The following is a 57,671-nucleotide window of genomic DNA, read 5'->3' as shown; positions in this document are numbered from 1 at the left end:
TAGAATTCATGTCCGCCACAGCGATCACAAGTGCCTTCAACTTTTGGCGGGTTGAATAATTTATGATACGTTGCGCCACATGTGCGACAGATGAATCGTCCAGCTAAACGCTCGATTAATACATCTTCTTCTACATGGATGTCAATGACAGCATCAATTTTTTTGTTTAATTCTTTAAGCATTATATCTAATGCTTTTGCTTGATCCAGTGTACGTGGGAAACCATCTAATAGGAATCCTTTGTCTGTATCTGGTTCAGCAAGGCGTTCTTTAACAATTCCGTTTGTTACTTCGTCAGGAACCAGTTCACCTTTATCGATATAAGATTTCGCTTCTAGGCCCAAGGCAGTTTCATTTTTCATTGCTGCACGGAACATATCTCCAGTAGAAATATGTGGAATGCCATACGTATCAATGATTTTTTCTGCTTGGGTGCCTTTACCTGCTCCAGGTAATCCCATTAAAATGAGGTTCATATATTCTCCTCCTAATTTTAAAGACCGGCTTATGAAGCTAGCCATATGTGAGAATGGTGCTGAGGTAAAACCTCAACACTCGATTCTTACTTATTGATAAAGCCGACATATTGACGTTTCATCATTAATCCTTCTAATTGTTTCGTTGTTTCTAATGCAACCCCGATAACGATTAGTAAACTTGTTCCACCTAAACCGATTGATTGAGGTAAGTTCCAAACCATTTGCGCAATGATTGGAAGTAAAGCAACAAGTCCTAGGAAAATTGAGCCGACAACACTTAATCTCATTAACACGCCAGATACATATTCTTCTGTACCTTTACCTGGTCGCACGCTTGGAATGTAGCTTCCTTGTTTTTGTAAGTTTTCCGCTAATTTCTCAGGGTTTACTTGAACAAATGCATAGAAGAACGTAAACGCAACGATTAGGACAGTATAGATGATTGCCCCTGGAACTGTGTTATAACTAAAGATTTTTGTCATAATGTCATACCAATTTTCACCAGCGAATTTTGATGAGAAAGCTTGTAAAATGGCATTTGGTGTTGCAATTAACGAGCTGGCAAAGATAACTGGAATAACCCCAGCAGCATTTACTTTTAACGGTAAATAACTACTTGTTGGTGCACCAGAAACACGTTTTGTATATTGGATTGGAATCTTACGTTCTGCTTGTTGGAAGAACGTTACGACTGTAACAATCACCAAAATAGCAATAACTAAGATTGCAATGAAAATAACAGATTGCCAAATACGAGAAGACTCGATATTGACGAAGTAATCTTCATAGATTTCTTTGACTGCTCCTGGCAAACGAGAAATAATCCCGGCAAAGATAATCATTGAAACACCATTTCCGATTCCTTTTTCTGTAATTTGTTCACCCATCCAAGTCACAAACATCGTCCCAGCAGTTAAAATAACTGCAATCATCACAAAGGTACCTAAGGTTGGATTGTTGACAATCCCAGTTTGACTTAAGCTATTAAAACCAGCAGTGATCCCCATTGACTGAGCCACACCCAAGACAATCGTTAGATATCTTGTTGCTTGATTTAATTTCTTACGCCCAACTTCCCCTTGTTTTGACCATTCTACAAATCTAGGTACAATATCCATTTGCAATAGTTGAATAATAATAGAGGCTGTAATGTATGGCGAAACCCCCATCGAGAAGATAGAGAAGTTTTGCATGGCACTACCACTCACCATATTCAACATATTCAAAAAGGGTAAGCTACTTAAATCAGACAATCCCTTTGCATTCACCCCGGGCACAGTAATGTGCGCACCTAGGCGAAATACAAACAAGATTAAAACTGTAAATAAGATTTTTGATCTAATGTCTTTGACTTTAAAGGCGTTCTTTAATAGCTTGAACAATTAGATCACCTCGATTGAACCACCAGCAGCTTCGATAGCTTCTTGTGCTGATTTCGAGAATTTAGCTGCTTTCACAGTTAATTTTTTCGTTAACTCACCATCTGCAAGAACTTTGATTCCCGCTTTTTCGTTTTTAACGATTCCTGCTTCTTTTAGGACAACAGGAGTTACTTCTGTTCCATCTTCAAAACGGTTTAAAGTATCTAAGTTCACAACAGCGTAATCTTTACGATTAATGTTTGTAAACCCACGTTTTGGTAAACGACGGAATAATGGAGTTTGACCCCCTTCAAATCCTAAACGAACACCACCGCCTGAACGGGCTTTTTGCCCTTTTTGTCCACGGCCAGCTGTTTTACCATTACCAGATGAAGTACCACGTCCAACACGGTTACGTACTTGGCGTGAGCCCTCAGCAGGTTTTAATTCATGAAGTTTCATAGGTTTGGCACCTCCTTAAGCAATCTTCTATTACAAATCTATAAATCTTAAACTTCTTCTACGTCCACTAAATGTGAAATAGTGTTAACCATACCTTTGATTGCTTCATTGGCAGGTTTTGTAACAGTACTATTCACTTTACCTAAACCTAACGCTTTAACTGTAGCACGTTGGTTTTGAGGACGTCCGATAACACTGCGTTTTAAAGTAATTTTTAATTCAGCCATTATTTTTGTCCTCCTTAACCGATAATTTCTTCTACAGATTTACCGCGAAGTGCTGCCACTTCTTCGGCACGTTTTAATTGTTTTAGACCTTCAACAGTTGCGCGAACAACGTTAATAGGTGTGTTTGAACCTAGTGATTTAGATGTAATATCTGCTACACCAGCTAATTCCAATACGGCACGAACTGGTCCACCAGCAGCTACCCCAGAACCTTCTACTGCAGGTTTCATAAGGATACGGCCGCCACCGAATACGCCAATTACTTCGTGCGGGATAGTAGAACCAACCATAGGCACTTCAACTAAGTTTTTCTTCGCGTCTTCGATTGCTTTACGGATAGCTTCAGGTACTTCTTGTGCTTTACCAGTACCGAAACCAACGTGTCCGTTTTTGTCACCGACAACAACTAAAGCTGCGAAACGTAAACGACGTCCACCTTTAACAACTTTTGTTACACGGTTGATCGCTACAACGCGGTCTTCTAATTCCAAATGTTTTGGATCAATATAAACCATGAATGGTGTTCCTCCTTCTCCTAAAATTCTAGTCCATTTTCACGAGCAGCTTCAGCTAAAGCTTGCACGCGGCCATGGTAAAGGTATCCACCACGGTCGAAGACTACTTTTTTGATGCCTTTTTCAGCGGCACGTTCAGCAACTAGTTTACCAACAGCTGCAGCTGTTTCTGTTTTTGTTCCACCTGAAATTTCTTTATCCAAGGCAGAGGCACTTGCTAGCGTCACACCCGCTACGTCATCAATGACTTGCGCGTAGATGTTTTTGTTAGAACGGAAAATGTTCAAGCGTGGGCACTCAGCAGTACCAGAGATTTTGTTACGTACACGACGATGTCTCTTTTGACGTGTTTTGTTTTTATCTGGTTTTGTAATCACAATTTTCACCTCTTTGATTTAATGTTTACTACTAATATTTCAAGCAGTCAGCAGATTACGGAAAAGAGAAGCTGGCAGACAAGACAAAAGCATTTTATTGGAAAAATCCCATAAAATGACAGTTGCTTGTTGTTGACTTCTGTTTTCTACACAGCTGTTATTATTTACCAGTTTTACCTTCTTTACGGCGTACAAATTCACCAACATAGCGAATCCCTTTGCCTTTATAAGGTTCTGGAGGACGAACGCCACGGATGTTAGCAGCTAATTCACCAACAACTTCTTTGTTGATGCCTTTAACGATAACTTGTGTGTTCGCAGGTACTTCAAATGTTACGCCTTCTGGTGCTGTCATTTCGACAGGATGAGAATAACCAACGTTTAAAGTTAATTTGTTGCCTTGTACTTGGGCACGGTATCCGACCCCGATAAGTTCAAGTGCTTTTTGGAAACCTTCAGAAACACCAACAACCATGTTGTTGAAGTTTGCACGAGTTGTTCCGTGGATTGTTTTCATTTCTTTTGAATCGTTTGGACGAGTGAATGTCACTTCGTTTCCTTCGATGTTCATTTTGATATCAGAAGAAAATTCGCGTGTTAATTCACCTTTAGGTCCTTTAACTGTAATGTTGTTTCCGTCTTGCTTGATTTCAACACCAGCAGGAAGAACAACAACTTTATTACCAATACGGCTCACTTAGAGACACCTCCTTGTGTATTTTTTAGAATTACCATACGTAGGCGATTACTTCGCCGCCGATATTTTTCGCTCTAGCTTCTTTGTCAGTAATTACACCCTCTGATGTAGAGATGATTGCAATTCCTAGACCGTTTAATACTTTTGGTACTTCGTCAGCTTTTACGTATGCACGTAAACCTGGTTTAGAAATACGTTTTAAGTTTGTGATAACACGTTCTTCGTTTTTACCATATTTTAGGAAAACACGGATTACGCCTTGTTTGTCATCTTCGATGTATTCTACGTCGCGGATAAATCCTTCACGTTTCAGGATTTCTGCGATATCACGTTTGATTTTTGAAGCAGGTACTTCTAAAGTTTCATGTTTAACCATGTTCGCATTACGAATGCGAGTTAGAAAATCTGCAATTGGATCTGTCATGACCATTGAACTATTTACCTCCTTTATGCGAGTTTACTTGTTTACCAGCTAGCTTTCTTCACGCCGGGAATTTGACCTTTATAGGCAAGTTCGCGGAAGCAAATACGGCAAAGATGAAATTTACGATAAACTGAATGTGGACGTCCACAACGTTCACAACGAGTATAAGCTTGTGTTGAATGTTTAGCAGGACGTTTGTTTTTAGCAATCATTGATTTTTTAGCCACGTAGTTCGCCTCCTTATATTATTTTTGGAATGGCATACCTAATTGTGCCAACAATTCGCGAGACTCTTCGTCAGTGTTCGCTGTTGTAACAATTACGATGTCCATACCGCGTACTTTATCTACTAAATCATAATCAACTTCTGGGAAGATTAATTGTTCTTTAATACCTAAAGTATAGTTACCACGACCATCGAAAGCTTTTTTGCTGACACCGTGGAAGTCACGTACACGAGGTAAAGAAACTGTTACTAATTTATCTAAAAATTCGTACATTCTTTCGCCGCGTAGCGTTACTTTCGCACCGATTGGCATTCCTTCACGTAAACGGAATCCAGCGATAGATTTTTTAGCTTTTGTGATAAGTGGTTTTTGACCAGTGATTAATGCTAATTCTTCAACAGCTTTGTCTAAGTTTTTAGCATTTGATACTGCATCACCCACACCCATGTTGATAACGATTTTATCAACTTTAGGTGTTTGCATAACTGAGCTGTAATTAAATTTTTCCACCAATGATGGTGTTACTTCTTTAATATATTTTTCTTTCAGGCGGTTCATTCAGTAAGCCCTCCTTCCGCAATTTTTATTTATCTAAAACTTCACCTGTTTTTTTAGAAACGCGGACTTTTTTGCCGTCGACTTCTTTAAACGCAACTTTAGTAGCTTCTCCGTTTGAAGGATCAATCACCATTACATTAGAAACATGAATTGGCGCTTCCACTTCAAGGATTCCACCTTGTGGGGCTGCTTGGTTTGGTTTTTGGTGTTTTTTAACGACGTTGACACCTTCAACGATAACTTTATCTTGTTTAGGAAACGCTGCTAAGACAACGCCTTCTTTGTTTTTATCTTTACCAGTGATAACTTTTACTTTATCGCCTTTTTTAACAAACATTACTGTTTCGCACCTCCTTTAACGTGGGCTCGAGATTATAATACTTCTGGTGCTAGAGAAACGATCTTCATGAAGTTGTTTTCACGTAATTCACGTGCAACTGGTCCGAAGATACGTGTTCCGCGTGGGCTTTTATCGTCACGGATAATTACCGCAGCATTTTCATCAAATTTGATGTAAGAACCGTCAGCACGACGAGCGCCAGATTTTGTACGAACGATAACGGCTTTAACTACTTCACCTTTTTTAACAACCCCACCTGGCGTTGCTTGTTTGACAGTAGCAACAATAACGTCACCGATGTTAGCAGTTTTACGACCAGATCCGCCTAGGACTTTGATCGTTAAAATTTCACGTGCGCCAGAATTGTCAGCGACTCTTAAACGACTTTCTTGTTGGATCACGATGTGTATCCCCCTTTCAGATTTTGTGCTTCAATCTATTAGGAAATTCTCGTTTTATTAGATAATAACTGCTTCTTCGACTACCTCTAGTAAACGGAAACGTTTTGTAGCTGATAATGGACGAGTTTCCATGATTTTTACGATGTCTCCAACTTTCGCTGTGTTGTTTTCATCATGCGCTTTATATTTTTTAGAATATTTCATACGTTTGCCATAGATAGGGTGGTTTTTCTTTGTTTCAACGACAACTGTGATTGTTTTATCCATTTTGTCTGATACCACGCGACCTTGGTAAACTTTACGTTGATTTCTTTCTTCAGTCATACGCGTTTGGCCTCCTTCCACTATTAGTTAGCTTGTTCACGCAATACTGTTTTGATGCGTGCAATCGATTGACGTACTTCTTTAATACGTGCAGTGTTTTCTAATTGACCTGTTGCTAATTGGAATCTTAAGTTGAACAATTCTTCTTTTAATTGTTTTTCTTTATCTAGCATTTCGGCAGTGGTTAATTCTCTGATTTCTTTAACCTTCATTCGATTCACCACCCATTTCCTCACGTTTTACGATCTTAGTTTTTACCGGCAATTTGTGAGATGCAAGACGAAGAGCTTCACGAGCTACTTCTTCAGGAACGCCTGCGATTTCAAACATGATTTTACCACGTTTAACTGGTGATACCCAGCCTTCTGGTGCCCCTTTACCTTTACCCATACGTACGCCGATAGCTTTACTTGTGTAAGACTTGTGAGGGAAAATTTTAATCCATACTTTCCCGCCACGTTTCATGTAACGAGTCATTGCAATACGGGCTGCTTCGATTTGACGGTTAGTAATCCAGTGAGATTCAGTTGCTTGTAAACCCCATTCACCAAATGCTACTTCTTTTCCGCCTTTAGCTTCACCGCGCATTTTTCCGCGGAATTCACGACGGTGTTTTACACGTTTAGGTACTAACATGATTATTTCCCTCCTTTCTCAGTGTTTTTTTTCGTTGGAAGAATTTCTCCACGATAGATCCACACTTTAACTCCTAGTTTTCCGTAAGTAGTGTCCGCTTCTTCCCATGCGTAATCAATGTCCGCACGTAATGTGTGAAGTGGTACAGTTCCTTCAGAGTATCCTTCTGAACGAGCGATATCCGCACCGTTTAGACGACCTGATACTTGAGTTTTGATTCCTTTAGCGCCAGCACGCATTGCGCGTTGGATGGCTTGTTTTTGAGCACGACGGAAAGCAACACGGTTTTCTAATTGACGTGCAATTCCTTCGCCTACTAATTTTGCATCTAAATCTGGTTTTTTGATTTCAACGATGTTGATGTGAACTCGTTTGCCAGTTAATTTGTTTAATTCTTTTCTTAGGTTTTCGACTTCAGATCCGCCTTTACCGATAACCATACCTGGTTTAGCTGTGTGAATTGAAATGTTAACACGGTTTGCAGCGCGTTCGATTTCAATTGTAGATACAGCAGCATCAGCAAGTTTTGTTGCGATAAATTTACGGATTCTTAAATCTTCGTGTAAGAATTCAGCATACTCTTTTTCAGCATACCATTTCGCATCCCAGTCGCGGATGATGCCTACACGCATTCCAATTGGATGTACTTTTTGACCCACTGATTGTCCCTCCTCTTAAATGTTTAAGCTCTGTTTTCATAAAGAAAACAGCCTATTTCATGAGACTTATTTCTCTGTTACAACTACTGTGATGTGACTAGTACGTTTGTTGATTGGTGAAGCTGAACCTTTTGCACGAGGACGGAAACGTTTCATTGTTGGTCCTTCGTTAACAAATGCTTCAGATACGACTAAGCTTTCAACGTCTAAGTCAAAGTTGTTTTCTGCGTTAGCAACTGCTGACATTAAAACTTTTTCAATGATTCCAGCAGACTTGTTCGGTGTGAATTTCAAGATTGAAATTGCATCCGCAACGCTTTTCCCTCTGATAAGATCGATTACTAAACGTGCTTTACGAGGTGAAGTGCGAACTGTTTTTGCAGTTGCTTTAGCTGATGTAATTTGTTCTGACATTTGCATATCCTCCCCTCAAAATTAGCGTTTAGTTTTTTTATCGTCAGCAACGTGGCCACGATAAGTTCTAGTTGGTGCAAATTCACCTAATTTATGTCCTACCATGTCTTCTTGAATGTAAACAGGGACATGTTTCCGTCCATCATATACAGCGATTGTGAAACCTACGAATGATGGAAAAATTGTAGAGCGGCGAGACCAAGTTTTAATTACTTTTTTCTTTTCGGCACCTTGTTGTGCTTCGACCTTTTTCATCAAATGATCATCGACGAAAGGTCCTTTTTTTAAACTACGACCCATGGTGAACCTCCTCTCAAAATGTACGACACATGGTCAAAAAAATTATTTAGTACGACGACGAACGATAAGTTTGTCTGATTTAGCTTTTTTATTACGTGTTTTGTATCCAATTGCTGGTTGACCCCATGGAGATACTGGCGCTTTACGTCCAATTGGTGTTTTACCTTCACCACCACCGTGTGGGTGATCGTTAGGGTTCATTACGCTACCACGAACAGTTGGGCGTTTACGCATCCAACGAGAGCGGCCAGCTTTACCAATGTTGATTAATTCGTGTTGTTCGTTACCAACTGAACCGATTGTTGCACGGCAAGTTGCTAAGATCATACGAACTTCGCCAGAGTTTAAGCGGATTAATACGTATTTGCCTTCTTTACCAAGTACTTGCGCGCTTGTTCCAGCTGAACGGATTAATTGTCCACCTTTACCAGGTTTCATTTCAATGTTGTGGATAACTGTACCAACTGGAATGTTTTCCAATGGTAATGCGTTACCTACTTTAATATCTGCTTCTGGACCAGATACTAGGCGCATGCCTACTTCTAATCCTTTTGGTGCTAAGATGTATGCCTTAACCCCGTCTTCGTAATGAACTAACGCGATGTTAGCAGAACGGTTTGGATCGTACTCGATCGTTTTAACAACCGCTGCGACGTTATCTTTATTACGTTTGAAGTCAATCACACGGTATTGACGTTTGTGACCGCCACCTTGGTGACGAACCGTAATGCGACCGTTGTTGTTACGACCGGCATTGTTTTTTAATGGCTGTAACAATGATTTTTCTGGTGTTGAAGTTGTGATTTCAGCGAAATCAGAACTTGTCATGTTACGACGGCCATTTGTGGTAGGTTTGTACTTTTTAATCGCCACGTCTTATTTCCCTCCTACGTTGATATTGTTCAGGACTGCTTATTCAGCAGCTTCGAATAATTGAATTTCTTTTGAATCTTCAGTTAATGTAACGATCGCTTTGCGACGTTTTTTTGTATAACCTGCATATTTACCCATGCGTTTGAATTTTGGACGCACGTTTAAGATGTTTACGTTTGCTACTTTAACATCGAATGCTGATTCAACAGCTTGTTTTACTAAAGTTTTGTTTGCGCGAGTGTCCACTTCGAAAGTATATTTCTTTTCGTCCATAGCTAACATGGATTTTTCAGTGATCACTGGGCGTTTGATTACGTCTAGTAATTCCATTATGCAAGCACCTCCTCAATTTGAGTAAGAGCTGTTTGTGTTGCCAAGACTTTGTTAGCTGACACAACATCTAACACACTAACGTTATCAGAAGTTACTACAGAAACGTTTGGTAAGTTACGAGCTGATAAAGCTGCAAAGTCGTTACCATTTTCTAAAACAACTAATACTTTAGTATCGATAGACAAGTTAGCAAGAACTTGTTTGAATTCTTTTGTTTTTGGTGCATCGAAGCTTAAACCTTCTACTGCTACCAAGTTATTTTCAGCAACTTTGTCTGATAATACAGATTTCATTGCTAAGCGACGAACTTTTTTAGGAAGTTTGTAGCTGTATGAACGCGGTGTTGGTCCAAAGACTACGCCACCTCCACGCCATTGTGGTGAACGGATTGAACCTTGACGAGCACGACCAGTTCCTTTTTGACGCCATGGTTTGCGGCCACCGCCACGAACAGCGCTACGGTTTTTAACTGCGTGTGTTCCTTGTCTTAATGAAGCACGTTGCATGATGATTGCATCATAGACAACACTTTCATTAGGTTCGATTCCGAAGATTTCTTCATTTAAAGTGATTTCACCGTTTTGAGTTCCATCTTGTTTGAATAATGCTACATTCGGCATTCCTTAGTTCCTCCTTTCCCTACACTTATTTAGCTTTCACAGCTGATTTGATTGTGATTAAAGATTTTTTCGCTCCAGGAATGTTTCCTTTGATTAAGATAACATTTCTTTCTACGTCCACTTTAACAACTTCAAGGTTTTGAATTGTTACGCGGTCGCCACCCATACGGCCGGCTAGTCGTTTATTTTTAAATACACGGTTAGGCGCTACTGGACCCATTGACCCAGGACGACGGTGATAACGAGAACCATGAGACATAGGTCCGCGGCTTTGGCCGTGACGTTTAATTGCCCCTTGGAATCCTTTACCTTTCGTAGTACCTGTAACATCAACAACGTCTCCTGCTTGGAAAACATCTACTTTGATTTCTTTACCTACTTCATATTCTCCTAGCTCAACATTCTTGAATTCTTTAATGAAGCGCTTAGGAGCCGTGTTTGCTTTTGCAACATGACCTTTCGCAGGTTTGTTTGATAAAACTTCACGTTTGTCTTGGTAACCAACTTGGATAGCTTCGTATCCGTCAGTTTCAACAGTTTTTACTTGTAAAACTACGTTTGGCGTAGCTTCAACTACTGTTACTGGAATTAATTCACCAGACTCAGTAAAGATTTGTGTCATTCCCACTTTTTTCCCTAAGATTCCTTTGGTCATGAGTACACCTCCATCTTAATTTTATAGTTTGATTTCAATATTAACACCAGACGGTAAGTCAAGCTTCATTAGAGCGTCAACTGTTTTTGGTGTTGGGTTCACAATGTCAATTAGACGTTTGTGAGTACGCATTTCGAATTGTTCGCGAGAATCTTTGTATTTATGAGTCGCACGAATAACTGTGTAAAGTGAGCGTTCTGTTGGTAATGGAATCGGACCTGATACGTCAGCTCCAGTTCTTTTTGCTGTTTCCACAATTTTATCCGCTGATTGATCTAAAATACGGTGTTCATACGCTTTTAAACGGATACGAATTTTTTGTTTTGCCATCTTGTTCCCTCCTTCGCCTATTTTAAAAGTAGACATAGCTCCACGAAAATTTATCCGGCATGCTCGTTCATGGCAAAGCGTCCGAGCGTGTCGCAACCTCTCGCTTCACAGCCGGCAAATCAAATCGTTGATCTACCAATGCTTTTTACACTCCTGTAAACAGCACCTTTTTGATTATACTATGAAAGGATAGTGTTAGCAAGGATTTTCTGCGTTTTTTTGAAAGAATTTTTTCTTGTTTTGAAAAGCATTTGTTTTGTTTTTCAATTCTTTTCATTCTATTTTTATAAAAAAAGAATTTGGGATTCCTTTTTTACCAGAATCTCAAATTCTTTCTTTTTTATTCTATTAACCAATCCGGCGCATTGGAATATCATTGTTATCTGGATGAACCAATAAATATTGAATAACATCAATATTGCTTGCTTGGAATGATGCTGCACATGCTTGCAAATATAAGTCCCACATTCGATAGAAGCGCTCGCCTTTTTCGTCAACAATTTCTGCTTCTATATTATGGAAGTTTTTTGTCCAATGTTCCAACGTCAATTGATAATCTCTGCGCAAACTTTCCAAGTCAATCACTTGCAAGTCGTTTTCTGTCATATGGCCGACTAGCTCAGTGACACCAGGAATATAGCCACCTGGGAAAATATAACGATTAATCCAAGCATTTTTAGCCCCGCCTTGTTGGCGACTGATCCCATGAATCAACGCCGTACCTTTAGGCGCTAAATTTCGCTGAACGACATCAAAATATTCATGTAGATTTTCTGCACCGACATGTTCAAACATCCCGACACTCGTAATATGGTCAAAAGACTCTCCTTTTAAATCACGATAATCCATCAACTTGACAGTCATTCGATCTTGTAGGCCTTCTTTTTCTATAATATGGCGAATATGATGAAATTGCTCTTCACTTAATGTAATCCCAGTTGCTTTGGCTCCGTATTCTTTCACCGCAGTTAAAATTAACGTGCCCCAGCCGCAGCCAATATCCAGTAAAGTGTCGCCCTCTTTGATAAACAATTTATCTAAAATATGATGAACTTTATTCACTTGCGCTTGTTCTAATGTATCTTCAGGCGTTTTAAAATAAGCACATGAATACGTCATTGTTTGGTCAAGCCATTTTTTGTAAAAATCATTTCCTAGATCGTAATGGCTGTGAATATCCTCTTGCGAGCGTTTTTTTGAATGACTTTCTTTAGGAAGCCATTTAATAAATTTAGCATTGTGTAAAAAGCTATCCTTTTGGTTATACACATCATAAATCAGTGCTTGGATATCGCCTTCGATTTCAATTTTGCGATCCATGTAGGCTTCCCCTAAAGTTAACGAAGCGTTATTCAGTAAATCCTTCACAGGAATTTTTTCATTGAATACAATTTTAAAAACCGGATCCCCCGACCCTTGCCCATACTCTTTGACGGTACCATCCCAGTATGTGACTTGTGTCTTTTTTGAAAAAGACCATTTAAACAGTTGACTGTACGTTTCTTTTTCTAACATTGCATTCCCTCCATTAAATACCATTTGAAGCCAAAACAAAAAGAAGTCGCTTTCCGGTAGTTCGTCAAAAACAAACACCACAGTCCGTTCTAAACTGAAGCACAGAAAAGTTAACACCCCTTCTATGTTCCGCTTCTTTTTTTGCAATTACAGTTCTATTCTACTCCTCTTTTAAAAATTTGAACATTCTTTTAACGTAATACCTACTATTGTTATTCTTTATCACAAAAAAACTAGAGCCAGTCCTTGACAGACTCCTCTAGTTCTAAATATTATTCTTTCTTACGCATCCGTTGCTCCGCATGAGTGTATGCGCCATGCCACACGTGCCCCACATAAGGATTAACTTGAATACCGTGTTTAATCGCCGCCGCTACAAATTCTTTCGCTAAAGTTACTGCTTCTAACACCGAATAACCTTTCGCCAAGCCAGCTGTGATCGCCGCTGAAAAAGTACAACCTGCACCATGATTATAATCAGTAGGATATAATTCATTTTCCAAAAGATGCGCGGTGTGACCATCGTAAAATAAGTCCAGTGCTTTTTCCCCAGCTAAGCGATGTCCCCCTTTAACCACGACATGTTTGGCTCCCATTTGTACAATTCGTTTTGCCGCTTCTTCCATCTCCGCCACGGAAGAAATTTCGCCTAAACCAGATAAGATGCCCGCTTCAATTAAATTAGGCGTGGCAACTAATGCTAATGGCAGTAAATCGTTTTTTAGGCCTTCCACACTTTTGGGTTGCAGAATTTGTGCCGTTCCCTTACAAGCAATGACTGGGTCAATCACGACTTTTTGAATTTTCTCTTGTTTAATGTACTTGCTAGCCATTTTAATATTTTGTTCATTACCCATCATCCCTGTTTTCAAAGCCGCTACTGGACCGCCTGCAAAAACCGAAATCAATTGTTTTTCTAAGAGCGTTTCTGGCAATTCAGTTACTTCATGTGACCAATCTGTCGTAGGATCCATCGTCACAATCGAGGTTAAACTTGAAAACCCAAAAACTCCATACTCTTCAAATGTTTTTAAATCTGCTTGAATTCCTGCCCCTCCTGTTGAATCGGAGCCTGCAATCGTCAATACTTTTTCCATTAAATCACCTAACCTTTTTCTCCAAGTATACTGAAGAAACAAGTCTGCTAAAACAGCCAATTGGCTTATTTTTTAGCCAGCCAATTTTTAAACAAAAAAAGACCAGAGAATAAATTCTCTGGTCTTACGTCCGAATACCCCAGTTTTTCACGCTGGTTAAAACTATAGTTAAAAAGTTAATTATTTAACGATTTCAGTAACAACGCCTGAACCTACAGTACGTCCGCCTTCACGAATAGAGAAACGAGTTCCGTCTTCGATAGCGATTGGGTGAATTAATTCAACGTCCATAGCAACGTTATCACCAGGCATTACCATTTCAGTACCTTCTGGCAATTCTACAACACCAGTAACGTCTGTTGTACGGAAGTAGAATTGAGGACGGTAGTTAGTGAAGAATGGAGTGTGACGTCCGCCTTCTTCTTTTGATAATACGTATACTTCAGCTTTGAATTTTGTGTGTGGAGTGATTGTAGCTGGTTTAGCTAATACTTGTCCACGTTCGATATCTTCACGTGCTACACCACGTAATAAAGCACCGATGTTGTCGCCTGCTTCAGCGTAGTCTAATAATTTACGGAACATTTCAACACCTGTAACAGTTGTTTTAGATGTTTCGTCTTTAATACCAACGATTTCAACTTCGTCACCAACGCGAACTTCACCACGTTCAACACGGCCTGTAGCAACAGTACCACGTCCAGTGATTGAGAATACGTCTTCGACTGGCATCATGAATGGTTTGTCAGTATCACGTTCTGGAGTTGGGATATATTCGTCAACTGCAGCCATTAATTCTAAGATTTTTTCTTCATAAGACTCGTCGCCTTCTAAAGCTTTCAAAGCAGAACCTGCGATAACTGGAACATCATCGCCTGGGAAATCGTATTCTGATAATAAGTCACGAACTTCCATTTCTACTAATTCTAATAATTCTTCGTCATCAACCATATCCATTTTGTTTAAGAATACAACGATGTATGGTACACCAACGTTACGTGATAATAAGATATGTTCACGTGTTTGAGGCATAGGACCATCAGCAGCAGAAACTACTAAGATAGCTCCGTCCATTTGAGCAGCACCAGTGATCATGTTTTTAACGTAGTCCGCGTGTCCTGGGCAGTCAACGTGTGCATAGTGACGAGTTTCAGTTTCATATTCGATATGAGAAGTGTTGATTGTGATTCCACGTTCTTTTTCTTCTGGAGCGTTATCGATAGAATCGTAGCTTTGTGCTTCCCCGCCACCGTGTTTTGATAATACAGTAGCAATTGCAGCTGTTAATGTAGTTTTACCATGGTCAACGTGTCCGATAGTACCAATGTTAACATGGGATTTAGAACGGTCAAATTTTTCTTTTGCCATTTTGAATGTTCCTCCTAAAAATATAAATTTTATTGTTTGTTTTATATGTGATAGACGTTACTAAAAATCGTCTGATCATCATAAGCTATTTTACACGAAATCTTGAAAAAAGGATAGTTCTAAAAACAAACCTTTTATTCTCAAGGAAAATTATGCGTTGCCGCCGTTTTTCTTGATGATTTCTTCTTGAACAGACTTAGGTACGTCTTCATAGTGGTCAAATACCATCATAAATGTACCGCGTCCTTGTGTTGCTGAACGTAATGTTGTAGCATAACCAAACATTTCAGCTAAAGGTACCATCGCATTAACGATTTGAGAGTTACCGTGTGCTTCCATACCTTCAACACGTCCACGACGACTTGTTACGTGTCCCATGATATCACCTAAGTAATCTTCAGGAACAGTAATTGTAACTTTCATCATTGGTTCTAAAATAACTGGGTTTGCATTTTTAGCCGCAGCTTTCAATGCCATAGAAGCAGCTACACGGAAGGCCGTTTCATTTGAATCGACATCGTGGTATGAACCATCGTAAAGTTTTGCTTTGATATCAACTAATGGATAACCAGCAAGAACACCGTTGTTCATAGAATCTTCTAACCCTTTTTCAACTGCTGGGATGTATTCACGAGGAACCACACCACCGACAATTGCGTTTTCAAACTCGAAGCCTTTACCTTCTTCATTTGGTGTAAATTCAACCCATACGTGACCGTATTGTCCTTTACCACCAGACTGACGAACGAATTTACCTTCTGCTTTAGTCGCAGCACGGAATGTTTCGCGGTAAGATACTTGAGGAGCACCTACGTTAGCTTCAACTTTGAATTCACGTTTCATACGGTCTACTAAAACGTCTAAGTGCAATTCACCCATACCAGAGATAACTGTTTCACCAGTTTCAACGTTTGTTTCAACGCGGAATGATGGATCTTCTTCAGCAAGTTTTTGTAGAGCCACGCCCATTTTATCTTGGTCAGCTTTTGATTTAGGTTCAACAGCGACTTGGATAACTGGGTCAGGGAATTCAATAGATTCAAGAATAACTGGTGCATCTAATGCACATAATGTATCACCAGTTGTTGTGTCTTTTAGACCAACAGCAGCAGCGATATCACCAGAGTACACTTTGTCAATTTCTTGACGAGTGTTGGCGTGCATTTGTAGGATACGACCGATACGTTCTTTTTTGCCTTTTGAAGCGTTCAATACGTATGAACCACTTTCAAGGACACCAGAATAAACACGGAAGAAAGTTAAACGACCTACGAATGGGTCAGTCATAACTTTAAATGCTAATGAAGCGAAAGGTGCTTCGTCATCAGCTGGACGAGTTGTTTCTTCGTCTGTTTTAGTATCGATCCCTTTGATAGCATCGATATCTAATGGAGATGGTAAGTAATCAAGAACAGCGTCCAACATTAATTGAACCCCTTTATTCTTGAATGCTGAACCAGCTAATACAGGGAAGAACTCAACGTTGATTGTTGCTTGACGGATACCAGCGACTAATTCTTCTTCAGTGATTTCTTCACCTTCAAGATATTTCATCATTAAGTCTTCGTCAGTTTCAGCAACAGCTTCAACTAATTTTTCGCGCCATTCTTGCGCTTTTTCTAAATAATCTTCAGGAATATCAGTTTCTTGAATATCTGTTCCCAAATCATTTGTGTAGATTTCAGCTTTCATTTTAATCAAGTCAATGATTCCAGTGAAGTCTTCTTCAGCTCCGATTGGAATTTGAATTGGATGAGCGTTTGCTTGTAAACGATCATGTAATGATTCTACTGAATAGAAGAAGTCCGCACCGATTTTATCCATTTTGTTACAGAATACGATACGAGGAACTTTATATTCAGTCGCTTGACGCCAAACAGTTTCTGTTTGAGGTTCTACACCTGATTGAGAGTCAAGAACTGTTACCGCACCATCTAATACGCGTAGAGAACGTTGTACTTCAATTGTGAAGTCCACGTGTCCTGGAGTATCGATGATATTTACACGGTAGCCTTTCCACTGTGCAGTTGTCGCAGCGGATGTAATCGTGATACCACGTTCTTGTTCTTGTTCCATCCAGTCCATTTGTGAAGCACCTTCATGGGTTTCACCGATTTTATGGATTTTACCAGTGTAGTACAAGATACGCTCAGTTGTTGTTGTTTTACCAGCATCAACGTGGGCCATGATACCAATGTTACGAGTTTTTTCAAGTGAAAATTCTCTTGCCATTTTGTATGTTTACTCCTCTCTTTATTTAAATCGATTGTAAATTGACTTTCTGCTGCCACTTTACGCGACAGACAGAGAGGATCTTACCAACGATAATGAGCAAATGCGCGGTTTGCGTCTGCCATTTTGTGTGTGTCTTCGCGTTTTTTAACAGAAGCGCCAGTGTTGTTAGCAGCATCCATGATTTCTTTCGCTAGACGTTCTTCCATTGTGTGTTCACCACGTAGACGTGCGTAGTTAACTACCCAACGTAAACCTAAAGTTGTACGACGTTCTGGACGAACTTCAACTGGTACTTGGTAGTTAGAACCCCCAACACGACGTGCTTTAACTTCAAGAACAGGCATAACGTTTTTCATTGCTTGTTCAAAAACTTCCAATGGATCGTTACCTGTAGATTCTTTGATGATATCAAATGAATTATAGATAATGTTAGCAGCAATCCCGCGTTTACCGTCGACCATTACACGGTTGATTAAGCGAGTTACTAATTTTGAGTTATAAATTGGATCTGGTAAAACATCACGTTTTGCAACAGGACCTTTACGAGGCATCCGTAACTCCTCCTTCCGAAATATGATTTTTCAAGTTGTTATTGTCTTATTATAATTAAGCTTTAGGACGTTTTGTACCGTATTTAGAGCGGCTTTGTTTACGGTCGTTAACACCGGCAGTATCAAGCGCACCACGAACGATATGGTAACGTACCCCTGGTAAGTCTTTTACACGTCCACCACGTAATAATACCACGCTGTGTTCTTGTAAGTTGTGACCGATACCTGGGATATAAGCTGTAACTTCGATTAAGTTTGACAAACGAACACGGGCATATTTACGTAAAGCTGAGTTCGGTTTTTTAGGTGTCATCGTACCCACACGTGTACAAACTCCACGTTTTTGCGGAGAGTTAACGTTTGTTTGAGTTTTCTTAAAACTGTTATATCCTTTGTTTAAGGCTGGTGAATCAGATTTTTCTACTTTAGATTTACGAGGTTTACGTACTAATTGGTTAATTGTAGGCATTCCTTGTTCTCCTCCTTCCTTACTTCGCTTCTAGTTCCACACATCCAGGTGGTTCTTTTTTCGCGATAAAAAATAATGCAATCTCTGCACTCTTTATCAAATATGCTTTGATAGACAGTCAGCACGTCCCTATAAGGAACCTGTAGATAAAGCACCTTTGTTAGGATACCACGATAAGTATCAACTGTCAACCCTCTTCTTTCGCCTTTCGAAAAAAAGCTTTTCCTTCTATTTAAACGTACTTTTCCTTTAAAAATTTTTATGACTTTTTCAAAAACTTTCTATCTTTTTTAGTTAAATAACGGTACAATATCTTTGACTATTGAAGGGGGCGGAAAACAGCGATGAATCTGAAACAAATGGTAGGAATCGAAGCTGCAAAATATGTAGAAGACGGCATGATTGTCGGTTTGGGTACTGGCTCAACAGCAAAATTTATGGTAGACGAAATTGGTCGTCGCGTAAAAGAAGAAGGATTGTCAATCGTGGGGGTTACTACTTCAAAAGAAACAGAGAAACAAGCCTTAGCCTTGGGCATTCCTTTAAAGGGTATTGATGAGGTTCCGTATGTGGATCTTACGATTGATGGCGCCGATGAAATCAGCGCTGATTTTCAAGGAATCAAAGGCGGTGGCGCTGCCTTACTTTTTGAAAAAATTGTGGCCACTTATTCAAAGAAATGTATTTGGATTGTGGATAAATCAAAAATGGTGGACGATTTAGGGGCTTTCCCACTTCCAGTTGAGGTTGTTCCTTATGGCAGCTGCCAACTAGTGCATTTATTTGAAGAAAAAGGCTATCACCCAGCACTTCGTCTAAACGCTGCTGGCGAAACATTAATAACAGATGGAGGCCACCATATCATCGATTTGCATTTAGAAAAAATTACAGATCCAGAAGCTTTAGGTTCTTATTTAGACAACTTAGTTGGCGTCGTTGAACACGGCTTATTTTTAAATATGGTTTCTATGGTAATCGTCGGTTATGAAGATGGACCGAAAACCTTACATGTTCCCGCACGTTAAGAATGTGTGAAAAAAGATTATTTATATAGGAAGGATAATATATGAAACGAATTGGTTATGCACGCACAACTATTATTGAAGACGATTTAAAAAATCAACTAACCACTCTCCAATCGTTTGGTTGTGATGATATTTTCCAAGAGACATTTGATCCTCAAGCGGAGATCAGTGTCTTAGACGAAGTCGAAAAACTTCTTTCTGCTGGGGATACACTTATTGTTTGTAAATTGCACCATTTAGGTAAAACAACCCGCCAATTAACAGACTTTATGAAAATGTTAAAGGAAAAACAAGTTGATTTTGTCAGCATTTCAGAAGGAATTGATACTCACCTTCCAACAGGTGAAGCCTATTTCCAATTAATGGAGAGCTTATCTGCGATGGAATGTGCACTAATTAAAGAACGAACACTCGTTGGGCTCCACAAAGCTCGTGAAAACGGAAAAGTAGGTGGACGTCCAAAAATCGATGGACGCACCGTCCGCAAAATCCGTGCATTATATTACGAAAACAAAGAAACCATCCAGTTTATTTCTAATAAATGCGGCGTTTCGGTGGGCACTTGTTATAAGTACATCAATTTACCTGAGACAGATGTCGAACGGCTGTATTCCTAAGAATAAAAAAGAAGTCCTTCAGATGGGGCTTCTTTTTTGATTCGATTTCACTCTAATTTTTCAGCAACTTTCACGTTTTTTTACTATTTTCCATTGGAAATCTTGCGCAAAACGGTGTACAATAAACGTGGAAATCTTATTTTCAGAAAACTAAACTCAAAGGAGAGCTTATACATGCCAAAATTAGTTTTTTCTCGTCATGGACTTAGCGAATGGAATGCCTTAAACCAATTTACTGGATGGGCTGACGTAGATTTAGCACCTGAAGGTGTTGAAGAAGCAAAAGAAGGCGGCCGTAAAATTAAAGAAGCAGGCATCGAATTCGACGTTGCTTATACTTCTGTTTTAACTCGTGCCATCAAAACTTGTAACTATTTACTAGAATACTCAGATCAATTATGGGTACCTCAAATCAAATCTTGGCGCTTAAACGAACGTCACTATGGTAAATTACAAGGACTAAACAAAAAAGAAACTGCTGAAAAATACGGAGACGAACAAGTCCACATCTGGCGTCGTTCTTACGATACTCTTCCTCCATTAATGGAAGCAACAGATGAAGGTTCTGCAGCAAACGACCGTCGTTATGCAATGTTAGACCAACGCGATATTCCTGGTGGCGAAAACTTGAAAGTTACTTTGGAACGTGCATTACCATTCTGGCAAGATGAAATTGCGCCAGCTTTAAAAGACAACAAAACTGTCTTAGTAGCGGCTCATGGTAATTCATTACGTGCTTTAGCTAAACACATCGAAGGCATTTCTGATGAAGATATTATGGATCTTGAAATCCCAACAGGTAAACCATTAGTTTATGAATTAAACGATGATTTAACTGTGAAAGAAAAATACTACTTATAAGAACTTGTTTCTTATTAACAAAAGCGGTTTGCCAAGGCAAACCGCTTTTTTATGGATTAAATAAATTGACTTTCGGTTAAACAATCTTTATAAATCGCTACTATATCCGCTGCATCCAATGGTACATAAGCCTTTTCAGCAATTGCACTATGGGCCACAGCTTGTTGTGCCATTTCTTCAAATTTATCTGCTTCGATGCCAACTTCTGGTAATGTCATTGGAATGCCACAAGCCACAAAGTAATCATACAATGCTTGAATACCTTTTTTCGCTGCTACTTCCTCTTCTTGTTCGACTATTCCCCAAACATTTCGAGCAAACTGTGCAAACTTGCCAACGGTTTGTTCAGACAAAACGTAATTCATCCAACGAGGCGTTAAAATTGCTAAGCCAATCCCATGCGTAATGTCATAAAACGCACTTAATTCATGTTCCATTGGGTGACAAGACCAAACACCTTGTTTGCCGCGCCCTGTTAAACCATTTAAGGCTAAACTACTTGCCCACATTAAATTAGCACGTGCATCATAATCTTCTGGATTTTCTAAAGCAATAGGACAATTTTTGATAACCGTTCGCATTAAGCCTTCTGACACAAAATCTTGGACGTCCGTGCCTGTCGAAATACTAAAATAGTTTTCAATCAAATGACTGAAAATATCCGCTGAGCCAGCTGCTGTTTGATTTTGAGGAACCGTAAAAGTATTCGTTGGATCCAAGAACGAAACTTTTGGAATCATATTCGGACCACCAAAGCCTAATTTTTGATTGGTTTCTAAGTTAGAAATGACAGCACCTGCGTTCATTTCACTACCTGTTGCTGCTAAAGTCAAGATGGTCACGATTGGTAAAGCAGGACCAGTATACCCTTTTCTGGCTGCAATGACTGTCCAGATATCTTCTTCCGAATAAAAGCCCGCAGCTATTGCTTTGGAACAGTCAATGGTTGAACCACCGCCAACTGCTAAAATAACATCGACTTGGTTTTCTTTACACAACTCAATTCCTTTTCTAACGGTTTCAATGCGCGGGTTTGGTTCGACACCGCTCAACTCAATCAGTGTATGCCCGTTTTTTTGGGCCAAATCAGTAATTTGTTGGTACAAGCCATTACGTTTGATACTACCGCCACCATAAACAAGTAAGACATTTTTGCCAAATTGATCTAACACAGCAGGTAATTCGTCTAAACGATCTTTCCCAAAACGGATGTCTGTTGGTACATAAAAATTAAAGTTTTCCATTCTTTCATCCTCCATTCAATGCTCTTACGCATTTATCATACTATTTTTTCAAAAATCCGCCAATAAAAAAGCCGAGCAAATGACAGTTGCTTTCACAACGACCAATTGACCCAGCTTTTGATTCTTTTTTATAACGAATCGCTTGTTTTGATTAACAAATAAAGAAAATAAGGCGCACCGATGATCGCAACAATAATCCCTGCAGGCATTTCTCCATTGCCAGGCAATAGCCGACCAATCGTATCACTAACCAATAAAAGTAAACTACCAAACAACGCCGCCAATGGCAATACCTGTTTTTGTTGTGTAAAACCACATTTGCGAGCAATATGTGGCGCAAGTAAACCTAAAAAATTAATTCCCCCTGTAACGGAAATCGCTGAAGCCGCCAACATCACCGCTAACAGCAACGAAACGATTCGTTCTTTTTTCACAGCAATACCTACAGAAATAGCTGTTTCGTCCCCCAATTGTAAAATATCCAACAGACGATGACGCTTCATCGCAAAAAAGAACCCGATGACTAGCCAAGGCAACAAAGCACCCACAAAGAACCAATTACTGCCCCAGATACTGCCTGCTTGCCACATTGTAACAAAACGGTACTTTTCAGTGTCAATTTTTGATGTAATTAATAAGGTGAGTGCTGAAATACCCGTACTCAAAATGACACCCGCTAAGACCATTCGAACTGGCGTCAATCCTAAACGATGATGATACGCAATTACCAAAATCCCAACAGCCGCTAGCAAGCCGCCAACTAAGGCCACGAGCGGAAGTGCAAACGTCGTGATACTTGTCGTCTCAACAAAACTAATAAACAAAATCACTGCCAAACCCGCACCCGCATTAATGCCTAAAATCCCAGTATCTGCTAACGGATTCCGAGTAATCCCTTGAAGAATAGCGCCGCTTAAGCCTAAAGCTGCGCCCGCTAGGACCGCAAGCACAATCCGTGGTAACCGAAAATCCCAAACTAACAGTTGTTTGGCCTGACTTCCCTGTCCCAAAAGAAGGGCTTTTAAATCCATGAAGGAAACAGATAATTCCCCTTGCGTTAAACTGATACAAGCAGTTAGGATAATCCCAACTATTAAGATAGCCACCCAACGGGACACTTTTTTCTGTGTCATCCTAGTTGCCCTCCTTTACGAAATAAATAAAGAAAGAATGGGATGCCAATTAAGGCCGTGATAATCCCAAATGGTGTTTCAAAAGGCGGATTCACCATTCGAGCGATTAAATCTGCCACCAAAACGAGGAGCGCACCGCCTAACGCCGAGAACGGAATCAAGCGACGGTAATTTTCTCCAGAAACTGTTCGCATCACATGAGGCACCACCAAACCAACAAAACTGACCGAGCCAACTAGCGCCACAGACAATCCTGATAAAAGCAAAATCGTTATACTGGCAAACAACCGAATACGCTGCGGATTTCGCCCCAAACCAATTGTTGCATCATCGCCAAACCGTAAAATAGTCACCGACGGACTAATCAGAATTGCTAATGCAAATGCGCCCAGAAAGATCGGGACGACTATTTTTAATTGTGCCCAAGAAATAACGCTGACACCGCCAAGAAACCAAAACGTTAACTCTTGACTCAAATTGAACTGAATGGCTAAGAATTGACTAAATGATAAAAAAAGGGCACTAATACCTGCTCCCACCAAGGTCAGACGCATGGGGCTTGCTCCTCGAATTGAATGATTAGAAAGATAATAAATCAGTGCCACACTCACGCCGGCACCAAGAAAAGAAACAACTAAAAGCCACCAATAACTTGCCTGAGGGAGGAAAGCAAAAACAAGCGCTAAGCCCAAGCCAGCCCCGGCATTGATACCCAGCAAGCCAGAATCTGCCAATGGATTTTGCGTAATCCCTTGCGCTAACGCCCCACTCACCGCTAAACTTGCTCCCACAAAAGCGGCCCCTAAAATCCGCGGCAACCGAACCGTTTGGATGACTTGATGCGCTTGATTGGTCGCATCGAAGTGCGTAAATGAATCAATAATCGTTTGAATCGAAACCGACGTCGCACCAAACATCAGCGACAGAAGCATTGTCCCCAGCAGCAAAAAAAGACAGACAAGCAACACTTGCCATTGGTGTCTATAAAATCCGCTTATGCCTTTCATCCATCCAGCTCCATTTCCATCAACTCATAAGAAAGCACTAGTGGCCGCTGTGTCTGACTATGATAACTAATTTCTGCTTGAATAGCGAAAACATCTGCTAAGCCAGTAACAGTAATCACTTCTTGCGGTGTTCCCTCATTGATAATCTTTCCCTCTTTCATCGCAATCACGCGATCAGAAAAACGAGAAGCTAAATTAATATCATGAATCGTCATCACGATAGTTTTCTGATGTTCTTGATTAATTCGTTTTAACACATTTAAAATTTCTAGCTGATGTGCTGGATCCAAATAGGTGGTCGGTTCATCTAAAATTAAAATATCTGTATCCTGTACTAGCGCCATAGCAATCCAAACCCGTTGACGTTGTCCACCTGACAAAATTGCCACAGACTCTCTAGCTAACTCAGTTAAGCCTGTTAATTCTAATGCCCATTGTATGTACTCTTGATCTTCTGCGGTGACACTTTTCCAGCCCGATTGATAAGGATATCGCCCGAAAGAGACGAGGTCAAAAACAGATAAATCGATTGTATTTTCTGGCGTTTGTGATAAGATCGCTAGTTCTTGCGCCACTTCTTTTGAAGAAAAATGTTGAAGTTCTTGGTTCTTAATGAACACCTTGCCTTTCTCAGCTGGCAAAATACGCGCAAGTGTTTTTAACAAGGTCGATTTGCCACAACCATTTGGTCCAATAATACTTGTAATAGTTCCCGCTTCAAATGAACAGTTCAGCACTTCACTAATCACTTGACGACCATATCCTGTAGTTAAGTCCTCTGCCTCTAAATAATTCATAACCATTCCTCTTTAATTTTTCTGTCGTTATTTTACATTTATTGAGAATCGTTCTCACTCATTGTTCCTTGATTATAAAAGACCCTTCCTTAAAAAGCAATGTTTCTTCCAATCAAAAAACAAATTATCTAAAAAATGCAACTTATTTGCTCAAAAAAGCAAGCGATGATTGACAAACGGTCGTTTTTAACTGATAATGAGAATCGTTATCAACTAAAAATAAAGGAGTTACACAATGAAACTTTTAAAAAAGACGGTCCTAATTGGTACAACCCTTCTTCTTGGTTCATTCTTACTCGCAGCTTGTGGTAATACGAATAAAGAAGCCAACAACGCTGACAAAACACATGAAGTAACAGATACCTTAGGCAATAAAGTAACCGTCCCCGCGAAACCCAAACGGATTATTGCGAGTTATTTAGAAGATTATCTAGTTGCATTAGGAGAAAAACCAGTGGCACAATGGACAGTTGGACAAGGCAGCATTCAAGATTATTTAGCGAAAGAATTGAAAGATGTCCCCACTATTTCCTATGACTTGCCATATGAAGCGGTTCTAAAATTTGAACCTGACTTATTATTAATCAGTTCATCTGCTCTAGTTGAAGGTGGTAAATACAAAGAATACAGTAAAATTGCGCCAACTTATGTAGTCAAAAACGGCGAAAATGTCACTTGGCGTGATCAATTGGAAGATATTGCCACTGTTTTAGATAAAAAAGAACAAGCGAAAAAAGTGTTAGAAGATTATGATACCTTAACCAAAGGCGTCCAAGAAGACCTTGGCAAAAAAGATGCTGGCAAATCTGCGGCAGTCTTATGGGTAACCAACAACCAAGTCTTTATGGTTAGCGATAATCGCTCAAGCGGAACCGTGCTCTATCAGGACTTAGGCCTCCAAGTTCCAAAATTAGTGGAAGAAATTTCTAAAAATGCTACTGCGGATTGGAATCAAGTTTCTTTAGAAAAATTAGCTGAGCTTGACGCAGACCACATTTTCCTTGTAAACAGTGATGAATCAGCACCTCTTTTCCAAGAAGCAATTTGGAAGAACTTACCTGCTGTGAAAAATAACCAAGTTCATACCTATGATAAAAAAAGTAGTTGGTTATACAACGGACCTATTGCGAATACCCAAATTGTTGAAGATGTAAAAAAAGCGCTCTTAAATTAAAAAAAATGCTTGGATGATTGTTTTCATCCAAGCATTTTTTTAATTAGCAATTGCCGTTTCTAAACCAACTTCAATCATTTCATTAAACGTCGTTTGGCGTTCTTCTGCCGTTGTTTCTTCGCCTGTCACCAAGCTATCACTCACCGTCATAATCGCCAATGCTTCTACATCAAATTTTGCTGCTAAATAATATAACATTGCCGCTTCCATTTCAATCGCTAATACCCCGTATCGACCTAAACGAAAGACATCATCTAAGCTATCTTTGTAAAAAACATCATCCGACAATACGTTACCAACATGGGTAGTAAAGCCTTTTGCTTTAGCAATTTCGTAAGATTTGAGTAAAAGGTCGAAGCTCGCAATTTGTGGAAAATCATATTTAGGAAAATCATTGCGAATCGCGGAAGAAGGCGTCGCTGCTGCTTGTGCGATAACTAATTCACGAACGTTGACTTTTTCTGAAATAGAACCACACGTACCAACACGAATTAACTTCTTCACATCGTAAGAGTTGATTAACTCATGGGCATAAATACCTGCTGAAGGCATCCCCATCCCTGTTCCTTGGACCGAAACACGCTGTCCCTTATACGTTCCTGTGTAACCTAACATCCCACGAACTTGATTATAGCAGACAGGATTCTCTAAAAAAGTTTCCGCAATATATTTTGCTCGGAGGGGATCCCCTGGTAGTAAAATTTTATCGGCAATTTCACCTGGTTTTGCTTCGATATGCACACTCATTCTGGTTTACTCCTTTTTTATAAAGCTGCTAGTGTTGCTTTCACTAACTCTTTGAATTGTCCTTTAACGCGTTCAGTTGTTTCAACTACTTCTGCATGATTTAAACTACTTTGCATACCAGCTGCTAAATTCGTAATACAAGAGATGCCTAGTACTTTCATGCCACTATGCACAGCTACAATGACCTCCGAAACAGTTGACATGCCAACTGCATCCGCACCCATCGTCCGTGACATCCGAATTTCTGCAGGCGTTTCATATGTCGGGCCAGAAAAGCCCATATACACGCCTTCTTTTAAATCAATATTTTGTTCCGCAGCCACTTTTTTTGCCACTTCCCGATATTCTTGCGTGTAAGCATGACTCATATCTGGAAAACGCGGCCCGATTTCTTCATCATTTTCACCAATTAACGGATTATCGCCTGTAAAATTAATGTGGTCATTGATTAACATCAAATTCCCCGGTGTATATGTTTCATTTACGCCACCAGCTGCGTTGGTTACAATCATTGAATGAATGCCTAAAGCAGCCATCACACGAACGGGATAAGTGACCGTTTGCATCGAATGTCCTTCATAATAATGAAAACGTCCTTGCATCGCCAAAACTTTTTTTCCAGAAAGCGTTCCGTAAACTAATTGTCCAGCATGTCCAACGACTGTTGAAACAGAAAAATGGGGAATTTCAGAGAAAGGAATAGCAATCGCATCGGTTATTTCATTAGCTAATTCACCTAACCCAGAACCTAAGATTAGACCGAAGTCTGCTTGTTGCACCCCTTTTTCTTTCAAAAACTCAGTTGTTTCGTTTAAATGGTTCGTTAACGTTGTCATGTGTTGCCTCCTCGAATTATTGTAATTGATTTAAAAAGCTTTGACCGTTTTCCGTTGCAGGAACTTCAAAGTTTTCAGCAATCGTTGCTGAAATATCTGAATAAAATCCTTGTGGCAAGCTGCCTTGTTTTGTCATTTTTTTACTATAAGCCAATAAAGGCACATATTCACGTGTATGGTCTGTTCCTGGGAAAGTTGGGTCATTCCCGTGATCTGCTGTAATTAAAAGCAAATCATCTTCGGCCATAGCTGCCATAATCTCTGGCAAACGACCATCAAAATCTTCGATGGCTTTTGCATAGCCCTTTACATCACGACGGTGGCCATACAGCGCATCGAAATCCACTAAGTTAGTAAAACTTAAACCTGTGAAATCTTTGTTCATGACCGTTAATAATTGATCCACCCCATCCATATTGCTCTTCGTGCGGATAGCTTCAGTAATTCCTTGTCCATTAAAGATGTCGTTAATTTTCCCAACAGCGATCACATCATTGCCGTTTTCTTTTAACGAATCTAAAACAGTATGGCCAAAAGGATCTAAAGCATAGTCATGACGGTTACTGGTTCGAGTGAAATTACCTGGTTCACCAACATACGGGCGAGCGATAATCCGACCAATCATATAAGGTTCGTCTTTCGTAATGTCACGAACATATTGACAAATTTTATACAATTCTTCTAATGGAATAATGTCTTCATGCGCCGCAATTTGTAAAACAGGGTCTGCTGAAGTATAAACAATTAAATCCCCTGTTTTCATTTGATGTTCGCCATAATCATCAATGACTGCTGTCCCGCTATATGGTTTGTTACAAACAACTTTTCGCCCAGAAAAATCTTCAATTTGTTTCAGCAATTCTTCAGGAAATCCGTTTGGGAATACCCGAAAAGGTTTTTTGATGTTCAAGCCCATAATTTCCCAGTGACCGGTCATAGTATCTTTTCCAACAGAAATTTCTTCTAATTTGGTAGCATAGCCATCGTGGTCTGCCACTGCTTTGACACCTGTTAAAGGAGCAATAGTTCCCAATCCAAGTTTTTCTAAATGAGGAATGGTTAGTCCCGCTTCTTTGGCAATATGACCCAGTGTATCACTGCCGACATCTCCAAATTTTTCAGCATCTGGTGCTTCACCAATACCGACTGAATCTAGTACGATTAAATGAACACGTTTAAACACACTTGCTTCCTCCTCTAAGGTCGTAAATACGTCAAGAATGACAATTATTTTACGCTAGCCTTTTAAATAGTCTCGAGAATCAAACAGAATAATCTATTTATTCTCAGCTCTTCAATTATACCATGAATCCGCTATTATTGCGTGAAAGAGCATTAAAATTTTCACTGATTCCTTCGATTTTAGCAGGGCTTAAAAACTGAAAGAAAAAAAGTCTCCCACCGTAATTAGGAAACTTTTTTATTGTTTTTTTCGAATAGCCTGCTCCTTAAAAAGAACACTACTCTTTATACCATCGAAACTTTTAACACTCCAAGCGGTCTCCCTCTTTTGGCACATTTAAATACCAGATAACCGCTTCTGATAAAATCACACCAATGCCAATGGGCGGATAAAAATAAATGCCGATATATCCGATTGCGAAAAGACAAAGATGAATGATTTTTGTTGCCTTACTATAAGATTTCGATTTTCTTAACTTAGCTGCACCCTGTGGATCTTTCACTGCATTGTCTTCATAAATGATCCTTGTTAGCAAGAAGTAAGCAAAATCCCAAACCGTATACACAACAAGATAAAAATAAACAGGTGCCCGCATCCACCAAAATTCACTCACCCAAGCAGTTGCTACCGGAATGAAGGCCATGGAGAATAACCAAAAATTATTTGCCCAAAACGCTTTTTTAGAAAACCAATGAGTTACGGACATTATGTAATGATGATTGTACCATGCGATACAGATAAAAATAAAACTGACAATAAACGATAAAAAATATGGGATATTTTCTATCAAACCTGCCAAAACACCCACTTGAGGAGTCTTAATTTCTAAAATCATGATGGTCATGATGATGGCAATGACTGCATCACTAAATGCTTCTACACGTGTTTTATTCATTGAACGTCCTCCACTTTTCCTATTCTTACTATAAACAAAAGTATAGCAGAAAAACCAACGATTTTTGAAAAAAAGCTGCTAGACCTGTTTGGTTTTTTTCAAAATTTCGACACTTCCTTCGAATTGTAAAAAACAGCCAAAAGAAAAAAGTAAAGTTATCTTTATCAACTCGCTTTTTTGCAGTGAAGCAGTGCCTAATGCCGCTTGTGTTCAACTGATTATCCTAAGAAAAGAAATGGCCCCCCGTCGCTTTGACGGAGGGCCCATTTCTTTTCTTATTTCGTTTTGACGTAATTTTTCCCGTTCGCTTTTGGTCCCGATGATTTTCCGAAGAACACAACTAGGACTAAAATGGTCAATACGTATGGTGCTGCTTGTAGATAAACTTTTGGAATTTCTGAAATAATTGGTAAGTTTTCCCCAGCAATACTTAAGTTTTGTGCAAAGCCAAAGAATAAGGCTGCGCCCATTGCCCCAAGTGGATTCCATTTACCAAAGATCATTGCGGCCATTGAAATAAACCCTTGTCCTGCAATTGTGGTAATCCCAAAACGACCCGCAATACTTTGAGCAAAGACAGCTCCGCCCATACCGCCTAAGAAGCCGGATAGCAAGACGCCAGAATAACGCATTAAGTAGACATTAATTCCCAATGTATCTGCCGCTTGTGGATGTTCTCCCACAGAACGTAACCGTAAGCCAAAACGTGTTTTATAAATGACAAACCAAGCTAAAATCGCAATCAAAATTGCTACGAAAGCTGGCAAAGAGGTTTTTGCAAAGAATAGTTCACCAATCACTGGAATTTTTGACAATCCTGGGAAAGAAAAATAACCAAATGATTGTGTAATCATATCTGTTTGTCCTTTTTGATAAATAACTTTTACTAGGAAAACCCCTAGCGCCGGTGCCATCAAGTTAATGACAGTACCACTGATAATATGATCTGCTCGTAAGTTAATAGTTGCAACGGCATGTAAGAGAGAAAAGACAATCCCGACAACGCCTCCTACTAAACAAGCAATCCATGGTGTCGCCGCGCCAAATGTATCAGCAAACGTCAAGTTAAAAACGACCGAACTGAAAGCGCCCATTACCATAATACCTTCCAAGCCAACGTTAACCACACCACTTCGTTCTGAGAACGTTCCGCCTAATGCTGTCAAGATGAGCGGAGTTGCATACACTAATGTTTGCGTGATGATTGAGGAAATTGTTGCTAAATCCATTAGATGTCTCCCCCCTCTTGATTGTTTTTGTCTGGCGCCGCTTCAATTGTTTCTACAATCGCTACTTCTTTTTTACTACCAGACGCTTTTGCTAACAAGAAACGAATTAAATAACTAATTCCCACAAAGAAAATAATTGCTGCAATAACAACATCAACTAATTCGGTTGGTACACCAGCTATCAACGGCATTCCTTGTCCACCAAGTTTTAACATTCCAAACAGTAATGCGGAAAGTAAAATCCCGATTGAGCTACCTGCTCCTAATAGAGACACGGCCATACCATCGAACCCAATGCTCAACGATGTGTTTTGAATAAAGAAGTTTTGGAAAGTCCCCAATCCTTGGACCGCACCACCTAAACCAGCCAGCGTTCCTGAAATCATCATGGATAAAATAATCGTTCGCTTGCTGCTCATTCCAGCATATTCAGAAGCAAATGGATTTAACCCCACCGATCGAATTTCAAAACCAAGCGTTGTTTTTTTCATCAAGAACCACACAAGAATAAGGAAAATGAAGGCCAAGAAAATGCCGATGTTCAAACGAGAGCCATCACTGATACTTGTTAAAAACGGTGAGCGTAATGATGCATTCGCACCAATCATTTTGGTAATTCCTTTATTCGCCATAATACTTGGTTTCATGACATTATTAGCAATATGATTTCCTGTGTACAATAAAATATAATTCAACATAATCGTAACAATAACTTCACTCGTCCCAAAATAGGCACGCAAGAAACCTGGAATGGCTGCTGCTAAAGCTCCTGCAACCGCCCCAACAATAATCGCCACCGGCAACGCAATCATCCGGGGTGCATCAGGCATGGATAAAGCGACCCAAATACTAGCCACCCAACCACATAAGGCTTGTCCAGAAAGCCCGATATTAAAGAATCCAGCCGAATTTGCCACCGAGAATCCTAAAGCGGTAAAAATCAACGGTGCTGCGGTTACAAAAATCTCACCAATACTTTTCTTTCCTTGGAAAGCTGTTTCAAACATCGCTTGATACCCAGCCACTGGGTCATAGCCAAAGATAACCATAATAATTGCCCCTAAGAGGAAACCCATAATAACAGATAACACAGGGACTAAAATATTTCTTATTTTTTCAGAACGATTATTCAACAGTTTCACCTGCCTCTACTTTTGATAACTCAGCACGGGCTTCTTCCAATGAGTAGCCAGCCATTAACAAGCCCAATTCATTTTCTGTCGTTTCTTTCGGATCAACAATTCCGACAATTTCCCCCGCATGAATAACAGCGATACGATCAGAAACATTTAAAATTTCATCTAATTCAAAACTTACTAATAAAACAGCTTTATTTTTATCTCTTTGTTCAATTAGTCGACGATGAATGTATTCAATAGCTCCGACATCTAAACCGCGTGTTGGTTGAGAAACAATCAACAAATCTGGATCGCGGTCAACTTCTCGGGCAATAATCGCTTTTTGCTGATTCCCACCTGAAAGCGCCCGAGCTGGTACTAATTCATTAGGAGTCCGTACATCATATTCTTCAATTAATTCACGGGCATGTTTGTTAATCATTCGATAGTTTAAAATACCTGTTGAACTGTATGGTTTTTGGTAATACGTTTGTAGGCCAATATTTTCAGCCAATGTCATCTCTAATACCAAGCCATATTTATGTCGGTCTTCAGGAACGTGGGCGACACCCATTTCCGTAATTTCCCGAGGTTTGCGATTAGTAATCTCTTTTTCATTCAAATGAATGGACCCGTTTTCGACTTTGGTTAATCCTGCTAAGGCTTGGATTAATTCTGTTTGTCCATTGCCATCAATCCCCGCAATTCCAACAACTTCCCCTGCTCGGACATCTAAGCTAAGATTTTTCACTGCATCTAAGCCGCGGCTTTCTTTCACTACTAAATCTTTAATTGATAAAATTGTTTCTTTCGGTTGCGCTGGTTTTTTCTCTGTTTTGAAAGAAACAGAACGGCCCACCATCATATCGGCTAACTGTTGCGAAGAAACGTCTTTCACATTGACGGTGCCAATACTTTGCCCCCGGCGAATAACCGTACAACGGTCCGCCACTTTTTTAATTTCATCTAACTTATGTGTAATTAAAATGATCGATTTGCCTTCATCGGTTAGTTCTTTCAAAATAATCATTAATTCATCAATTTCTTGTGGCGTTAATACTGCGGTTGGTTCGTCAAAAATTAAAACGTTCGCACCACGATATAAGGTCTTTAAAATTTCAACCCGTTGTTGCATACCCACAGAAATATCGCGAATATAGGCATTGGGATTTACATCCAACCCGTATTGCTTAGACACTTCTTCAATCTCTTTTTTCGCTTTTTTCCGGTCTAAAATACCGCCATGGGTAGGTTCACTACCTAAGATAATATTTTCAGTCACAGTAAAGGCTTCAACTAACATAAAATGCTGATGGACCATTCCGATTCCTAAACGATTGGCTGCAGTAGGACTTGTAATGTTGACTTTTTCGCCATTCATATAAATCTCACCTGAGGTCGGTTCCAATAGCCCTGATAAGATATTCATCAAGGTCGACTTGCCTGCACCATTTTCACCTAGCAGTGCGTGGATTTCACCAGGTTTTACTTGTAAATCAATTTGGTCGTTGGCTTTGAACGTCCCAAATTCTTTGGTGATTTTACGCATCTCAATTACGTTTTCTTCTTGAGACAAGGTCTATTCACTTCCTAACAAAATTATATTGGCAATACTTTAGAGGGTAATTTTGACCCTTAACTAAGTAGTTGAAGAACCTCAACTATTTAGTTAAAAATCCAAACATCATAAAGGGTTCCCTTGGCAGCCGTCGCTGCCAAGGACCACTTCATTTTTAGAAGGAACAATAATGAGCCCTTCTTTTTTCATTTAGGAGCTTAAATTATTCTGGTTTTTCTGGGACTTTTACGTCACCTGAGATTACTTTATCTTTTGCTGTTTTAACAGCTTCTTTTGTTTTGTCGTTTAAATAGCCGTCTGTTAAGTCAACGCCACCATCTTTTAATCCATAAACTAAATGTTCGCCACCAGGGAATTTGTCTTCTAACGCACGGTTGGCAATATCTTGAACCGCTGTGCCGACACCTTTAAGTGTTGAAGTTAACGTGAAGTTGTCTTCTTTGCCGTCTTTTGTTTTGTACTTGCCATCAGCATCTTGATCACGGTCAACACCGATTACCCAAACTTTGTCGCCAGAACCTGATTCATTCAAGTCTTTTGCTTCTTGGAAGACCCCTTGTCCAGTCGCACCAGAAGCATGGAAGATGATATCAACGCCGTTTTGGTACATTGCAGCAGCTAAAGCTTTCCCTTTGGCAGGATCAGCAAATGAAGCCGCATATTTTGTATCAACAGTAATTTCTTTACCTAATTCTTTCGCAGCATCAGCCACACCTTTTTCAAAACCAGCTTGGAAACGGTCAATTACGACCCCTTCTTCACCACCAACAAAACCGACTTTGTTCGTTTTTGTTTCGTTTGCAGCAGCAACACCGGCTAAGTAAGCTGCTTCATTATCTCTAAATGTTGCAGAAACGACATTCTTTTTGCCATCGATTTGATCATCGATTAAAACAAAGTTTGTATCAGGGTTGGCATCTGCTGCAGAAGAAATTGCATCTTTTAGCAAGTAGCCAATACCAAAGATTGTGTTGAATTTACTTGATACCGCTTGGTCAATATTTGTTGTATAGTCAGCTGCATCATTCGATTGAATATATGCATACCCTTTTGAACCTTCTGGTAAATCATGTTCTTTACCCCAAGCTTGCAATCCTTCCCAAGAAGATTGGTTGAACGACTTGTCATCCACGCCGCCTGTATCTGTAATGATTACAGCACTATGCGCTGCATCCCCTTTGCCACCGCCGCTTTCAGCGGTTTTTCCTTTGCCACCACCACATGCTGCAAGTGAAACTGATAAACCTAATGCAATCAAACTAAAACCGAATAATTTTGCTTTTTTCATTTCTGTAAAGCCTCCTAAAAATAGTTTAATGTATTTAAACAACTAAGTTGTTTCTAAGGTTGGTCTGGGACTTTTACGTCACCAGAGATGATTTGTTCTTTGGCTTCTTTAACTGCCGTTTTGGCTTGATCGCTTAAGGCTTCTGTTGTTAAATCAACACCGCCATCTTTCAATCCATAAGTTAAATGTTCGCCGCCAGGGAATTTATCTTCTAATGCAAGATCAGAGATTTTTTTCACAGCAATATTTACACCTTTAATGGTTGAAGCTAACGTTAAGTTATCATCCTTGCCATCTTTGGTTGTATATTTACCGTCTTCGTTTTGGTCACGGTCAACACCAATCACCCAAACTTTATCTTTTGAACCTGTTTCATTTAGCGCTTTGGCTTCTTGGAAGATTCCTTGTCCTGTAGTCGCCGCTGCGTGATAAATAATGTCGGCACCTGCTTGATACATAGAAGAAGCTAAGGCCCGTCCTTTTGAAGCGTCTGCAAATGTCCCTGCATAAGTAGACGTAATTTGAATATCTTTGCCTAATTTTTTGCCAGCGTCTGCTACACCTTTTTCAAAACCAGCTTGGAAACGGCCAATAACAGGTCCTTCAACCCCGCCGATAAATCCTACTTTGTTGGTTTTCGTAGTGTTAGCTGCTGCCACACCTGCTAAATACGCAGATTCATTATCTCTAAATGTTGCAGAAGCGACGTTGTTTTTCCCATTAACTGTATCGTCGATTAGAACGAAATTCGTTTCTGGGTTGGCGTCCGCTGCATCTACTACTGCATTTTTTAGTAAATAGCCAATGCCAAAAATCGTTTTAAATTGACTTGAAATGGCTTGGTCAATGTTTGATGTATAATCAGATGCTTCATTTGATTGAATATACGCATACCCTTGAGGTCCTTCTGGAAGTTTGTGCTCTTTGCCCCACTCTTGCATTCCTTCCCACGCAGATTGGTTAAAAGATTTGTCATCAATGCCGGCTGTATCTGTGACCATTACGACACTATGTTGTGGATCACCTTTTGTGTTGGCATTCTTTTTGCTATTGCCGCCACATGCAGCTAACCCAATGGTTAAGGCAACTGCTGCCAATCCTAGACCTAAAAATTTTGCTTGTTTCACTTTCCGAAAAGCCCCCTACTATTTTATCTATTATTTCATTCGCATTTATGCTATTGAAATCTACTTTGAGCCCAACGAAACCTTATGTCCTTTTTTTAAAAATCTTTATCTGTAAATGAATAGGGCAATAATGCCTCAACTGTCATTGTTTTAGTCGCACCATCTTTACCAACTAGCGTGACCGGCATTTGTGGATCAAAGAATTCAGCCATTACTTGACGACAAGCGCCACATGGAGAAATGGGTGCCTCTGTATTACCTGCTACAACTAAATGTTGGAAGGTCCGTTCATCTTCTGAAATGGCTTTAAAAATCGCCGTTCTTTCTGCACAATTTGTTAAACCAAAGGAGGCATTTTCAATGTTGACTCCTTGATACATTTTCCCGTCTGCAGTCACTAAGCAAGCGCCCACAGGAAAGTTAGAATACGGTACATAGGCGTGTGCCAATGCTTCTACGGCACAATCAAGCCATTCTTGTTTTACTGTCATCTTTTTCGCCACACCTTCGTTTAATTTGAAATACGAATTAATACCCTTCGCCAGTTGCGCCAGAAACAATTGCTACACCCGTACTTGCACCGATGCGTGTTGCCCCAGCTTCAATCATTGCTAACGCTTCTTCTGCATTATGCACGCCACCAGAAGCCTTAACGCCCATGTCAGGACCAACTGTCTCACGCATTAAACGAATGTCTGCTACTTTAGCGCCGCCTGTTGAGAAGCCAGTAGATGTTTTAACGAAATCGGCACCTGCTTCTTTGGCTAATTCACAAGCTTTAACTTTTTCTTCGTCTGTTAATAATGCTGTTTCAATAATCACTTTGACTAACGCTTTTCCTTTGGCTGCATCTACTACGCCTTGAATGTCTTGACGTACGTAATCGTATTGTTGTGATTTTAATGCACCAATATTAATCACCATATCCACTTCATTCGCACCATTTTTAATCGCATCAGCTGCTTCGTATGCTTTAACTTCTGGTGTATTTGCCCCCAAAGGAAAGCCAATAACGGTACACACAGCGACGTCGGTATCTGCTAATTGCTCGCTAGCAAAAGCGACCCAACAAGGATTGATACATACAGAGAAAAAGTTGTACTCCTTAGCTTCGTCAATAATTTTTTGGACAGCGGCTTCTGTCGCTTCTGGTTTCAAAATAGTGTGGTCAATCATGCGGTTTAATTCCATGATGAGAATTCCTCTTTTCTTTTTGTTTTATTCCGTAATAATATCGTGAATCAAAATAGGCTCTTCGCCGGTTGGTCCAATTTCAATGTTTTTATAAAGCAATTGTTCGACTTCTGTCACGTCTTCACGATTGGCATAAATGGTTAGTAATGATTCGCCTTTTTCAACTGGGCTCCCTACTTTTTTGTGAAGTTTCAAGCCAACTGCAAAATCAATCGTATCTTCTTTCGTAGCCCGACCAGCGCCCAGCAACATTGCGGCAACGCCAATTTCATTGGCAACGATTTTTTGTACCACGCCTGTTTCTTTGGCAGGTAAATCAAATTGATAAGTTGCGGTTAATAATTTTTCTGGCTGGTCAACAACGGAACTGTCGCCGCCTTGATTTTCAATCATTTCTTTAAATTTTGCGAGCGCTCGACCGCTCGTTAATGCTTCTTCTAATAAAGCCCGTGCTTCGTCTAACGTCTCGGCTTTTTTAGCTAAAACGACCATCTGACTTCCTAAGACATAGCACATCTCCACTAAATCTTCTGGCCCATTTCCTTGCAAGGTCTCGATTGCTTCAACGATTTCTAAACTATTTCCGATGGCCTCCCCTAAAGGTTGTGACATGTCTGAAATTACTGCCATCGTTTGGCGATTTGCCAGTTTTCCAATGCGAACCATTGTTTCCGCTAATCGACGAGCACTTGCTAGGTCTTTCATAAAGGCCCCTTCACCAGTAGTCACGTCTAAGACAATCGCATCTGCCCCTGCGGCAATTTTTTTACTCATAATGGAACTTGCAATTAATGGAATTGAGTCAACAGTGGCGGTCACATCACGTAACGCATAAAGTTTTTTGTCTGCTGGTGCTAGATCACCTGACTGACCAATCACTGCCACTTTTGTATCGTTCACCAATTGAATAAAACGTTCTTCTGTCAATTCAACTTTAAAACCAGGAATCGCTTCTAATTTATCCAACGTACCGCCCGTGTAGCCTAAGCCACGACCAGACATTTTTGCTACATTGACCCCGACACTAGCAACTAATGGCGCTAAAATAAGCGTCGTAGTGTCGCCTACGCCACCTGTAGAATGCTTGTCGACTTTGATTCCTTCTATAGAAGAAAGATCCACAATTTCGCCTGAATGGACCATTGCTAACGTCATTTGTGTAATTTCTTCGTCTGTCATATCTTGGTAAAAAACAGCCATTAAAAAGGCACTTACCTGATAATCTGGAATTGAACCATCTGTGTATCCGTTGATAATAAATTGAATTTCTTCGCTTGTTAGTTGATGCCCGTCACGTTTCTTTTCAATAATGTCTACCATTCTCATGAATTCGTTCCCTCCGATTTCCCGATAATGTATTATACAACAAAATCGTTCAGCTTTAAACCATTTAGTAAACCAGTTTACTATTATTTTTTTCTTGTGAAAACGCAAACAACACGAACATTCCATTTCTAAGCTGTTTTTTAAATCGGTTTTGTGCTTTTTCTAGCAATAAACGTCGCATCAAAAACTTTATTTGGAACTTTCCCTGTTGGATCTGCAATAGCTTCCACCAAAAATTTTGCTGCATAATAGCCAATATCAAAACTCGGCTGATAGACGGTTGTTAAACTCGGCACCAAATATTCGGAAATTTCCAAGCCATCAAAGCCAACCACCGAAATATCGTCAGGAATTTTCTTGCCCGCTTCTTCAATGGCTTGATAAGCTCCCATCGCCATTTCATCATTGCCACAAAAAATTGCTGTGATTTCTTCATTTTTCAAAACTTCTTTCGCCGCAGCATAGCCGCCATGCAAGTTCAATTCCCCAGCACAAACATAATGCGGACGAAAAGGTAAATTATTGTCCTGTAACGCATGCTGATACGCCGTCACTCGTTCCGTCAAACGATAATAGCCGGCACTTTCACGCAACATGCCAATATGCTGATGCCCTTGTTGAATCAAATGATGGACCGCTTGATAAGCACCTTCGTACTCTTTAACGATTAATCGTCCACTATCTCGTGGATTAATCCCACGATCGACAAGAATGACAGGAATCGGATGTTCTCGTCGGTCTTTTAAAATATGATTTTCTGGCAAAACATTCGGCGTGGCAAAAATAATGCCATCCACCGACCGATGAATCAACTCGCTAACATATTGCATCGCTTGCTCGGAATCATGCTTTGAATTGCATAACAAAATCATGTAGCCTAACGAATTTAAATATGTTTCCACACCTTCAATCACTTTTGAGAAAAAGAAATCCGTCACATCTGGCACAATCATACCAATGGTTTTGGAATGACGGTTGATTACATTCGAAGCAAAGTAATCTGGCTTGTAATGATTTTCAGCGACTACCGCCAACACCTTGTTGCGGGTTTTTTCACTGAAACGACTCCCTTTATTATTCAGAATTTGTGAGACGGTTGTGACAGAAACACCAGCCATATCAGCAATTTCTTTAATCGTTAGTTTCATCGCGCCCCTCCCAACGTCTCCTTTTGCATTGACAGACATTTGTAGACGTGTTACAGTCTTCAAAATACTTATCGAATCTTTTACATTTTAACAAAAAAAAGACAAAAGAAATAGACTAAAAAGATTAAAAAACAAAAGAAAATGGAGGCTATTTTTTTCATGGAAGAATCCCGTGTCCGTCAATTACCAAAAATCGAGCTGCACTGTCACTTAGATGGGTCGATTCGACCAACCACTTTACGCACCATTGCTGAAAAACAAAACATTCCATTACCCCAAGACGAACAAGCCTTGAAAGAGTTAGTGGTTGCCCCTGAAAAATGCACCGATTTGAATGATTATTTAACTCGGTTTGACTTCGTGCTCACCTGTCTACAAACAGCTGAAGCTTTGCAAGCAGCGGCGTATGACGTGATTAGCCAAGCTGCCGAAGATGGCGTGGCATACATAGAGGTGCGTTTTGCGCCTTCGCAACATACAGAAAAAGGCTTACGGTTACCTGAAATCGTGACCGCTGTTTTAACTGGCTTAAAACAAGGCGAAGAAGATTTTGGTGTAAAAAGCAATGCACTGTTATGCGGCATGCGGCATGACCAACAACAAGCCATAGAAAAAATCGTTCACTTAGCGCATGATTTCAGAGAGACAGGCGTTGTCGGCTTTGATTTAGCTGGCAATGAAGTCGATTTCCCTCCATACACATTTGAAGACGTATTAGCTTTAGCCAACCAATTGTCAATTCCATTAACACTCCACGCTGGGGAATGCGGCTGTGGCAAAAATGTCGCTGATGCTGTCACTTTAGGTGCCACTCGGATTGGCCACGGTATTGCTTTGAAAGATACACCCGAATACTTGGCGCTCTTAAAAGAAAAAAAGGTTCTTTTAGAAATGTGTCCAACTAGCAACTTCCAAACAGGCACCGTCAAAACATTGGCTGAATACCCTTTTCAACAATTTATAGAGGCTGGCTTAGCCGTCTGCATCAATACCGATAATCGCACTGTTTCAGATACTACGTTAACGAAAGAATTCATGAAATTGGCCACTTGGTATCAATTAAGTTATGACGAAATGAAGCAACTCACTAAAAATGCGCTTGCAGGTGCTTTTTTATCGCCAGACGAAAAAAAACTGTTGAACCAAAAAATTGATCAAGCATATCTATTCTAAAAAAGAACCTCCACTAATGAGCCGACCCCCAAAAGTTAGACCTAGAAATCTAACTTTTGGAGGTTTTTTTGTATGGCAAAATACAGTTTTGAATTTAAACTTAAACTTGTTCATGACTACTTATCTGGTCAAGGAGGTCTAAGGTTTCTCGCAAAGAAGTATGGGTTTAAAGATAGTTCTCAAATAAGCAAATGGATAAATGCCTATAAAGAACTTGGTGAAGAAGGCCTACTTCGCAGTCGAAAAAATAAGAATTACTCTGTTCAATTTAAGCTAGATGCGATAGAGTTATATTTAACAACAGAGTTGTCCTATCAAGAAGTAGCTAATCTTCTAAAAATGAACAATCCATCATTGATTGCGAATTGGCTTAGAACGTATCAGAAGTTTGGTATAGAGGGACTCTCTAAACAGAAAGGACGTCCACCTACCATGTCTAAAAAGAAACGAAATGAACCCCAACCACTACCAAGTGAACGATCTCAAGTAGAGAAACTAGAAAAAGAAAATAGAATGTTAAAAATTGAGAATGCCTATTTAAAAGAATTGAGGAGACTGCGTTTAGAGGACGAACAAAAAATGAACGAATCGCACGAATCATTCACAGTCTCCGAAGACACTTTCGATTAAAAGATATTTTGGAAACCCTAAGGTTTCCAAAATCTACTTACATGTACTGGCAAAAACGCCTCGACAGAACAGCTTCAACACAAATCATCGAAGAAGAAATTCAAGCGATTCGTAAAAAACATCAACATTATGGCTATAGAAGGATGACCCAAGAATTGAAACGACGTGGATTTCAAGTGAATAAAAAGAAAGTCCAGCGATTAATACAAAAGTTAAAGTTACAAGTCAAAGCTTTTACTAAGAAATCAAGAAAATATAATTCCTATAAAGGAACCGTTGGTAAAATCGCTAAAAATTTGATTCGTCGCCGATTTAAAACCTCTGTTCCTCATCAAAAAATTACAACTGATACAACTGAATTTAAGTACTTTGAAGCAGATAACGCAGGCATCTTTCGTCAGAAAAAACTATACTTAGATCCATTTATGGATATGTATAATAGTGAAATTCTAAGCTATAGCCTTTCTACTCAACCAAATGGTAAAACAGTTATGGAAGGTCTGAAAGAAGCAATTTCTCAAACAAATGATTGTCCCTATCGGCGCACCTTTCACTCTGATCAAGGCTGGGCTTATCAAATGAATGTCTATATACAAACATTAAAGGACAACAATATCTTTCAAAGTATGTCTCGAAAAGGAACCTGTTTAGATAATTCTCCTATGGAGAATTTCTTCAGTATCCTAAAACAAGAAGTGTACTATGGAAAAATCTATCAAAGTCAAAATGAATTGAGAGAAGCAATTGAGAACTACATTTATTATTACAATCATCACCGAATCAAGGAAAAACTTAACTGGAAAAGCCCAGTAGAATTTCGACAATTCAATCAAAAAACTGCATAAAAATAGAGTGGAAAAATCCACTCTATAAAAAGTCTAACTTTTTGGGGTCACTACACTTTAACACTTCGTAAAATATAATAGCCTTTGTCTTTTGTCACAATTTCAACATTGCCAAATACTTCAGCCATTTTCTTTTCTGCACTAGGTGCACCTTGTTTCTTTTGAATAACTACCGTTAGTGTGCCACCAACTTTCAACAACGGAAAAGCCCCTGTTAAAATGCCATGGACAACTTTTTTGCCTGCACGAATGGGCGGATTGCTAACAATCGCCGCGTAGGTCGTTTCGTTTAAGGTTTCATACACATTGGAAGAATGGATATCCACAGTAGTAATTTGGTTGCGTTGGGCGTTCATTTGAGCTAGCCCAACTGCCCGTTGGTTGACATCCACCATTTCCACCAGTCGACCAGTCGCCGCTGCTAAGGACAACCCAATTGGTCCATAGCCACAACCAACATCTAACAAACGGCCTGCTGGTAAATTTTCCCATTCAAAGGCATCAATCAACACACGAGAACCATAATCCACTGTTCCTCTTGAGAAGACCCCGCTATCGGTCGTAAACTGAAAGGTCCGACCACGTAATGGAAAAGACCAGCTTTCTAAATCATGTGCTAATTCTGGATTTTCTGTATAATAATGATTCGCCATTTTGTTCTTCCTATCTATGCTTGTTTTGGTTTTAGTCTACCTTTTATTTCTCGAACAATCAAGGCACCTAATAATTCATAGCCCACTTGTGAAAAATGCAAACCATCCGCTTGTAAAAATTCATCCGTTCCAGGATAAACAGTCATCGCTTTATACAAATCAATAACTGGCAAGTTATGTGCCGCTCCGACTTCTTGTGCAACCTTGACCAATTCCTTGATACGCGTTTGTGGACGTTCTGGACGTCTGCCACTATCCGCATATGGTGGCGTAATTAAAATCACCTTTTCTGAACCAATTTCGTGAATCATTGTTTCAAGGTTTTCTCTAAACGTGGCTACTGTTATATTTCGATCCAGTGACGCATCATTGGCGCCAAAGAAAATCACCACCTCATCAGGTTTCTCAATTAGTACTTCTTTATTTAATCGTTTTAAACCATCCTCTGTTGTATCGCCAGGCATTCCAGCATTAATGACAGCCACTTCTTCTAGACCCATCGCAGCAATATCCCGTTTTACTAAGTCAACAAGAACAGGTGAGACAGCTTCGTCTAAATAACCAGCAGTAATGCTATCACCAAATAATACAATTTTTCTCATGGCTTTTCCCCTCTTTTCTAACAGTTTTCTCTTTTCATGATACCATTTTCATCATAAATTGGCGAAGAAGGGAATTCTTTTGTAAAATCCTGTGTTTCCCTTGTGAAATTATGGTAAAATGTACAAAGATTGAACAGGGTTTGGTGGAGGAACAATGGACGATAAAATGAATTACTACCCAATTTCCAGAGAAGAATGGCATGGGTTTTATCATGACGGCAAAGCACCGTTAACCGAAGCAGAATTGGATAACATTAAAAGTGTGAACGACCAAATTTCACTAAAAGATGTACAAGAAATTTATGTACCCTTAACGCATCTTATTCATTTGTACATGAAAGAATTTGAATCGCTAACACTTAGCAAAGGATTATTCCTACATGAATATGTCTCTGTACCACCATTCATCATTGGAATTGCCGGCAGTGTCGCCGTTGGTAAAAGCACCACCGCTCGTCTTTTGCAAAGAATTCTGGCCCGAACGTTTAAACGAAGAAACGTTCAACTCATTACAACGGATGGATTTTTGTATCCCAATAAAGTGTTAGAAGAACAGGGAATTATGGACCGAAAAGGGTTTCCTGAAAGTTATGACATGGAGAAGCTAATTAATTTCTTAAACGAAGTCAAAAGCGGCAAAGACGAAATTAAAGCACCTGTCTATTCTCACAGTGTCTACGATGTTATCGAAGGCGAATATGAGTTGATTCAACAACCAGATATTTTGATTGTTGAAGGCATTAACACATTACAGTTACCCGCCAATCAACAAATTTATGTGAGTGATTTTTTTGATTTTTCTATTTTTGTGGATGCCGATCCAGCCTTAATTGAAAAATGGTACCTAGAACGTTTTGGGGCCTTATTAGATACGGCTTTCTTAGATCCTAATAATTATTATTACCAATATGCAATTGGCAAACGAGAAGATGCTTTCGCCATGGCACGGAATGTTTGGAAAACCGTGAACTTACCGAACTTGGAGGAATATATCTTGCCAACGCGCGGACGTGCGGACATTATTTTGCATAAAACGGAAAATCATTTGATTGACCAAATCTATCTACGTAAATATTAAGGGTTGACGAGCTAAGAAATATCCTGTATCTTTTGTAGAAATATCCTTGAAAATTTTCAGCAGAATGCATGACTTTCAAGGAGTAAAATGTTTTAATAAGTATAGCTAGACAAAGAAGAGTACGGAACAAAAGTGAACCACTTTTTAACCGCCTGATTCTCGGCTGTTTAAAAGTAGCCCCTGCGGAATTAAGCCAAAATTTTCTAAAAATCGTAAAACAATTTTTGAAAATCCTTTCTTAATTCTTAGTGCTGACCACTTTTTAACCGCCTTTTCTTTAGATAAATTTAAATGGATAAGGGGTAATAGACGTGACTAACGTTGCCGATTTGACATCTGTCGAAAAAATTATTGTTTTAGACTTTGGTAGTCAGTTTAACCAATTGATTACTCGTCGTATTCGTGAATTTGGCGTATTCTCTGAGTTATTAAGCCACCGAACTACGGCAGAAGAAATTCGCAAAATCGCGCCTAAAGGAATCATCTTCTCAGGTGGACCAAACAGCGTGTATGACAAAGATGCTTTTAGCATTGATCCAGAAATTTATGAGTTAGGAATTCCCATTCTTGGCATCTGCTACGGTATGCAATTAATGACTCATAACTTAGGCGGAAAAGTAGAACCTGCCGCAAACCGTGAATACGGAAAAGCAGAATTAGAAATCCTTGGTGATGCGACATTATTCCAAGGAACACCTGCGAAACAAACCGTTTGGATGAGCCACGGTGATTTAGTAACAGAAATCGCTCCTGGATTCGAAAAAGTTGGGACAAGCAATGATTGTCCAATCGCTTCTATCGAAGATGCCAACCGCAAATTCTACGGCGTACAATTTCACCCAGAAGTTCGTCATTCAGAATATGGTAACGACTTATTACGTCACTTTGCTTTTGATGTGTGTGGCTGTACTGGTGACTGGAGCATGGAAAACTTCATCGATATGGAAGTCGCTAAAATCCGTGAACAAGTAGGCGATAAAAAAGTCTTACTTGGTTTATCAGGTGGCGTTGACTCAAGTGTTGTCGGCGTGCTTTTACAAAAAGCCATTGGCGACCAATTAACTTGTATCTTCGTTGACCATGGATTATTACGTAAAGGTGAAGCAGAACAAGTAATGGAAAGTTTAGGCGGTAAATTTGGCTTAAACATTATTAAAGTAGATGCAAAAGAACGCTTCTTAAGCAAATTAGCAGGCGTTTCTGACCCTGAACAAAAACGTAAAATCATCGGTAACGAATTTGTGTATGTTTTTGATGACGAAGCAACTAAACTTGCTGGGGAAGAAGGCGTTTCATTCCTAGCACAAGGAACTCTTTACACAGACGTCATCGAATCTGGTACAGAAACTGCGCAAACAATTAAATCACATCACAACGTTGGTGGTCTTCCTGAAGACATGCAATTTGAATTAATTGAACCTTTAAATACATTATTCAAAGACGAAGTTCGTGCCTTAGGAACTGAACTTGGCATGCCTGATGCAATCGTTTGGCGCCAACCATTCCCAGGACCAGGATTAGGTATTCGTGTGCTTGGTGAAATTACAGAAGATAAATTACAAATCGTTCGTGATTCAGATGCTATCCTACGTGAAGAAATCGCAGCAGCTGGCTTAGATCGTGACATTTGGCAGTACTTTACTGTCTTACCTGGCATCCGCTCAGTAGGCGTTATGGGCGATGGCCGTACCTACGATTACACAGTCGGTATCCGTGCTGTGACTTCTATCGACGGCATGACCGCTGACTTTGCCCGTATCCCTTGGGATGTTTTACAAAAAATCTCTGTGCGCATCGTGAACGAAGTTGCACATGTAAACCGTATCGTGTACGATATTACTTCAAAACCACCTGCAACTGTGGAGTGGGAATAACAATCAACCCGCTAGAAAACCTATTTTATAGGTGTTTCTAGCGGGTTTTCTTTTGTGTTATCACACTTTGCTCCACCGCCCTCAAAGTCCTATAATTTAATCATAAGAATAGTGGCTATTAATAAAATTCATCAATTAAAAGGAAGCGATTTCAACATGTCAAAAACAACTTTTCTTAAGTATGGTTTTATTGTCCTCTTCATAGGAATTTTTTTACTTCGTGCCCAAAAAGTTATTTCTGAGCCCCTATCGTACCTTTTTTCGGGTATTCTTTTGCTTATTGTTGCGTATTTAATACTCGTGAAAAAAATGAACTTTTTCTCAAGTTTGCTCACAGTTACCGACCAGCCTTCTTCTACCCAACAACGATTAGGTCAAATCTCTGGTCTTGTCAGTTTATTGATTGGTTTACTTCTGGTAATTTTTTCAGTCATTTTATAGACACTTTTTCACCATTGTTCTTATAAAAACAAGACGTTCTTGTTTGGCCTTTGACGTTGTCGTATACTATAAATAATAAATAAGCTATGAAGGAGTAAATTAATGAAAAAAAGTGTTATAACTAGTTCTATGTTAGCGGTTTTGTTGTCGGGATTTCTCGTTACCCCTATTTCTGCTTACGCTTTGGAACGCTCTAAGGGAACTACTGAAGAAACGGTGGCTTCAGAAACATCTCTAACGGAGCGACAAATGAGTAGCGGTGTCACTGAAGAAATGAACCCAAGCATCATAAATTCTCAAGAGGAAACAGAAACAACGTCCACTTCCTCAACCTCCGATTCCACCACTGAAGTTTCTACATCAGAAGTAACAACTGTTAATGATACAGAAAATAGTAGCGACGATACTGAAACTACTTTGGAAACATCACAAAGTAATGAGGACACACCTATAGCACCGGCAAAAGCAGAAGAAAAAGTTCCTGATATTAATTATCAGACACATATCCAAGACATCGGATGGCAAGGGGTTGTCAAAAACGGGGAAATTTCTGGGACTAGCAGACGCTCTTTACGTCTTGAAGGAATTAAAATGAATATTTCAAATTCAGATTTGGCTGGATCTGTAGAATATAGAACACATGTCCAAGAAATTGGGTGGCAAGGATATGTGAAAGATAATCAATTGTCTGGTACAAGCGGAAAGTCTTTGCGGCTCGAAGCGATTCAAATTCGCTTAACTGGAGAAATAGCTAACGCATATGATGTTTATTATCGTGTGCATATAGAAGATAAAGGTTGGTTGAATTGGGCAAAAAACAGTGAGTCCGCAGGTAGTCAAAGCGCCGCTAAAAGATTAGAAGCCATTCAAATTAAATTAGTGAAGAAGGGCGAAGCGGCACCTGAAGGAAATGGAAAAGCCTTTTTAATTGGAAATGAAGCAAAACGTCCAGATGAAATCAAACCAACTGTCAATTATCAAACACACGTGCAAAATATTGGTTGGCAAGGGGTTGTCAAGAATGGCGAAATAGCTGGTACAAGTGGGAAAAATTTACAACTGGAAGCAATCAAAATCAACCTGAGTGATGCTGCTCTAGCTGGAAACATAGAATACTCTACGCACATCCAAAATATCGGATGGCAAGATTATAAAGCCAATGGGGCATTATCTGGCACAACTGGAAAAAATTTACAATTAGAAGCCATTAAAATTAAACTGTCCGGTGATGTTTCAAGATATTATGATGTCTATTACCGTGTCCATATCCAAGATAAAGGTTGGTTAAATTGGGCAGCTAATGGCGCCCCAGCTGGAAGTCAAGCTGCATCTAAACATTTAGAAGCCATCCAAATCAAAGTAGTTAGAAAGGGCGAAACTGCTCCTAAAGGAAATGGAAAAGCCTTTTTAGTTGGAAATGAAGCAAAACGTCCAGATGAAATCAAACCAACTGTCAACTATCAAACACACGTGCAAAATATTGGTTGGCAAGGGGTTGTCAAGAATGGTGAAATAGCTGGTACAAGTGGGAAAAATTTACAACTGGAAGCAATCAAAATCAACCTGAGTGATGCTGCTCTAGCTGGAAATATAGAATACTCTACGCACATCCAAAATATCGGATGGCAAGCTTATAAAGCTAATGGGGCATTGTCTGGCACAACTGGAAAAAATTTACAATTAGAAGCCATTAAAATTAAACTGGCCGGTGATGTTTCAAGATATTATGATGTCTATTACCGTGTCCATATCCAAGATAAAGGTTGGTTGAATTGGGCAGCTAATGGTGCCTCAGCTGGAAGTCAAGCTGCCTCTAAACATTTGGAAGCTATTCAAATCAAAATAGTTAGAAAAGGTGAAACTGCTCCTAAAGGATCTGGAAAAGCCTTTTTAGTTGGCGATGAAGCTCGCACACCAGCAGAGATAGCAAACAGATTACGTGCAGAAAGATTAAAGAAAAAACCTTATTATTATTCTCAACGTGACCCACAATGGATTAATACTTATATCGGAAACTATACCATTGGCGCAGCAGGATGTGTTCCAACAAGTTTATCTATGATTTTAAGAGGCTCTTACGGTTATAATGTAAATCCTGTCAGTGTTGCAACAAGAATGGCATCTTATGGCGGGTTAAATCAAAGATACTTTGGCGCTTCTGCAACTGATTTAGTGATAACAGCTCAATCATATGGCCGTTCGATCAAAGTTATTAATGATGTAGCTACATTAAACGCCTATCTTTCTGAAGGATATCCCGTTATTTTATATCAAAATGTTGGGATTGGACATGCTATTGTCGTTCATGAGTACAAAAATGGTTACACTTTAACCTATGATCCGTATGGTCGCCAGTTTTACTCAGGTTGGGTGTCAACACAAGCACTTTGGAATACCCCGTCAAATGATCCAATTGATTGGACAGAAGGCCGACCATGTTTCGTTATTTTATAGGAGGATATAATGAAAAAAAAACTTATTGTACTATTGTTAGCCTTATTTTTAACGGCATGTAGTAATAATACTGGGGGAAAAAATAGCGACGCTTCATCTACTGAAGTATCAACTAAGCAGCAAACTACCCAGTCTTCTAAAAAAGATAGTAGTAATCCGGACACAACACCAACTTCTACATCATCTATAACAATTGAAACAACCGAGAATTTAAAGAATAGAGAATTGAATCCAACAGATGATGTTTCAAAAACTAGACGACAATTGTATGAACAAGGAATTAACAGTTCAACAATTACGGATAAAGAACTAAAGGAATATATATCAGAGGCTAAAGAACAAAAGAAAGATGTCATTAATTATATTAAGCAAAAAATAAATCAATAAAGTTATCTCATATTGATTCCCCCTTGACTCTCCCTTCACTCTTGGCTATGATTACCTTAGCAAGTACAATGGTGTACTGTGAACAGTCGAGCAACGGCGCTCAAAAAGATTGGCTTTCGTGCATTCTTTTTGAGGGCTTTTTATTTTTAGAAAGTAGGGAAATTGAATGGAAAAAATGTACCGCAGTCCGTATGAAGCGTACCCGTATCTATCTTCTAAACCAGAAGATTTACGATGTGATTTTGAATTAATGACTGATGAATTGGCCTCGATGACAGGTCTTCTACGAGGATACGTGCAACAATTAGACGTCCCTGAACAGCCTGCACTAACAGAAGAACTAGCCAAAATTTGCGAGTTAATCTACCATGTCAATCCAACGACCCGAACAAAATTAACAGTCACAGAGGACGAAATAGCCTGGCTTTTGGAACGTGTCAATGCTATGAATGAACTGACATACGAAGAAAATCGTCCTTTTGTTTTACCGATGGGCACAATCTGTTCCTCTTATGCACACATTTTAAGAGCCAAAGCCAAAGATATTGTTCGTTTACTTTATCGCATGGACTATGGTGGTAAAAAAATTGATCCGCAGCTGTATGATGTAGTCAACTTACTCTCAGGTTACTTTTTCATGTTAGCCTTGTACCTAAATCAGCTCGAAAATGGTGAAGAAGTTCCCTTTGTTTCTCGCAACTATTCTATTTAAAAAGTACACCGACCGCTAACGACGAATTGCTAGCGGTCGGTGTACTTTTATACAGGTAAGTACGCTTCTCCTTTTGCAAATAGTTTAGCAGTACCACCAATAATGACTCGATTTTCTTTCACTTCACAAGTTAAAAAGCCGCCTCTTGGGGACACTTGATAGGCCGAAAGGGTCGTTTGATTGAGCCGTTTTCCCCAATAAGGAATTAAATTGGCGTGCGCAGAACCACAAACTGGGTCTTCGTTAATTCTTAGTTTCGGGAAAAAAGTTCGTGAAACAAAATCCACCGAGTCTCCTGATGCCGTTACAATGACTCCTACTCCTAAATCCAATGCTTTTAATGCAGAAAAATCTGGTGTGATTTTTGCCACTGTCTCTTCGTCTTTTAAGACAAAAAATAAATCGCGACCCAAATAAGCTTCATAAATTTTCGTGCCTAAAGCGGCTTCATACTCTGGCAAAATTGGAATCCTTTCCGGTAGGATATAAGGAAAATCTAGATAATAGTATTCCTCTTTTTTGGTCACTGCGAGCGGTCCACTTTGACTAGTAAAATGGAGTGTTTCTTCCGCAACGGAATAATAGTTAAACAACACAAAAGCCGTCGCTAATGTAGCATGTCCACAGAGATCGATTTCTCGTTCCGGCGTAAACCAGCGCAGGGCGTAACTTTGTCCCTCCTTGACCGTAAAAGCAGTCTCTGACAAATTATTTTCAATCGCAATGTTTTGCATCACCGCTTCTGGCAACCATTTTTCCAAAACATAAACAGCGGCGGGATTGCCTTTAAAAACTTCCTCCGCGAAAGCATCGACAATATAATAGGGATAACTCATTTTAATTCTCTCCTTGTATTTTTTGATAAATGTATTCCGCGCAACACAAATCCTCAACTGCTAAGCCAACCGCATCAAAAATCGTGCGGCCTTTCTGCTCCGCCTTTAGTTTAACTTTGCCAGTGACTAATTCGCCGAGAGAACCTACAATTTTTTCAGCTGAAAAGGCACCTTCTGAAATCGGAATTAAAAGATCCCCGCTTTCTTTTAATGCAGCCGCATACTCATCTACAAACACTTGACTGTTTTTAACAAGGTCGCTTGTTAATTCTCTGGAAGTCGGCGTGAATGTACCAATTGCATTGATATGGGCATTCGGCAAAACGTCTTTTTCTTCTAAAAATGCGTCCTGACTGGAAGTTAGTGTACAGATAATTTCCGCTTCCTGGACGGCTTCTTGGACAGAAGAACAACCAATAAAGGTACATTCGGGGTAATTGTGCTGTTGCTTAGCGATTAATTTTCGTGCACGTTCTGCTGTGCGGTCATATATAAAAACCTTTTCAATCGCCCGAACGCTTTGTAGCGCTGCGAGATGAGATGAAGCTTGTTGACCTGCACCAATCAAAGCGATACTTTTTGCCTTTGGAGCTGCTAAATAATCGGTTGCCAAAGCAGAAACAGCTGCCGTGCGAAGCCACGTAATCGCATTGGCGTCCATCATCGCGACTGGTCTTCCAGTAGAACTATCAAACAATAAAATTTGACCAAGATGCGAGGCCAAATTTTTTTGTGGATTTTCTGGAAAAGCTGTAATGATTTTTGCCCCAAAAAAGCGATTTTTTCCTAAGTAAGCAGGCATTAATGCAAAAAGATTTTGATTTTTCCCATCTGGTAAAACCTCTACATGGCGCTCACTTTGCGAAATTTTTCCTTTTTGCAACTCTGCAAAGCAACGTTTCATCACTTGAATTGCTTCGGAAAACGACAATTGTTGAATAACCCTCTCATAAGAAATAATGTCCATCTGAATTCCTCCCTTTGCGCTATCATAAACCAGACAAACAATACACTCAATGCTATAATTGTATGGAATACAATTTTATAGAAAGGAAGTTCCCCTCATGCCGATTAATTCCTATGAGAACTATGTGTTGTCATGGCGCCCTGTTAAAGAACGTTTAACAAGACCTTATTACCAATCATTGGTTCAACAATTAGAAGCGGATATCTTATCTGGTGCGCTTCAAAAAAATGTGAAATTGCCTTCGCAAAGAGAATTAGCTGATTACTTGGATCTGAATTTCACGACGATTGGTCAAGCCTATAAACACGCTATGGAAAAAGGCTTACTTTATACCAACATCGGTAGCGGCACTTTCGTTTCTCCCAACGCGTTTCACTCAATTACAATCTCTACCAACCAAGTAGCGGACCATCTAATTGATTTAGGGCTGGTTAGTTCCTTTGATATGTGTAATCAGCGGATTTTACCTTTTATTGAATCCGTTAGTAAAAATGCGGCCCTTAACAGTTTGCTAAATTATCGCGATCCTTTAGGTACGCACTTTCAACGAGCAACCGCTGCCGAATGGCTTCAGACACAAGGCGTTCGGACCAATGCCGAAGAAGTTGCCATTGTATCTGGTGTCCAGAATGGACTGGCCGTGACGTTAGCCGCCGCTTTTTCTCCAGGTCAGCGGATTGCCGTAGATCGATACACGTATTCAAATTTTATTGAACTCGCCCAGCTTTATCATTTAGAAATCGTCCCGATTGGCTATGATTCCGAGGGGATGGACCCAGAGCATTTACTGCAAGAATGCAAAAAGAAAAAAATACATGGTATTTTCTTAATGCCCGCATGTAATAACCCGATTGGTTTCCAAATGTCTAGCGCCCGCCGAATGACTTTAGCTGAAATCATTCAGCAAGAACACTTATGGGTAATTGAAGATGACATTCATTCTTTTTTAACAACTTATGCACAGCAAGCAGTTTTACCAACGTTTCAAGAACTCTTACCTCAACAAACGATTTACTTAGCGGGGATGACAAAATTTGTCTGTACAGGCTTACGCATTGCGTACCTTGTTTTCCCTCCGCTTCTTCGCCAAGAAATAGAGCGTGCGATTTTTAACATTAACGTTAAAACTTCTGGCTTTGATGCTGAAATTGTCACCCAAGTCTTACGCTCACCAGTTGCAAAAGAATTAGTGATAGAAAAATTGGCTTTAACAAAACAAGCCAATGACTTATTTGATACCATTTTTGGGTTAGCTAGACCTAGCAATCCCTTGCCGTACTACCGAACTATTCCCCTTTCTACCGAAAAAACGGCGCCGCAAATTGAACAAGAATTTCTCCAAAATGGGGTACGTCTTTTTCACTCGAGCCGCTTTACTGTGCAAAATCAGCCAGATGCTTTTTTACGAATTTCCTTGGCCTCCAATCAGCTTGAGGTATTGGCGAAAGGATTAACCATTATCCAAGAACTCTTACCGACATTAAACGAAAAGAAAGGACATTCCCTATGAATTCATTGCCAATACTTGAAAAAGCAGTGGGCACGATTACCCTGCTTTCCGAAGAAAAACAAAATGCCGAATATGAAGGCTTTTTATGTCAAGTTAATGAATCGCAACAACTTATCCGCAGTCGCTTAGCCAAAAAAACGCCGAAAAAAGAAGGCTATTTTGTAGCCTTCTGGGAAAAAAATCAACAAAATCAGAACGAAGCCTTTGATGCAACGGAAGCCCCTGAAATGTTAGCAATTGTCATTGCTGATCAAGAAAAGCAAGGTCTCTTTCTTCTGCCAAAAGAATGTTTAATCCAACAAAAAATTCTCAAAACGCATCAACAAAAAGGCAAAATGGCGGCCCGTTTTTATCCTTCTTGGTGCCAAAACCTTAATCAAACCGCCAAAAAAACACAAAAATGGCAACTAACTTACTTTACTGATTTATCTAAATACTAAAAACGTCAGCTGGCTTCAGAAGCCAGCTGACGTTTGTTTCTTCTACTGTTTAACCAATTGGTGGCGTACCTTCTGCGTTCCCAGCAATCGCTTCGATTTGAATCTGAGCACCTTTTGGTAAATCCGTCACACCAATCACTCTTCTTGCAGGCGTGCCTTCAGGGAAGTACGTTTGGTAGACGTCATCTACTGCCGCCAGCTCTTCAATCTCTTTCACAAAAATGTTCACTTTCACCAGATCAGCTAAGCTGTGATCCACACTTTCAATAATCGCTTTAATATTTTCTAAACATTGCGTCGTTTGTTCCTTGATTCCGCCAGCGACTAACGCATTTGTTTTAGGGTCCAATGGTAGCTGAGCTGATAGATGGTTGTAATGAGAAAAAGCAACAGTTTGTGTCGAAAATGGACACTTCGGTGCGTGCTCTGTATTATTTGCTTCAATAATTAATCCATGTCGATCTTCAATCGCTTGTGGTGGCGTACCATCCCCATGAGAAACCACCGCTTCTACTTGCACCGCCGCGCCCATTGGTAAATCAGCAACAGCAATCACTGTTCGTGCTGGCATATAATTGACCGTGCGCGCAATTCCTGAATCTGGGAAAAAAGCGGCATGTACTTGATTGACAGCTTCCAGCTTAGATAAATCTTTTAAATAAATGTTGATCTTCACAATATCATCAAAAGGCACATCAATACTGGTTAAAATGGCTTTTATGTTTTTCAAACATTGCTTTGTTTGCGTTTTAACACAGCCAGCCACAACTCTGCCCGTTTGAGGATCTATAGGCAATTGTGCAGACAGATTGTTATAGTGAGAAAACGCGACCGTTTGACTGGCTAGAGCATCAATTGGTGCCTGAACAGTCTGATTTGTTAATTTAATTAAATCCCCAGCTTGAGGTGCATTAGGGATAGTTCCTTCCCCATTTGAAACAAGTGCCTCCATTTGAACAGAAGCGCCTAACGGCAAATCTGCGACGGCGACCACTGTTTTAGCTGGATAATAATGGGTAAAAAAGGCCGCATAGACCTCCTCAACTGCGGCAGCATCCCGCATATCTTTGACAAAAATGGTCATTCTGACAATGTCACTCATCACATGGTTGATACTTTCAACAACCGCTTGGATATTTTTCAAACATTGTGTCGCTTGGGCCCGAATGCCACCTTCTACCAATTGTCCAGAGGTTGGCTCAATAGGTAATTGTGCCGACAAATGATTATAGTGGGAAAATGCGACTGTTTGGGCTGCGAGATGATGCTTTGGTGCACGCTCTGTATTTCTTGCTAAGACGATATTTTCATTACTCATAACTCTACTCCCTTTTTTAGCATTCCAACAAAAATGATTCCGCTTACATTTTTAAGCATTAAACTTCCAACAAGATCCTTTTTATTTTCCTGCTTTTCTATTAATGGTGATAGCTTTCCACCACCACTTCTTTCAGTCTACAATAAGAACAGGAACATTTCAATAAGGCATTCCTAAATTGATTGTTGGCCCGCAAACAAATCTTCTTCAGTTAAAGAAGACTGGCACGAATCAAGCTTGATTCGTGCCAGTCTTTATAGATAACTCGTTAGCTTTAACTAGTTTTATTTAACCACCATATACTCACGATAATTTTCCGAGAACGTATCCATTAGCGTATAAATTCGTTCAAAATCATAGTCACGACGAGGGTCATCATACCAAACACATTGAATACTTCCAATAATTGGAAGATTTGGGCTACCTGCTGGCACATCTGTAAATGCTTTTTTCGACATATTTGCTAAAGCATCATCATATTGATAAATGCCAGAATCAACATTGCCAGCTACCCAATACCACGCATCATTGGTATTAAAAATTTTGTGTCCTTTTTGAACAAAGTACTCAGGTTTGGCTACGTCATATCCGCTCCAACCGGCTGTCCAATAAGAAATAATAATCTCTGGGTCAAATGTACCGAAAGAATCGTCGCTGTTGTAATAAATGCCATCATTGAAGCTCATTGGCTGCATGCCCGCATCTTTAATTATTTTAGCTAAATCATTCGCATAAGCGACAAAATCTTTGTAGCGCCCAGAAGATTGCAGTTTCGCCCAACCGCCTGTATCGACATCATTTGCATACTCATCGCCGCCAAAATTGAAAATTTCACTATGCGCGGAAAAATAAGCCACGTACTTACTGATAATCGCCTTTGTGAAATTCACTGCCTTTTGGTTCCCTAAATCTACTGTTCGTTTTGAGCCATCAAAAGCGGGATTTTTAATCGCTAGTTTTTCCATGGCCACTAACAAGGCATCCATATGTCCTGGACTGTTAATCACGGGAATGATGTTGATGTTGCGCGCTTTCGCAAAAGCCAACAACCGATCCATTTCTTTTTGTGTTAACGCGTTGCCATTAGGATCATTGTAATATGCGTTGTTGCCTCGTTGGATTGCTTTTGAAACCCGGTTGTGGTTGTATTTTTTACCATTCACATTGACCGACATATCATCCAAGATAAACCGTAAGCCATCATTTCCTAAAATTAATTGGACATCTGTGTACCCATTTTGACTAGCTTTGGCCACTAATTCTTCCAGTTGCTCCACGGAAAAATATTTTCTTCCCGCATCAATGGAAAAGACACTTTTTAAAGGTTGTGTTTGTTTCTCTTTTAAATTATCCAAAGCTGTTTGGACCTCCGTTTGCCAAGTAGTCACTTGTGCGGCTGTATACGTTTTTCCCGCAAGTTCTGTGGCGACTGTCTCTTTTGTTGTTTGTAGTGCTTGAATCGTTTCTGGTGTATAGCTTTCTGCCTTTTCAATGGCTGTAACTGCTTGATCCAACGCACGATATAAAGTGGTTAAGTCAATGGCTAACAGGCCTTTTTCTAATTCAGCATCATAGGTGTTTGAAATCCCTTGGCCATAATCGCCACCTAAAATAGCTTTATTCACATCATAAAGCGTTGTTGCTTGTGTCACTGCTTCTGCGGCTTTATTTTGTGCTTCAAGGTCTGTGTTGGCGTAGCTAATTCGTTTTAAATAGTGTTGCGCAGCCGCTTTCATCTCTGCAAGAGAAACGCCTTTACTCTCTGCAATGGCCGTT

General features: G+C 39.8%; 65 protein-coding genes and 1 pseudogene (2 of these 66 running past the window's edge). 14 read left to right on the top strand and 52 right to left on the bottom strand.

Going from position 1 to position 57,671, the window contains the following annotated elements; all coding sequences use genetic code 11:
* From IGK54_RS00815 to rpsL, 29 genes are all read right to left on the bottom strand, one after another.
* A protein-coding gene (locus IGK54_RS00815; RefSeq protein WP_142957523.1) for an adenylate kinase crosses the window boundary here: on the bottom strand, nt 1-476 show its 5' portion. 175 nt of this gene lie to the left of the window's left edge; the window shows 476 of its 651 coding nt (coding positions 1-476); it begins with the start codon at nt 474-476; its stop codon lies beyond the left edge, outside the window.
* 86 nt (nt 477-562) lie between these two features.
* A complete protein-coding gene (gene secY / locus IGK54_RS00810; protein ID WP_002359350.1) occupies nt 563-1,861 on the bottom strand; it encodes a preprotein translocase subunit SecY in 1,299 nt (432 codons plus the stop codon).
* Entirely contained in the window at nt 1,862-2,302 is a 441-nt protein-coding gene (gene rplO, locus IGK54_RS00805; protein WP_002356221.1) for a 50S ribosomal protein L15, read from the bottom strand.
* 47 nt (nt 2,303-2,349) lie between these two features.
* Complete coding sequence (gene rpmD / locus IGK54_RS00800; RefSeq protein ID WP_002356220.1) at nt 2,350-2,529, bottom strand: 50S ribosomal protein L30; 180 nt, start codon at nt 2,527-2,529, stop codon at nt 2,350-2,352.
* 14 nt (nt 2,530-2,543) lie between these two features.
* On the bottom strand, nt 2,544-3,044 hold the full coding sequence (rpsE, locus tag IGK54_RS00795) for a 30S ribosomal protein S5 (RefSeq protein WP_002356219.1): 501 nt from the start codon (nt 3,042-3,044) through the stop codon (nt 2,544-2,546).
* A gap of 20 nt (nt 3,045-3,064) precedes the next feature.
* Nucleotides 3,065-3,421, bottom strand: coding sequence for a 50S ribosomal protein L18 (gene rplR, locus IGK54_RS00790; protein ID WP_002356218.1), 357 nt, complete (start codon nt 3,419-3,421; stop codon nt 3,065-3,067).
* 160 nt (nt 3,422-3,581) lie between these two features.
* The gene (rplF, locus tag IGK54_RS00785) at nt 3,582-4,118 is read right to left on the bottom strand and encodes a 50S ribosomal protein L6 (RefSeq protein WP_002356217.1); all 537 of its coding nucleotides are present in this window, start codon (nt 4,116-4,118) and stop codon (nt 3,582-3,584) included.
* Between the two features lie 31 nt (nt 4,119-4,149).
* Nucleotides 4,150-4,548: a 30S ribosomal protein S8 gene (gene rpsH / locus IGK54_RS00780; protein WP_002356215.1), complete on the bottom strand. Its 399-nt coding sequence runs from the start codon at nt 4,546-4,548 to the stop codon at nt 4,150-4,152.
* Between the two features lie 35 nt (nt 4,549-4,583).
* Nucleotides 4,584-4,769 (bottom strand): type Z 30S ribosomal protein S14, encoded by a 186-nt coding sequence (locus IGK54_RS00775; RefSeq protein ID WP_002356214.1) that lies wholly within the window; start codon nt 4,767-4,769, stop codon nt 4,584-4,586.
* An 18-nt stretch (nt 4,770-4,787) separates the two neighbouring features.
* Nucleotides 4,788-5,327 (bottom strand): 50S ribosomal protein L5, encoded by a 540-nt coding sequence (gene rplE / locus IGK54_RS00770; RefSeq protein ID WP_002356213.1) that lies wholly within the window; start codon nt 5,325-5,327, stop codon nt 4,788-4,790.
* 25 nt (nt 5,328-5,352) lie between these two features.
* Entirely contained in the window at nt 5,353-5,664 is a 312-nt protein-coding gene (gene rplX, locus IGK54_RS00765; RefSeq protein WP_002356212.1) for a 50S ribosomal protein L24, read from the bottom strand.
* A gap of 35 nt (nt 5,665-5,699) precedes the next feature.
* Complete coding sequence (gene rplN, locus IGK54_RS00760) at nt 5,700-6,068, bottom strand: 50S ribosomal protein L14 (RefSeq protein WP_002356211.1); 369 nt, start codon at nt 6,066-6,068, stop codon at nt 5,700-5,702.
* A gap of 57 nt (nt 6,069-6,125) precedes the next feature.
* The gene (gene rpsQ / locus IGK54_RS00755) at nt 6,126-6,392 is read right to left on the bottom strand and encodes a 30S ribosomal protein S17 (RefSeq protein WP_002359348.1); all 267 of its coding nucleotides are present in this window, start codon (nt 6,390-6,392) and stop codon (nt 6,126-6,128) included.
* A 23-nt stretch (nt 6,393-6,415) separates the two neighbouring features.
* On the bottom strand, nt 6,416-6,604 hold the full coding sequence (rpmC, locus tag IGK54_RS00750; protein ID WP_002383858.1) for a 50S ribosomal protein L29: 189 nt from the start codon (nt 6,602-6,604) through the stop codon (nt 6,416-6,418).
* Nucleotides 6,594-7,028, bottom strand: coding sequence for a 50S ribosomal protein L16 (gene rplP, locus IGK54_RS00745; RefSeq protein WP_002356208.1), 435 nt, complete (start codon nt 7,026-7,028; stop codon nt 6,594-6,596). Before rplP ends, rpmC begins: the two co-directional genes overlap by 11 nt.
* 2 nt (nt 7,029-7,030) lie before the next feature.
* Nucleotides 7,031-7,687, bottom strand: a complete 657-nt coding sequence (gene rpsC / locus IGK54_RS00740; RefSeq protein WP_002356207.1) for a 30S ribosomal protein S3 — start codon at nt 7,685-7,687, stop codon at nt 7,031-7,033.
* A gap of 66 nt (nt 7,688-7,753) precedes the next feature.
* Nucleotides 7,754-8,101, bottom strand: a complete 348-nt coding sequence (gene rplV, locus IGK54_RS00735) for a 50S ribosomal protein L22 (RefSeq protein ID WP_002356206.1) — start codon at nt 8,099-8,101, stop codon at nt 7,754-7,756.
* A gap of 21 nt (nt 8,102-8,122) precedes the next feature.
* Complete coding sequence (gene rpsS, locus IGK54_RS00730; protein WP_002356205.1) at nt 8,123-8,401, bottom strand: 30S ribosomal protein S19; 279 nt, start codon at nt 8,399-8,401, stop codon at nt 8,123-8,125.
* Nucleotides 8,402-8,443: 42 nt separating this feature from the next.
* Nucleotides 8,444-9,274, bottom strand: a complete 831-nt coding sequence (gene rplB / locus IGK54_RS00725; RefSeq protein WP_002356204.1) for a 50S ribosomal protein L2 — start codon at nt 9,272-9,274, stop codon at nt 8,444-8,446.
* Between the two features lie 39 nt (nt 9,275-9,313).
* The gene (locus IGK54_RS00720; protein WP_002356203.1) at nt 9,314-9,604 is read right to left on the bottom strand and encodes a 50S ribosomal protein L23; all 291 of its coding nucleotides are present in this window, start codon (nt 9,602-9,604) and stop codon (nt 9,314-9,316) included.
* On the bottom strand, nt 9,604-10,227 hold the full coding sequence (rplD, locus tag IGK54_RS00715) for a 50S ribosomal protein L4 (protein ID WP_002356200.1): 624 nt from the start codon (nt 10,225-10,227) through the stop codon (nt 9,604-9,606). Before rplD ends, IGK54_RS00720 begins: the two co-directional genes overlap by 1 nt.
* Before the next feature lie 25 nt (nt 10,228-10,252).
* Nucleotides 10,253-10,882 (bottom strand): 50S ribosomal protein L3, encoded by a 630-nt coding sequence (rplC, locus tag IGK54_RS00710; RefSeq protein ID WP_002356199.1) that lies wholly within the window; start codon nt 10,880-10,882, stop codon nt 10,253-10,255.
* 21 nt (nt 10,883-10,903) lie between these two features.
* Nucleotides 10,904-11,212 (bottom strand): 30S ribosomal protein S10, encoded by a 309-nt coding sequence (gene rpsJ, locus IGK54_RS00705; RefSeq protein WP_002389727.1) that lies wholly within the window; start codon nt 11,210-11,212, stop codon nt 10,904-10,906.
* A 348-nt stretch (nt 11,213-11,560) separates the two neighbouring features.
* Nucleotides 11,561-12,727, bottom strand: coding sequence for an SAM-dependent methyltransferase (locus IGK54_RS00700; RefSeq protein ID WP_002391607.1), 1,167 nt, complete (start codon nt 12,725-12,727; stop codon nt 11,561-11,563).
* Between the two features lie 272 nt (nt 12,728-12,999).
* Nucleotides 13,000-13,824 carry a bifunctional hydroxymethylpyrimidine kinase/phosphomethylpyrimidine kinase gene (gene thiD, locus IGK54_RS00695; RefSeq protein WP_430603110.1) on the bottom strand — a complete coding sequence of 275 codons (825 nt, stop codon included), beginning with the start codon at nt 13,822-13,824 and terminating at the stop codon, nt 13,000-13,002.
* A gap of 180 nt (nt 13,825-14,004) precedes the next feature.
* The gene (gene tuf / locus IGK54_RS00690) at nt 14,005-15,192 is read right to left on the bottom strand and encodes an elongation factor Tu (RefSeq protein WP_002356194.1); all 1,188 of its coding nucleotides are present in this window, start codon (nt 15,190-15,192) and stop codon (nt 14,005-14,007) included.
* A 150-nt stretch (nt 15,193-15,342) separates the two neighbouring features.
* Nucleotides 15,343-17,424, bottom strand: a complete 2,082-nt coding sequence (gene fusA, locus IGK54_RS00685; RefSeq protein WP_002356192.1) for an elongation factor G — start codon at nt 17,422-17,424, stop codon at nt 15,343-15,345.
* An 83-nt stretch (nt 17,425-17,507) separates the two neighbouring features.
* The gene (gene rpsG, locus IGK54_RS00680; protein WP_002356191.1) at nt 17,508-17,978 is read right to left on the bottom strand and encodes a 30S ribosomal protein S7; all 471 of its coding nucleotides are present in this window, start codon (nt 17,976-17,978) and stop codon (nt 17,508-17,510) included.
* 55 nt (nt 17,979-18,033) lie between these two features.
* Nucleotides 18,034-18,447 carry a 30S ribosomal protein S12 gene (rpsL, locus tag IGK54_RS00675; RefSeq protein WP_002356190.1) on the bottom strand — a complete coding sequence of 138 codons (414 nt, stop codon included), beginning with the start codon at nt 18,445-18,447 and terminating at the stop codon, nt 18,034-18,036.
* Between the two features lie 344 nt (nt 18,448-18,791).
* Between rpsL and rpiA the strand changes: the two genes are divergently transcribed.
* From rpiA to gpmA, 3 genes are all read left to right on the top strand, one after another.
* The gene (rpiA, locus tag IGK54_RS00670; RefSeq protein ID WP_002383851.1) at nt 18,792-19,472 is read left to right on the top strand and encodes a ribose-5-phosphate isomerase RpiA; all 681 of its coding nucleotides are present in this window, start codon (nt 18,792-18,794) and stop codon (nt 19,470-19,472) included.
* Between the two features lie 41 nt (nt 19,473-19,513).
* Entirely contained in the window at nt 19,514-20,089 is a 576-nt protein-coding gene (locus IGK54_RS00665) for a recombinase family protein (RefSeq protein WP_002356188.1), read from the top strand.
* A 174-nt stretch (nt 20,090-20,263) separates the two neighbouring features.
* Nucleotides 20,264-20,950 (top strand): 2,3-diphosphoglycerate-dependent phosphoglycerate mutase, encoded by a 687-nt coding sequence (gpmA, locus tag IGK54_RS00660; protein ID WP_002359343.1) that lies wholly within the window; start codon nt 20,264-20,266, stop codon nt 20,948-20,950.
* 56 nt (nt 20,951-21,006) lie between these two features.
* On the opposite strand, the gene IGK54_RS00655 is transcribed toward gpmA, so the two are convergent.
* The 4 genes from IGK54_RS00655 to IGK54_RS00640 form a co-directional block, all read right to left on the bottom strand.
* The gene (locus tag IGK54_RS00655) at nt 21,007-22,209 is read right to left on the bottom strand and encodes an iron-containing alcohol dehydrogenase (protein WP_002408242.1); all 1,203 of its coding nucleotides are present in this window, start codon (nt 22,207-22,209) and stop codon (nt 21,007-21,009) included.
* Between the two features lie 113 nt (nt 22,210-22,322).
* Nucleotides 22,323-23,327: a FecCD family ABC transporter permease gene (locus IGK54_RS00650; protein WP_002392918.1), complete on the bottom strand. Its 1,005-nt coding sequence runs from the start codon at nt 23,325-23,327 to the stop codon at nt 22,323-22,325.
* Nucleotides 23,324-24,334: a FecCD family ABC transporter permease gene (locus tag IGK54_RS00645; protein ID WP_002356184.1), complete on the bottom strand. Its 1,011-nt coding sequence runs from the start codon at nt 24,332-24,334 to the stop codon at nt 23,324-23,326. The genes IGK54_RS00650 and IGK54_RS00645 overlap by 4 nt, the downstream gene beginning before the upstream one ends.
* Entirely contained in the window at nt 24,331-25,137 is an 807-nt protein-coding gene (locus IGK54_RS00640) for an ABC transporter ATP-binding protein (RefSeq protein ID WP_185938141.1), read from the bottom strand. Before IGK54_RS00640 ends, IGK54_RS00645 begins: the two co-directional genes overlap by 4 nt.
* 229 nt (nt 25,138-25,366) lie before the next feature.
* Between IGK54_RS00640 and IGK54_RS00635 the strand changes: the two genes are divergently transcribed.
* Nucleotides 25,367-26,305 (top strand): iron-hydroxamate ABC transporter substrate-binding protein, encoded by a 939-nt coding sequence (locus IGK54_RS00635; protein WP_002361532.1) that lies wholly within the window; start codon nt 25,367-25,369, stop codon nt 26,303-26,305.
* Between the two features lie 39 nt (nt 26,306-26,344).
* Here the strand turns inward: IGK54_RS00635 and deoD are convergent, their stop codons facing one another.
* From deoD to IGK54_RS00570, 13 genes are all read right to left on the bottom strand, one after another.
* Entirely contained in the window at nt 26,345-27,052 is a 708-nt protein-coding gene (gene deoD / locus IGK54_RS00630) for a purine-nucleoside phosphorylase (protein ID WP_002359338.1), read from the bottom strand.
* Nucleotides 27,053-27,069: 17 nt separating this feature from the next.
* Nucleotides 27,070-27,888 carry a purine-nucleoside phosphorylase gene (locus IGK54_RS00625; protein ID WP_002356180.1) on the bottom strand — a complete coding sequence of 273 codons (819 nt, stop codon included), beginning with the start codon at nt 27,886-27,888 and terminating at the stop codon, nt 27,070-27,072.
* A 16-nt stretch (nt 27,889-27,904) separates the two neighbouring features.
* On the bottom strand, nt 27,905-29,071 hold the full coding sequence (gene deoB / locus IGK54_RS00620; protein WP_002356179.1) for a phosphopentomutase: 1,167 nt from the start codon (nt 29,069-29,071) through the stop codon (nt 27,905-27,907).
* Between the two features lie 301 nt (nt 29,072-29,372).
* Nucleotides 29,373-29,966 carry a TMEM175 family protein gene (locus IGK54_RS00615; RefSeq protein ID WP_002359336.1) on the bottom strand — a complete coding sequence of 198 codons (594 nt, stop codon included), beginning with the start codon at nt 29,964-29,966 and terminating at the stop codon, nt 29,373-29,375.
* A 275-nt stretch (nt 29,967-30,241) separates the two neighbouring features.
* On the bottom strand, nt 30,242-31,195 hold the full coding sequence (locus tag IGK54_RS00610; RefSeq protein ID WP_002356172.1) for an ABC transporter permease: 954 nt from the start codon (nt 31,193-31,195) through the stop codon (nt 30,242-30,244).
* A complete protein-coding gene (locus tag IGK54_RS00605) occupies nt 31,195-32,328 on the bottom strand; it encodes an ABC transporter permease (RefSeq protein WP_002356171.1) in 1,134 nt (377 codons plus the stop codon). The genes IGK54_RS00610 and IGK54_RS00605 overlap by 1 nt, the downstream gene beginning before the upstream one ends.
* Nucleotides 32,321-33,889, bottom strand: a complete 1,569-nt coding sequence (locus tag IGK54_RS00600; protein ID WP_002381361.1) for an ABC transporter ATP-binding protein — start codon at nt 33,887-33,889, stop codon at nt 32,321-32,323. The genes IGK54_RS00605 and IGK54_RS00600 overlap by 8 nt, the downstream gene beginning before the upstream one ends.
* Nucleotides 33,890-34,094: 205 nt before the next feature.
* Complete coding sequence (locus IGK54_RS00595; RefSeq protein ID WP_002356169.1) at nt 34,095-35,180, bottom strand: BMP family lipoprotein; 1,086 nt, start codon at nt 35,178-35,180, stop codon at nt 34,095-34,097.
* Nucleotides 35,181-35,233: 53 nt separating this feature from the next.
* On the bottom strand, nt 35,234-36,307 hold the full coding sequence (locus IGK54_RS00590; protein ID WP_002356168.1) for a BMP family lipoprotein: 1,074 nt from the start codon (nt 36,305-36,307) through the stop codon (nt 35,234-35,236).
* 95 nt (nt 36,308-36,402) lie between these two features.
* Nucleotides 36,403-36,867 carry a cytidine deaminase gene (locus IGK54_RS00585; RefSeq protein WP_002387503.1) on the bottom strand — a complete coding sequence of 155 codons (465 nt, stop codon included), beginning with the start codon at nt 36,865-36,867 and terminating at the stop codon, nt 36,403-36,405.
* A complete protein-coding gene (deoC, locus tag IGK54_RS00580; protein WP_002356166.1) occupies nt 36,836-37,498 on the bottom strand; it encodes a deoxyribose-phosphate aldolase in 663 nt (220 codons plus the stop codon). The genes IGK54_RS00585 and deoC overlap by 32 nt, the downstream gene beginning before the upstream one ends.
* Before the next feature lie 27 nt (nt 37,499-37,525).
* The gene (locus IGK54_RS00575) at nt 37,526-38,827 is read right to left on the bottom strand and encodes a pyrimidine-nucleoside phosphorylase (RefSeq protein ID WP_002356165.1); all 1,302 of its coding nucleotides are present in this window, start codon (nt 38,825-38,827) and stop codon (nt 37,526-37,528) included.
* 140 nt (nt 38,828-38,967) lie between these two features.
* Complete coding sequence (locus tag IGK54_RS00570) at nt 38,968-39,975, bottom strand: substrate-binding domain-containing protein (protein WP_002356164.1); 1,008 nt, start codon at nt 39,973-39,975, stop codon at nt 38,968-38,970.
* A gap of 141 nt (nt 39,976-40,116) precedes the next feature.
* Here IGK54_RS00570 and add point away from each other — a divergent pair, with 141 nt between their 5' ends.
* Both add and IGK54_RS00560 read left to right on the top strand, forming a co-directional pair.
* Nucleotides 40,117-41,148 carry an adenosine deaminase gene (gene add, locus IGK54_RS00565; RefSeq protein WP_002356163.1) on the top strand — a complete coding sequence of 344 codons (1,032 nt, stop codon included), beginning with the start codon at nt 40,117-40,119 and terminating at the stop codon, nt 41,146-41,148.
* 72 nt (nt 41,149-41,220) lie between these two features.
* Nucleotides 41,221-42,623 (top strand): annotated as a pseudogene (locus IGK54_RS00560) (IS3 family transposase).
* A gap of 50 nt (nt 42,624-42,673) precedes the next feature.
* Here the strand turns inward: IGK54_RS00560 and IGK54_RS00555 are convergent.
* Both IGK54_RS00555 and IGK54_RS00550 read right to left on the bottom strand, forming a co-directional pair.
* Complete coding sequence (locus IGK54_RS00555; RefSeq protein WP_142957481.1) at nt 42,674-43,276, bottom strand: class I SAM-dependent methyltransferase; 603 nt, start codon at nt 43,274-43,276, stop codon at nt 42,674-42,676.
* A 14-nt stretch (nt 43,277-43,290) separates the two neighbouring features.
* A complete protein-coding gene (locus IGK54_RS00550) occupies nt 43,291-43,878 on the bottom strand; it encodes an SGNH/GDSL hydrolase family protein (RefSeq protein ID WP_002356161.1) in 588 nt (195 codons plus the stop codon).
* A 154-nt stretch (nt 43,879-44,032) separates the two neighbouring features.
* Between IGK54_RS00550 and coaA the strand changes: the two genes are divergently transcribed.
* From coaA to IGK54_RS00520, 6 genes are all read left to right on the top strand, one after another.
* A complete protein-coding gene (coaA, locus tag IGK54_RS00545; RefSeq protein ID WP_002356160.1) occupies nt 44,033-44,956 on the top strand; it encodes a type I pantothenate kinase in 924 nt (307 codons plus the stop codon).
* A gap of 311 nt (nt 44,957-45,267) precedes the next feature.
* Nucleotides 45,268-46,830 carry a glutamine-hydrolyzing GMP synthase gene (guaA, locus tag IGK54_RS00540; protein ID WP_002356158.1) on the top strand — a complete coding sequence of 521 codons (1,563 nt, stop codon included), beginning with the start codon at nt 45,268-45,270 and terminating at the stop codon, nt 46,828-46,830.
* Between the two features lie 111 nt (nt 46,831-46,941).
* Nucleotides 46,942-47,271, top strand: coding sequence for a hypothetical protein (locus IGK54_RS00535; protein ID WP_241408270.1), 330 nt, complete (start codon nt 46,942-46,944; stop codon nt 47,269-47,271).
* Nucleotides 47,272-47,373: 102 nt separating this feature from the next.
* Entirely contained in the window at nt 47,374-49,725 is a 2,352-nt protein-coding gene (locus tag IGK54_RS00530) for a C39 family peptidase (RefSeq protein ID WP_240075874.1), read from the top strand.
* Between the two features lie 9 nt (nt 49,726-49,734).
* Nucleotides 49,735-50,112, top strand: a complete 378-nt coding sequence (locus IGK54_RS00525; protein WP_002387480.1) for a hypothetical protein — start codon at nt 49,735-49,737, stop codon at nt 50,110-50,112.
* Between the two features lie 166 nt (nt 50,113-50,278).
* Nucleotides 50,279-50,824, top strand: a complete 546-nt coding sequence (locus IGK54_RS00520; protein ID WP_002387479.1) for an ATP:cob(I)alamin adenosyltransferase — start codon at nt 50,279-50,281, stop codon at nt 50,822-50,824.
* 47 nt (nt 50,825-50,871) lie between these two features.
* Here IGK54_RS00520 and IGK54_RS00515 read toward each other — a convergent pair whose 3' ends face one another.
* Together IGK54_RS00515 and IGK54_RS00510 are read right to left on the bottom strand one after the other, a co-directional pair.
* Nucleotides 50,872-51,660, bottom strand: a complete 789-nt coding sequence (locus IGK54_RS00515; protein WP_002356143.1) for a PhzF family phenazine biosynthesis protein — start codon at nt 51,658-51,660, stop codon at nt 50,872-50,874.
* 1 nt (nt 51,661) lies between these two features.
* The gene (locus IGK54_RS00510) at nt 51,662-52,627 is read right to left on the bottom strand and encodes an ornithine cyclodeaminase family protein (protein WP_002387478.1); all 966 of its coding nucleotides are present in this window, start codon (nt 52,625-52,627) and stop codon (nt 51,662-51,664) included.
* Between the two features lie 97 nt (nt 52,628-52,724).
* Here IGK54_RS00510 and IGK54_RS00505 point away from each other — a divergent pair, with 97 nt between their 5' ends.
* Nucleotides 52,725-54,137 (top strand): PLP-dependent aminotransferase family protein, encoded by a 1,413-nt coding sequence (locus IGK54_RS00505; protein ID WP_002370633.1) that lies wholly within the window; start codon nt 52,725-52,727, stop codon nt 54,135-54,137.
* Entirely contained in the window at nt 54,134-54,577 is a 444-nt protein-coding gene (locus IGK54_RS00500) for a MepB family protein (RefSeq protein ID WP_002379245.1), read from the top strand. The genes IGK54_RS00505 and IGK54_RS00500 overlap by 4 nt, the downstream gene beginning before the upstream one ends.
* A 49-nt stretch (nt 54,578-54,626) precedes the next feature.
* Here IGK54_RS00500 and IGK54_RS00495 read toward each other — a convergent pair whose 3' ends face one another.
* The gene (locus IGK54_RS00495; protein ID WP_002379246.1) at nt 54,627-55,895 is read right to left on the bottom strand and encodes a RidA family protein; all 1,269 of its coding nucleotides are present in this window, start codon (nt 55,893-55,895) and stop codon (nt 54,627-54,629) included.
* Nucleotides 55,896-56,179: 284 nt separating this feature from the next.
* Nucleotides 56,180-57,671, bottom strand: the 3' portion of a protein-coding gene (locus tag IGK54_RS00490) for an EndoS/ChiA family endoglycosidase (RefSeq protein ID WP_002387476.1). 1,016 nt of this gene lie beyond the right edge of the window; only the last 1,492 of its 2,508 coding nucleotides appear in the window; its start codon lies off the right edge, out of view; it ends in the stop codon at nt 56,180-56,182.

The organism is Enterococcus sp. DIV2384 (genome assembly GCF_050534975.1).
GTDB classification, from domain to species: Bacteria; Bacillota; Bacilli; order Lactobacillales; family Enterococcaceae; genus Enterococcus; species Enterococcus faecalis.
This window is presented reverse-complemented; position numbering and strand designations above follow the sequence as displayed.

Coding starts and splice junctions, on each gene's coding strand:
- IGK54_RS00720 (WP_002356203.1), bottom strand. CDS start 9,604: ATGGAATTACTAGACGTAATCAAACGCCCAGTGATCACTGAAAAATCC.
- rpsG (WP_002356191.1), bottom strand. CDS start 17,978: ATGCCTCGTAAAGGTCCTGTTGCAAAACGTGATGTTTTACCAGATCCA.
- rpiA (WP_002383851.1), top strand. CDS start 18,792: ATGAATCTGAAACAAATGGTAGGAATCGAAGCTGCAAAATATGTAGAA.
- IGK54_RS00555 (WP_142957481.1), bottom strand. CDS start 43,276: ATGGCGAATCATTATTATACAGAAAATCCAGAATTAGCACATGATTTA.
- IGK54_RS00700 (WP_002391607.1), bottom strand. CDS start 12,727: ATGTTAGAAAAAGAAACGTACAGTCAACTGTTTAAATGGTCTTTTTCA.
- IGK54_RS00645 (WP_002356184.1), bottom strand. CDS start 24,334: ATGAAAGGCATAAGCGGATTTTATAGACACCAATGGCAAGTGTTGCTT.
- rpsL (WP_002356190.1), bottom strand. CDS start 18,447: ATGCCTACAATTAACCAATTAGTACGTAAACCTCGTAAATCTAAAGTA.
- gpmA (WP_002359343.1), top strand. CDS start 20,264: ATGCCAAAATTAGTTTTTTCTCGTCATGGACTTAGCGAATGGAATGCC.
- rpsQ (WP_002359348.1), bottom strand. CDS start 6,392: ATGACTGAAGAAAGAAATCAACGTAAAGTTTACCAAGGTCGCGTGGTA.
- IGK54_RS00635 (WP_002361532.1), top strand. CDS start 25,367: ATGAAACTTTTAAAAAAGACGGTCCTAATTGGTACAACCCTTCTTCTT.
- IGK54_RS00650 (WP_002392918.1), bottom strand. CDS start 23,327: ATGACACAGAAAAAAGTGTCCCGTTGGGTGGCTATCTTAATAGTTGGG.
- IGK54_RS00520 (WP_002387479.1), top strand. CDS start 50,279: ATGGAAAAAATGTACCGCAGTCCGTATGAAGCGTACCCGTATCTATCT.
- rplE (WP_002356213.1), bottom strand. CDS start 5,327: ATGAACCGCCTGAAAGAAAAATATATTAAAGAAGTAACACCATCATTG.
- rplX (WP_002356212.1), bottom strand. CDS start 5,664: ATGTTTGTTAAAAAAGGCGATAAAGTAAAAGTTATCACTGGTAAAGAT.
- IGK54_RS00550 (WP_002356161.1), bottom strand. CDS start 43,878: ATGAGAAAAATTGTATTATTTGGTGATAGCATTACTGCTGGTTATTTA.
- tuf (WP_002356194.1), bottom strand. CDS start 15,192: ATGGCAAAAGAAAAATTTGACCGTTCTAAATCCCATGTTAACATTGGT.
- coaA (WP_002356160.1), top strand. CDS start 44,033: ATGGACGATAAAATGAATTACTACCCAATTTCCAGAGAAGAATGGCAT.
- deoD (WP_002359338.1), bottom strand. CDS start 27,052: ATGAGTGTGCATATCGAAGCAAAACCAGGTGAAATTGCCGATAAAATT.
- IGK54_RS00510 (WP_002387478.1), bottom strand. CDS start 52,627: ATGGACATTATTTCTTATGAGAGGGTTATTCAACAATTGTCGTTTTCC.
- IGK54_RS00530 (WP_240075874.1), top strand. CDS start 47,374: ATGAAAAAAAGTGTTATAACTAGTTCTATGTTAGCGGTTTTGTTGTCG.
- IGK54_RS00610 (WP_002356172.1), bottom strand. CDS start 31,195: ATGGATTTAGCAACAATTTCCTCAATCATCACGCAAACATTAGTGTAT.
- add (WP_002356163.1), top strand. CDS start 40,117: ATGGAGGCTATTTTTTTCATGGAAGAATCCCGTGTCCGTCAATTACCA.
- rplP (WP_002356208.1), bottom strand. CDS start 7,028: ATGTTAGTACCTAAACGTGTAAAACACCGTCGTGAATTCCGCGGAAAA.
- rpsS (WP_002356205.1), bottom strand. CDS start 8,401: ATGGGTCGTAGTTTAAAAAAAGGACCTTTCGTCGATGATCATTTGATG.
- IGK54_RS00495 (WP_002379246.1), bottom strand. CDS start 55,895: ATGAGTAATGAAAATATCGTCTTAGCAAGAAATACAGAGCGTGCACCA.
- IGK54_RS00525 (WP_002387480.1), top strand. CDS start 49,735: ATGAAAAAAAAACTTATTGTACTATTGTTAGCCTTATTTTTAACGGCA.
- rplO (WP_002356221.1), bottom strand. CDS start 2,302: ATGAAACTTCATGAATTAAAACCTGCTGAGGGCTCACGCCAAGTACGT.
- fusA (WP_002356192.1), bottom strand. CDS start 17,424: ATGGCAAGAGAATTTTCACTTGAAAAAACTCGTAACATTGGTATCATG.
- IGK54_RS00515 (WP_002356143.1), bottom strand. CDS start 51,660: ATGAGTTATCCCTATTATATTGTCGATGCTTTCGCGGAGGAAGTTTTT.
- IGK54_RS00500 (WP_002379245.1), top strand. CDS start 54,134: ATGAATTCATTGCCAATACTTGAAAAAGCAGTGGGCACGATTACCCTG.
- IGK54_RS00575 (WP_002356165.1), bottom strand. CDS start 38,827: ATGAGAATGGTAGACATTATTGAAAAGAAACGTGACGGGCATCAACTA.
- rpsE (WP_002356219.1), bottom strand. CDS start 3,044: ATGGTTTATATTGATCCAAAACATTTGGAATTAGAAGACCGCGTTGTA.
- rpmD (WP_002356220.1), bottom strand. CDS start 2,529: ATGGCTGAATTAAAAATTACTTTAAAACGCAGTGTTATCGGACGTCCT.
- rpmC (WP_002383858.1), bottom strand. CDS start 6,604: ATGAAGGTTAAAGAAATCAGAGAATTAACCACTGCCGAAATGCTAGAT.
- IGK54_RS00615 (WP_002359336.1), bottom strand. CDS start 29,966: ATGAATAAAACACGTGTAGAAGCATTTAGTGATGCAGTCATTGCCATC.
- rplD (WP_002356200.1), bottom strand. CDS start 10,227: ATGCCGAATGTAGCATTATTCAAACAAGATGGAACTCAAAACGGTGAA.
- rpsH (WP_002356215.1), bottom strand. CDS start 4,548: ATGGTCATGACAGATCCAATTGCAGATTTTCTAACTCGCATTCGTAAT.
- IGK54_RS00505 (WP_002370633.1), top strand. CDS start 52,725: ATGCCGATTAATTCCTATGAGAACTATGTGTTGTCATGGCGCCCTGTT.
- thiD (WP_430603110.1), bottom strand. CDS start 13,824: ATGGAAAAAGTATTGACGATTGCAGGCTCCGATTCAACAGGAGGGGCA.
- IGK54_RS00625 (WP_002356180.1), bottom strand. CDS start 27,888: ATGACAACGTTAACGAACCATTTAAACGAAACAACTGAGTTTTTGAAA.
- rplC (WP_002356199.1), bottom strand. CDS start 10,882: ATGACCAAAGGAATCTTAGGGAAAAAAGTGGGAATGACACAAATCTTT.
- IGK54_RS00640 (WP_185938141.1), bottom strand. CDS start 25,137: ATGGTTATGAATTATTTAGAGGCAGAGGACTTAACTACAGGATATGGT.
- IGK54_RS00570 (WP_002356164.1), bottom strand. CDS start 39,975: ATGAAACTAACGATTAAAGAAATTGCTGATATGGCTGGTGTTTCTGTC.
- rpsJ (WP_002389727.1), bottom strand. CDS start 11,212: ATGGCAAAACAAAAAATTCGTATCCGTTTAAAAGCGTATGAACACCGT.
- rplV (WP_002356206.1), bottom strand. CDS start 8,101: ATGTCAGAACAAATTACATCAGCTAAAGCAACTGCAAAAACAGTTCGC.
- IGK54_RS00595 (WP_002356169.1), bottom strand. CDS start 35,180: ATGAAAAAAGCAAAATTATTCGGTTTTAGTTTGATTGCATTAGGTTTA.
- IGK54_RS00655 (WP_002408242.1), bottom strand. CDS start 22,209: ATGGAGGATGAAAGAATGGAAAACTTTAATTTTTATGTACCAACAGAC.
- deoC (WP_002356166.1), bottom strand. CDS start 37,498: ATGGAATTAAACCGCATGATTGACCACACTATTTTGAAACCAGAAGCG.
- IGK54_RS00665 (WP_002356188.1), top strand. CDS start 19,514: ATGAAACGAATTGGTTATGCACGCACAACTATTATTGAAGACGATTTA.